The sequence below is a fragment of the Cellulophaga baltica genome (genome assembly GCF_900102165.1).
Taxonomy (GTDB): domain Bacteria; phylum Bacteroidota; class Bacteroidia; order Flavobacteriales; family Flavobacteriaceae; genus Cellulophaga; species Cellulophaga baltica.
In genome coordinates, this window is the sequence record NZ_FNBD01000006.1 from 232650 (window position 1) to 274721 (window position 42072).

Consider the following 42072-nt stretch of genomic DNA (forward strand, 5'->3'; position numbering starts at 1 on the left):
GCTATAGAACTAGAAATAGAGATGGCAAATATCAAAATAATATAGCCCCATGTTTTTACCCTTAGCGGAACGTCAGAAAATTTATTTTCAGAATTATTTATTTCAAGCTCCATGTAATGCTTTCTTAAGACGCGTAAAAGTACTAAGTACGAGCAATAAAATAATTATTCCAAAAATGTACTTAGAATAAGTCGCAAGGTTTACGCCAAAAAATAAGAGTAGACCATAAATACTTAAAAGTAAAGCACGATCGCTTTTACCCATAGGTCCATCATTTCTCCGTTCTTCTCCAACCACCTTTCCTAAGACTCCAGCAAATTCATTAATGATACTGAATAAAATAAACGCAATGATGCTATATAAGCTCTCTGGCTGAAACTTCATCAAGGGAAAGAAAATAATAAAGTCGGAAACTAAATCCCCCATTTCATTTAAAACTTCACCGAGAGTACTGGTTTGATGAAACTTTCGAGCCATCATACCATCTAAGGCATTTAACGCCATTCGTAGCAATAGTCCAATTGGCAAGCTTAAGAAAAACCAGTGCATCCTATCTGCGTTCCAGAACAATATTCCGATAATAAGAGATAGTAAAATCGAAGCTATCGTAATTTGATTTGCGGTTACATTACATTTGTGCAAAAAAATTAAAACAGGATTTAGTAGTTGTTGAAATTTGGGTTTTAATTTATAAATGGAAATCATGTAAGCTGCTTTTTTTCTACATTATATTCCAAATCTAAGTCTTTTTATTAGAAGTTACCCTATCTCCTTGGCTGCGCTAAAAAATACTAAAACTAGATATTTAGGATGCGGTAATTCTGTGATGAAATGCTATTATTTTTTAGCGAAAACTACGGACCGAAAAATGAAAAGTCCCAAAAATGACTCAGATAGATTGATTACCTTGCGGCGTTTTTAATACCCAACTAGAATGAATGCAAAAGACTTAGTAGCCTTACAAAGAGCCAATGAATCTTTGTTCGAAATAGATGCTAATTTAAACCGATTGGTTAAAAAAATTGAGTTATTAAGTTATTTGAACCCGTTAAATACCGAGAAGGAAAAACAACGTTTTTTTGCTTCAAAATATACAGAAAATCCTATTCTTAAATATCCGAAGATAAAGTTTCATCCCTATAAATTACACCGAATGTTGTTTTCACAACGCTTGGAACGTATTACAGATCAAAAAGTACAGAAGCTCTATCAAGATATCATCTATTACTATTCTAATATGGCCCAATGCATACAAACCATTGGTGAGCCTAAGAAATTTTATTATAATTCTTTAAGGCTCTATGGCTCGCCAACAGAGAAAGATGTGCAAAATGCGCAATTTATACTACATTACAGTAATGAAACGGAAAGAGCAGATATGGAGAAAATCTATTCCCCAGATGATGCTAAGGCTTATTTTGATGAATTTTCTAAGTTGTATGACTTTCCTTTGAACATAAAATTATCTACAGCTATTGCCGCAGATGCTATGGTAAGTAATAGCACCCAAACCTTGTTAATTAAAAAAAATACCAAGTTTAGCAAGAATCAATTATTAACATTGGCTAACCATGAAATTGGGGTGCATTTAGTAACCACCTACAACGGAATTGAGCAACCTTTGAAGATATTTTCCAACGGTTTTCCTCGTAATGTAGAAACCCAAGAGGGGCTTGCTGTCTTTAGTGAATACATGAGCGGAGCGCTAACATTAGAAAGACTTAAAACATTAGCTTATAGAGTTCTAGCAAGCGATAGTTTAATTAAAGGTTATAGCTTTTCTGATACTTTTGATTTGATACACGGTACGTATAAACTTAATAGAAATGATGCTTTTAGCATCACCATGAGAGTACACCGTGGTGGTGGTTTTACAAAAGACAGATTATACCTAAGTGGATTAAAAAAAATCTACAAACGCCACCAAAGAGGCGAAGAGATGGACACACTTTTAACTGGAAAAGTAACTATGGATTATGAAGCAGACATCGTAAATCTTCAAGATTTAGGATTAGCCAGCCCTATAACCCATAGAAATATTGCTTTTAAGGAAAATAAGAATGAGAACGCTACGCTCGATTCTATTCTTAATCACTTAAAATAGGTTGCATTAGCTTATAAACTTATACTACGCCCTTTTGGATGTTTTACTTGAAAAGAAAATTGGTGTTTGCTTTCTTGCTTTGAGGCTAAATTTAGCTCCCAAGTTAGCAAACCCTTTTCTTTATCATAAGTGGCATCATTAACTATAATATCTTCTATTTTAATTTCTTTATTGGCTGAAACAGGAATACGATCCATTAAAATTAGTTTTACGGCTTCCGCTTTATTATTTTTCACTTCTAAATTATAAGTTCGGTCTACAATTCTATTGCTTCCAGTAAAAGATTTACTCTTAAAATTTTTATCTTGTTTTCTAGTAACAGCAATAGAGGCATCAATACCTAATGAAACCGTCATTTCTTTGTTTACAGCATAAGGATCTATGGTAGTTTTCCCTGCATATCCGCCATTAAAATAAATATTGGCTTCACCAGGTAGCAGGTTTAATTTCTCCCAATCTTTGAATCTAGCCGTAAGAAAAACATTTTCATTAATTATGGGAGCAGCAAAAAACTCATAGACCGCATCAAGCTTAAACGTGTTAATTTCTATTGCCGTAATATCTCCATCACTTACTATCGTATATGGACTTTTAATTACAAATTTGGTACTGGTAACATCATCCTCGGAAAAACTCTTATTCGTGGTAATTACGACAACACCGTTTGCTGCCCTAGAGCCATAAATTGAAGTAGCAGAGGCATCTTTCAAAATTTCTATGTTTTGTATTTCGTTGGCATCCAAATCACCCTCTTCAAATCCTTCCATCGGAACACCATCAATAATATACAAAGGTTGCGAAGCTTCGGTTACACTTGAGGCTCCTCTAACACTAACTCCGGCCACTCGTCCTTTTAGAACTCTGCTCATATCACTATTTTGCGTTCCATACCCAACAACTATAACTTCATCTAAGGCTGAGGAGTCTTCTTGTAATCGAGCATTAATAATGGAAGAGTAAAAAGGTACTTCATCTTGTTGAAATCCTATATAGGAGAACACTAATTCTTGGCCTCCACTAATTTTTAATTTATACCTCCCATCAAAATCTGTTTGCGTACTAATAGAAGTTCCTTTGATAAGTACGGTACACCCCGGCAATGCTTGTCCTGAAGCATCTGTCACAATTCCTGTAACAGTTCTCACCGTTGGATTATAAGAATACTTGTGTTTCTTTGATGCTGTGTTGTAATTTTTACGCATTCCGAAATTCAGATAATCCGTTACTAACTCAGGTTTAATAGCATAATTATTAGGATTGCCTGTAGAGAGTGTTACGGCAACATTTTTCCAATCCGCGCCAGTATGTTGGTACACATGCGCTTTATAAGTTAACCCTATTGGGTCATTAATCTTATTAGATTTTAGATCATAATTGGGTATCCATCCCGCATCAGACACGTTGTATTTTAATTCTAAATTTAACTGCATAGAGATTGGAGTTTCAAATAATATACTTATTTCTCCCTTAGGTTCAGTAGGCGTCGAATTTAGCTCAAGATACTGTTTATTAATACGTTGCAATCCCTCACTTAAAACATTAATTTTAATTGTTGTTGTGTAAATTTCGTTTTTAATCGCAGTAATTCGCTCTCTATAATACGTACTTATTTGCTTTACTTTTTCTAAATCTATAGCTTGATGTTCTGAATTAAGCAGGCGGTTTCCATTAATTACCTTTTCCTCTTCCTCTAATCCTATTATGAGATTTTTAAGTAAACTTATTTCTAATTCTGTTGTTTTTATAGCTGTAGTTAATGCTTCAGATTCTTCATCTGAAACTTTAGAATCTAAATAATTAATATCATAAGCAATAGACAAAATAGAAACTCCTTGTAATCCTGAAATTTGAATACTACTTTCATCAATTTTAGGAGACAAACCATTAAAAATAAGCTCTGTAGTACCTTCTTTCAATTGAAAACTAGCGGTTCTTGAAACTTCTGCACTATTTAGAAATACGGTGACCGCTTTTATTTTAGAAGGAGTTTTATCTGCTCCTAATAAGAGAATTGGGAATAAAATAAGAAATAATAGTACCTGTTTCATGTTGTGTTGGTTTTAGATTTAAAGTAAACCTAACCAGAACCAAACATAATTTAAAGGAGCCTTGAGTATGCTTCTTTTAGAACTTAGTAAACACTGCTTTATATTGAGTAAAGTGTTATTCTATAAATTTAGCTTTTAATTCAGTAGTGGGTACCATACAAACATCTTGTTTACCGTACCATTTGTATCTGTTATTAGCCACATAGTCATAAATACTATCCCTAAATTTTTCTGGAATCCATTCAAAAATGGTCAATAAAGACCATAAACCTCCAAATGATTTACCGATCAATAATGCCGCTGTAGATTTGGTGTAATACGCAATTCCTGGTTCTATTAAAATTATAGAGTCTACTAGTGTAGTATCTATATGCCTTTCTTTGGCCAGCTTTTGTCCTATTTCACTTTGTAAGGATGCAAAACGGAATTCGTCTTTCTTATCGTATTTAATAATCGTATGTATTGAAGTGTTACACAAATTACAAACACCATCAAAAAGTACAATCTTATGAGAATTATTTCCTTGCATACGTAAATTGTATCAATCTAAATTTGACTCAAAGATAGGCTATGCAACGACATTATAGTAGTAAAAAATTATTTGGGTTTTTCCCAGATAGTGGTTTTGCGTAAAAAGCAGCAACAGCTTTCATTTTCTTACTATAGCTATCAAACCTGCATTTACAACGAATTTAAAAAGCTCCCTAAATCCATATCTTTGTCTAAATTTAGCTTCTTTTTTAATCGGTATTTAGACTTCAGGATACTATCTGGAAGCACATTAAATATTGCCGCTATTTCTTTTGTAGACAAATTCATCCTTAAAAAAGCCGCTAGCCTTATTTCCTTTTCCGTAATATCTGCATATATAGCTCTTAGTTTATCATCAAAATCATTATGCACATCCGCGAAGTAAGTTTTAAATAACTCCCAGTCCTTATCATCAGAATTCTGCTTTTTTAACAACAACAGAATTCTTCTAAACTGTAGTTTGAATTTATCGGGATTATCTTTCAGTTCCTTTAAGTCTTCAATTAAATCTTGGGTGAATGTATTTTTTTGTGCTAAATGTACCGTTAAGCTTGCCAATTCCTTTTGTTTATATTCAATCTCTTTTTTGTAAAGTTCATCTAATTTCCTTTGATTAGACTTGTTCTTTCTTAGACGTTGTCTGAAAATAAAAAATAGGAGTATAGACAATGACAAGCCAGAAAGCATGCCTCCTGCATAAAGACTCTTGGTTAAGGTATCTACTTTAGATTTGTGCTGTAAATTTTCAATTTCTTCTTTACTTAAAGCGAGTAATGTTTGTTTATTTTCAGTCTCATAGATTGTTTTCAATTCTTCTATTTGCTGCATTTTTGTATGGTTAAAAATGCTGTCTTTAAATATTTGGTGCGCTTTTAAATCGCGTAATGCCATTTGCGGACTTTTCAACATATCATAAGTAGTAGACCTTAATTTATATCCTTCCATTAAGTAATCTAAACGCATGGAGGGTGTAGATTTATCAATAGCTTCATCTAAGAAACATAACGCTTTTTCTAGATTGTTTAAATCTATATGTAACCGCCCTAATTCTAAAAGCACTGCAATATGGTTATAAGCAAGTCCTTCCTTTTCATGACAATGTAAACTCTCTTCTAAATAAGCCTCAGAAGCTTCCAAGTTCTTCATTTCTCTATAGGTTGAACCAATATTGGTATACACCATAGCTTCATTTGATCTGAGTCCAAAGTTCTTAGCAATTTCGAGGCTTTTAAAAAAATACTCTAAAGCCTTATCATAGTCCTGCAATGCCGCCCATGAGGTGCCAATTTGCAGGTACATGTTTGATTGCCAGATATTATCATCTACCGCAATATAAACTTCTAAAGCCTGATAATAATACGGTATAGATGCTTCGTAATTTTCTGTATTGTATTGTATCTCTCCTAATCTTGCTACAATATCTGCCTTCGTTAGCGGATCCGTATGTAGTGAGTCTATGTTATTCAATGCTTGCATGTACAATTGCTGAGATAATTTAAATTGCCCATTACTCAGGTACACACTAGCAATATTACCTAAGCAAACATTCACTAATTCTTTTTCATCATTGTTTTCAAATATAACTTTCGCCTCGTTAAGCATTTCTAAAGCTTCCTTTTTTTTAGCGTCTAAGCGTTTAATATCTGCCAATTCTAATAAGCTTTTTGCGTAAAAAACCTCTTCCTCTAGTTCTGTAGAAAGTTTCATGGCGGTTTCATGATACGACACAGCTGCATCTAATTGGTTTAATGCCCTATAACTAATGGCCGATTGATATACCGCCTTAAGTTGCTTTTTTTTATCCTCCAGCCTACGCGCTATCTCATAGGCTTGTAAGGAATATTTTAAGGAGGTTTCAGGGTTATTGTAGCGCAAAATTGCATACAATGTTTCAAGGGTTTCTACTTTACCTATAAGACTTTTTTCAGCTTTTAAAGCTTTTTTTAAACTATCTACTTTCCTCTCTATTTGCCCATAAGAAAAAGCAAAGCAAAAGGTAGCCAATACCATTATAAAAACTTTCATAACTAGAATTAAACTATTTATAGTTGGAATAATTTAAATAATAGGGGGAGTATATTTTTCATTCTGGAGTTCTAAGATAGCGGTTTTCTGCTTTATAATAACATAAAACCTCAGAAGGCTATAGGAACAAATGTCTATTCCTTATCCTCAAAATCACCTTAAAGTACGTAGTATAAAAATCGAATGACACCTCATTTTTACAGCTATTAAGAGCGTATTGTACCATATCCAAATAACTACCATTTTAAGACATATCGTATAGTAGTATCTTTTCGTTGTCCATACTTTGTCTATAGCATTTATTAGGCGTACGCCCTAATTGCGTCTAGTTTTAATTATGCTGGTCTTAAAATCGTCTGAAAGTAGTAAATGGAATCAAATTAAACTCTAATTCTATTTTTATGGGTCTTGTTAAATATCATATGCTGTAACAAAGAAGAGATCGGGTAGTGCTTTGTTATTGCTTTTGACCTCAAAACGTGTATCAGAAATAGCAGTGAAAGATTTCCGTTTTCTAAAACACTTATTTTCTAACTTTTTCTCTTTCTATCTTTAACTTGTTGTACTGGGGTCTTTTTACGCCTGTTATTTGTATGTAAAAAGCTTAGCTATGGTTTTGCTAATTTCCTCTAGTTTTTCCAAGGGCTCCATTAAACTAGGGTTGGTCACAGTAATCTTTTGCGTTGTATTTAGGGAAGATTGCATGGGATAAATTAAAATACAACTTGTCTTTTTAAAATACGTATTCAAATAAGTCGGAATTTTACTCATATTTCTATGGTAAGAAAGTTGTTCTTTTCTGCTTAAAACAATAATTATGTTGTCGTCTTTAAAAAAAGTTTTAGCTATAATCAAAAAATTATCCCAATCATTTAACGTTTCAAATGAACATTCAATAGGATATTGTTTTTTAATATCTTTTATAAATTTTAAAGTGTTTTCATTGCCATAAAAAAGGAGTTTAGCGCTGGTATTTCTTGCGATGTTCCACACTTTTAGTAACCAAAAAGGAAAACCTATTTCTTTTTCCGCATTTTCAGGTACAATAACGATATGTCTTTTTATAGTCCCGAGAGGTTGAACAGGTTTATAAATTAAGGTGGTGGTTCTACTTTTAGTTAAAATACCTTCTGTAGGTTTCCTAAAAATGAATCTGAAATACCTTTATGAACATGGAGCCCTAGAATTAAATCAGTTATGGCGTGTTCTTTTGTAACGCTAGTGATTCCATTTATTAAATTGATATCTTAACGCAATAGTTCATGTAAGTTGGTGTCTGTAGCGGCTGCAGCTATGGCTGCCTTACTTAGTATTGTTTTTGCTAGTTTATCTGCAGAACCATTAGTCTTAGTATTATCAACAATACTCAGCGCATACAAGCCATCTTTGTTACTTTTGGATTTGATAGTGATTCCTAAATTAATGAGTTCATCAGTAGTATCCATATTACTGATAGGAATTAATATTCGTTCTGGATGGTCAGTTTCTTCAGGCAAAGCATCCGTATGTTCTGAGAGTGCAATATTTTGAGCTCCTTTTTGAGCTACAAAAGAAGCGATAGTACATGTAAACAGAATCATAAGTATTGTGCCATTCAGAATAGTTTCGTTTAATAAACGTATCGGCTCACCAGATGGTGTTTTCCCAAGAATTATAGAATATCCGACCAAAACCGCAGCTAATGTTGCTGCTGCTTGAGCATTACTTAATCCAAAAATCAATCTACGTTCATCTAAAGAAAAACCATAAATTTTTTGTGTACACCATGCTGCAATAAATTTTGCAAGCGTTGCAATAAAAATCATAATTGCCGCAACTTTAATTGTTTCAAAATCTTTAAAAAACACCCGGAAATCTATAAGCATTCCCACGCCAATTAAGAAAAAAGGAATAAAAATAGCATTTCCCACAAATTCTATCCTATTCATTAAAGGTGAGATGTGAGGAATAAGTCTGTTTAAGGCTAAACCAGTTAAAAAAGCGCCTATAATAGGTTCTATTCCCGCCAGCTCTGCAAGACCAGCCCCTAAAAAAACCATTACTAAAACAAAAATATATTGAGAAACATTATCATCAAATTTTTTAAAAAACCATCTTCCAATAATAGGGAACAGGAATAGCACAATGAAACCAAAAATTAGTATGGATACTGATAATCGAATCCAAAATTGCGCATTTACCTCTCCTGTTGTCATTCCAACAATGACTGCTAAAACCAATAAAGCCAGGGTATCAGTAATCATTGTTCCCCCCACGGTTATGTTTACGGCTCTATTTTTGGCAACACCAAGTTTGCTTATTAAGGGGTAAGCAATTAGGGTATGAGATGCAAACATACTGGCCAGTAAAACTGCTGTTTGCGTAGAGAAATCTAGAATGTAAATCCCACATATGGTACCTAATGTCATAGGAATACTGAAAGTAAGTAAACCAAAAACAATACTTTTTTTGCTGTTTTTTTTAAAGTCAACTAAGTCTATTTCCAATCCTGCAAGAAACATGATGTAAAGTAATCCGGCTGTTCCAGATAGTATAATTCCACTATCTCGTTCTATTAAATTAACACCATTAGGTCCAACTATAGCACCCGCAATTATTAGCCCAAGAAGGTGTGGTATTTTAATTTTGTTTAGGATTATTGGAGTAAACAAAATAATCACCAATATTAAAAGAAATTTTAAAACAGGATCTGTTAATGGCAGCGATGTTTCAAATATGCTAACTACTATCATAGTTTAATTTATGAAATGAAATATTTATTGTTCACTCAATATTTGAGTCATAAACGTGGGGAGCGTTTAAAAACGTTCTATTTTTTATTTGAATGCATTAAAAACAAACATCATTCAAATAATTTTTCTCTTTCTAAATTAAGATAGTTTGGTACTATAAATATAGATGAAACTATGAATTGTAAGCTAAATAAATATTGAAAGCAATCATTTATACGGGTTGTTTAGTATTGCTTAATTTTTCTTAAAAGAAATGTATTTTTAGATGGTATAATCTACTCTTTTTGCATTAATTTAATCATTAAGGCTAGTATTGTCTTAATGACACGCGCTAGTTGAATGAACATATTTTATAAAGTATTCATCAGTCCTTTCTCAAGTCAAACGCTATTTGTTGTATGCACATGATCAACTAAATTAGAAATTTACTTCGTACTTATTTTTTATAAAATGCCAGGTTACAGATAACGAAAAAAGATAGGAACTGAAGAAGGTCTTTAAATGCAATCCGAAATTAATAAGGTTAAACCTTTTTTAAAAATAAGAGTCCTACCAATAGCTAATCATTAAAATATATAAAAATGAAAAAAATAATTACAGTGATCGTATTATTCATTGGTATGAATGCAATTGCACAAAGAAGCGAAAAAAAAGTCATTGATCCTGAAACGTTTGCTCAAAAAAACACAGAAAGATCAACTAAAGAATTAGGCTTAAATGAAGATCAGCAAGCTAAAGTTTATGATATGAATCTTAGAAATGCTCAAGAGCGCACATCTAAAATGGAAGAGCGTAAAAGTGGCGAAAGAAAAAAACCGACCGAAGAAGAACGTGAAGCAAGAAAAGCTGAAATGGAAGCTCAATTAAATGCTCATAAAGAAGAAATGAGAGGCATTCTAAATACAGAGCAGTTTCAAAAATGGGAAACCATGCAAGAAAAAAGAGGTAAAAACAAAAAAGGAGCTAAAAAAATGAAGTCGTAAACAAGATCCATAATTTTGAGTAAACAAAAATTTCAGTGGGTTTAACTTTTCTATAGTTGGACCCGTTTTTTATATCTAGTTAAAACGGATTAAGTATCAACTTCCAAGTAGTATTCGAACCGTCCATTTTTTTGTGTGCTTCATTCATGCTAGATATCCTGATTTTTATGAGCATCATCTATTGGGAATTCCATTGTGTTGTTTGTGCCTTCCTTATCTCACCATTATATTTTCAATGAGGGTAGTGCTGAACATACCATACCGTTTCTGATTTCTAGGGGGAAGTCGAGCAGTTTATTTCCAAAACAAATTCTACACAGACTAGAATCACGTAATTTTTATTAATTTTTAAAATGGATATTGAATTCCTGGAATGATCCATAGTAATAAAATTGCTTAGATGACATCGGTTATCTCATGTGTACGAAATGAAGCTTAGCTTTGGAGTATACTTAAAATCATTCCAAAATGAAAAGAATATTAATTCCAACAGATTTTTCACATAATGCCAATAACGCAATAAATTACGCCATTGAGCTCTACAAAAGAGAATCTTGTGAATTCTTTATTTTGCATTCGTACTATCTAACTGGATATTCATAAAACAATCTTTTAAGTCCTGAACCTACCGACAAAAAGTTAAATGAGGTAAAAGAGCTTGCAGAAAAAAGCATGGAAAAGTTAAAGAAGCACGAACGCTTTAATAATGCGAACAATAAACACACGTTTCATTTTCTGAATGAATTTGGATCTTTTAATGATGTACTCAAAAAAGTTGTTGAAAAAGAAGATATAGAGTTGATACTTATTGGATCGGAAGGGGGAAAAGAGGACAAAAAATTAATTCAAGGTAGTAATGCCGTAAATACGATGGAGAAGGTTAGAAACTGTCCGGTGTTTGAAATTCCTGATAAGGTTATTATTAAAAATCCAAACGAGATTGTGTTTCCTACCAGTTTTAAAACGCATTACAAGGAAAAGGAATTAGCAACTTTAATTGAAATTTCTAAAATAACCAATGCTCCCATCCGAATTTTGTATATTCAAAAGGATAAAGAATTCAGTAAAAAACAATCGGAAAATAAAGCGTTGCTGAATCAGATTTTAGGTGCTACTAGTTTTTCGCACCATGTATTATATAGTTCAGACATACAAGAAGGTGTGCGTTGTTTTTTCCAAAGTCGCGAAAGCGAGATGATAGCTTTTATAAACAAGAAGCATAATTTTTTTGGTAGTATTTTCTCAAACCCAATGGTGAAAGAATTAGGCAATAACCCTAACATTCCTGTATTGGCTTTACATGATTTAAGAAACTAAAAAAATAGTAGTACACATTACTTAAAACATATGACAAGAGTGCTAAATCTTAAATTTATAAAATAAAATTTTCATTAAAGTATCGAGAGACTGCTATACCATCTATATAATGGCTTTACCTCTTCTCAAGAATGAAATTATTTTAGTAGACTTAGAAAGGTTACTCCTGTTATATGCCTTATTAAAAGCCACAGCTACTAAAAAGTAGTCTGTTAAGCGCTATTACCAATAATAGTCTACAAATTTTAGCTCTAAATTTTATCTATTTATAATCTCATTATATTTTTAGAATGCTCATGAATTCATTCTATTTCTTCTTTTTTGCTTCTACCAATTCCAATTGGTTTATACTTACGTTTGTGGTGAACATACCATAATTAACCACCGCCTTATTTTTCTCTAATTTATCAATACTACCCACCGCTTTTCCATCTATCATTCGCACACGGTCTCCAAGCCTAAAAATAGGTTTAGGCTTATTCTTTTCTACAACAGCCTTTATCTTTTTCTCTTTCTTTTTTTCTTCCCTAATGACTTCAACTTTCTGAATCACCTCTTTTTCAACTTCAACCTTCTTCGCTTTTTCTATTTTTACTTGTTGCGAAGATTTCTTTTTACGCTTGCTATTTTCTGTTTCTACAATCCGAAGCAATTCTGAAACAAGAGGTCTTTTCTTTTTATCTTGAAAATATTTCAATGCCGCATCATTCAATTTATTTCCTAAATAAATCATTCGCTGGCTAGAATCATACAACTCTTGGTAATTTTCTAATTTAGATTTCACTTTCGTATTCAGTTCCTCGAATCGTTGTGCTTCACTACGCGCTTTTGTTTCTTCCTCTCTAAGCTTTGTTCCGGTTTTAACCATAGAACTACGCTCTTTTTGTAATTTGGCTATCGTGGCATCAAAACGCACTTTACCACTCTCAATTTTTTTCTTAGCACGGTTTATTAGACTATATGGAATTCCGTTTTTCTGCGCTACTTCAAATGTAAACGAACTTCCTGCTTGCCCTAAAACCAGTTGATACGTAGGTTCTAAGGTTTTTGAATCAAACAACATATTGGCATTGGTTGCATGGGGCAATTCATTAGCCAACAACTTTAAGTTGGAGTAGTGCGTAGTAATCACACCATAAGAACCACGTTCATAAAATACTTCTAAAAAAATCTCCGCTAGTGCTCCTCCTAGTTCCGGATCACTACCTGTACCAAATTCATCAATTAAGAACAAGGTTTTATCATCACACTTACGTAAGAAGTAGTTCATGTTCTTAAGTCGGTAACTGTACGTACTTAGATGATTTTCAATAGATTGATTATCTCCAATGTCTGTTAATATCCTACTAAACAAACACACTTTACTACGCTCATGCACTGGGATTAATAAGCCACTCTGCAACATCACCTGTAGAATTCCTAAGGTTTTTAGGGTGATACTTTTTCCTCCTGCATTAGGACCAGAAATAACAATAATTCTATTTTCATCATGCAAACCTATCGTCTGAGGATACGTCTTTTCTTTCTTGCGTTTATTAGTTAAGTAGAGCAGTGGGTGATAGGCATCCCTTAAATATAATTCATTATTCTCACTAAACTCTGGCAATACAGCATCCATTTCCATAGCGTATTTCGCCTTTGCAGCGGTAATATCTATGTGGGCTAAAAAGTCTTGATATATAGATAATTCAGGAATAAAAGGAGTGATATGCGCGGTTAGCACCCTAAGAATTCTTTGAATCTCTTCACGCTCTTCAAATTCTAAATTATTTAATTGACGACTAAATTGTAACGCTGCTTCTGGTTCTATATAAACGATACTTCCGGTTTTAGAAGTACCCATAACAGCACCTTTCACCTTTTTACGGTTCATGGCTTTTACCGCTAAAACACGACGGTTATCTACAACAGATTCTCTAATCTCATCTAAAAAATCTGAAGCTTGGTACATGGTCAGCGCCCGAGAAAAACTCTGATTAATCTTCCCTTTCAAGCCATTAATTTCCGATCTAATAATCCGTAAATTATCTGAGGCATTATCTTTAATTTCCCCAAACCTATCTATGACAGCATCTATTTGCGTTGGAATCTCTATATTTAGTTCAACATCTTCGGATGCTTGAAAAAGTAAAGGGTAGTACTCTTTAAATTTCTTTAAAAACTTCTTCAGCGTATTTACGGTACTACAGATATTACCAATTTTTCTAAAACCAGAAATCTCTATCGTTGCGTTTTCAATTTTTAATAGTTTTAACTCTTGATTAATCGCATCAAAACCATGATTGGGAATCCGGTTATCATTGGAAAAAGAAGAAACATATTCAGAAGTTTGTCCTAAATGTATTACAATCAATTCTTTTGATCTCAGCGGAACTATTTGCAAGGCATTTTCTTTACCCTGCTCTGTATTACAACGTGCTGCAATATGGTTTAGAACTGTATAAAATTCTAAATCTTTTAATGTCTTATCGTTTATCTTATTCATTCTTTTTCAAAGATACATTGAAAAAAATATTTCACTATAAATTACAAAATTAATTCACTTTTTGTCTAAGGATTGAGATACTTCATAGTACCCCAATAAGGCAATAAAAATTAGCTTTTGGAGTTTAATATACATTAGTTCTGATACATTTTTGTATCCACTTTAAACAGATTACTAATCCTATGAAAAATCAAATCAAACCCTTTATTTATTTAAGCATAGCACTGTTTATTTCTGCATGTGCCTCTACCAATAAAATGACTATGGGAGTAACGACACCAGCAAAAGTGCATCTTTCTTCTGCGGTTAAAACCATAGGGATTATTAATAGGAGTGAGCCCTCTAAAGGGAATAAAGGCTTAGACAAAATAGATCAAATACTATCTGCAGAGGGTCTAAATTTAGACCAAAAAGGGGCCGAAGCAGCTATAAGTGCGTTTGCATCAGAATTGGAAATGATTAAAAGTCTAGATGAAATTAAAATTCTAGAAAACATAGAAGAAGTTAAAAGCGGATTGGGTGTTTTACCTGCAACACTCTCTTGGGAAACGATAGATAAATTATGTGACACATATAATGTTGATGTTATTTTTTCTCTAGCTTTTTATGATACAGATACAAAATCATCCTTTAAAGTAACTACAATGCCTTTAGAGAACAATTTAGGCGTTAAAGTAAACGTACCTGCACAGGAAGTAACCTTAAACACGTTGGTTAACTGTGGATGGCGCGTATATGATCCTAGTAAGAAATTAATTATTGATGAGAAAAATTACACCGAAGAGATGATTTTTCACGGTCAAGGTATTAATCCTATAAAGGCAGTGGAAGCAGTAAAACAACGTAATGAAACGATCCAAGAGTATAGCAGAAATGTTGGTATTGCTTACGCACAACGTTTAATTCCGAATAAAGTGAGAATCTCTAGAGATTACTATATGTCTGGAACTGATAATTTTAAGGTAGCGCACCGGAGAGCACTGACAGGTGATTGGGATGGTGCCGCAGAACTTTGGAAACAAGAAACTACAAATCCGGACTTAAAAATTCAGGGAAGAGCCAATTATAATATGGCTATTAGTAGTGAAATAGATGGCGATTTAGATCTTGCTATTCAATATGCCTCAAAAGCCTATACTGACTCCAAGGATAAATTAGCATTAGATTACGTAAATGTTCTTAAGTATAGAGTACAACAAAATAATGTGTTGGACCAACAGCGCTCTAATTAAAGTAGAAGTGTATATTTTGTTACTTTTGATTTCAAAACAATCTAAAGTATGACTTGGAATATTCACAAAAGTTGGAAGACGCAATTAGAAGAAGAGTTTAGTGCGCCCTATTTTAAAACACTAACCACTTTTGTAACAAAAGAATATAACGAACAGAAAGTCTACCCAAAACAGGAAGACATTTTTGCAGCCTTTAATCATTGTACTTTTCAAGATACTCGAGTGGTTATTATTGGTCAAGACCCATATCACGGGCCAAACCAAGCCAATGGCTTGTGTTTTTCTGTGCAGGATGGTGTGGCACACCCGCCCTCCTTAGTGAATATTTTTAAAGAATTGGGTACTGACCTTCAGAAGCCATATCCCAAATCTGGAAATTTAGAATCTTGGGCAAAACAAGGCATCTTACTTCTGAATGCTACCCTAACTGTTAGAGCCCATGAAGCAGGAAGTCATCAAAAAAAAGGTTGGGAAGTATTTACCGATGCTGTCATCAAAAAAATTAGTGAAGAAAAAGCTGATGTAATTTTTTTACTTTGGGGTGGTTTTGCTAAAAAGAAAGCAAAATTGATAGACAAAAGTAAACATCATATTCTTACCAGTGGTCATCCATCTCCTTTAAGTGCTAACAGAGGCTACTGGTTTGGGAACAAATGCTTTAGTACAACCAATGACATTTTAATGCAACTAAGAAAAGATCCAATTAATTGGTAGTAGAACCTAAAAGCTGTAAGAATCCCTGTAAAATAAAAAAAACGCAAATATCATATTATTTGGTTAAGGAGTTATTTATAATTAAATTGGTATAAGTCAAGGAGTTAATTTTTTAATTCCTGACATTTTGAGGGTTAATTATTAAGAATCTTTAAAAATTAAGGAACTGTTCATTATTTTTCCCATTTAAAAATAAATTCTCAATATTTTTGACCCAACCAAAAAACACAAACCAAAATGAACTTAAAATCTATTTTACTTGTAGACGATGATGAATCTACAAATTTTATAAATAGCGTATTTATAAAAAAACTCGACATCGATGTAGATGTCTACAAAGCTTTAAATGGAGAAGAAGCCTTAGAAATTTTGGAAGAAAGTTCTGACGACTCTGACTTTTTCCCTTGTTTAATTACTTTAGACATTAATATGCCTGTTATGAACGGTTGGGCCTTTTTAGAGCGCTACAAAAAATTATCACCCAGCATTAAGAACAATTGTATCGTTGTCATGACTACTGTCAGCGAAGATGATAAGGATTTAATTAGAGCTACAGATAATGAAGATGTAAAAGAATATTTTCAAAAACCAATGTCTGACGAGAAATTTAGTTCTTTACTAAACAAATACTTTATTCTGTAAATACCGTTCTAGTGCTACACAAGTATTGCTTCTGGTGCTAATTTTTTATCAATAAGATTTAAGGTAAACAAAGTGTCTTGAACTTTCTGAAGTGTTGAAACCTTTAGCGGTTTCTGACTCCATTTTGTGATGGCCAGCCATTCTTTGATGTCTTCTAGTTTTTGACCGTAGGCATTTGCTAGTGTTTTATCTATACTTGGTATATTTTTGAATTCTTCAGTGTATAGGTTTATAACTTCAGTAATATGATGTACTAATGACGGATGTTCCTTTAGAAATTTGTCACTGGCGGCTATAACAAAACAAGGCCAGGGCGTAGGGCAATCTGCAACGCGTCTAAATATGCCGCGATCTACCACGGGTTTGGTCGTAAACCTTTCCCACATAAAATAATCTGCGGTGTTGGCTGTTAGTGCCGTTATAGCGCCATCTAAATTATTTATCACCTCAAACTTTAAGTCTTTAGTACTCCACCCTTGATTATCGGCATTTACATAGGCCATTAGATGGCTTCCGCTACCAAATCTACTTATGGCAGCCGTACTATCTTTTAAATCGGCTATGGTCTTATAATTACTTATGGCTGCTACATGAATTCCCCAAAGTAGGGGTGTAGCAATAAATTCCTGAACTATTTTAACGGGATTGCCAGCAGATATACTTTTAACAATACCTTCTGTAAGAATTATGGCTAAATCGGTCTCATCATTTTCTAACATTTGACACATTTTACCTGTACCTTCAGGAATATCTGTCCAACTTAAATCAATACCTCTTTCTTTAAAGGCATTTTCTTCAATAGCCATATGCCATGGCAGGTTAAAATGTTCTGGAACACCAATAATTCTAACTTTCTTCATCTACTCTGTCAATTTTTTTAACGCGTATTCAATTAATTTTTCAGTAGCTTCGGTAGGGTTTGTTAAGAATTCTCCCGTACTTCTATTGGCTAAAATACAATTTAATGATACAGCTCTATGTCCTAACAACTTAGCCAAACCATAAATTCCAGAGGTTTCCATTTCTAGATTGGTAATTTTTAGCCCGTTATAATCAAAGGATGCTAATTTATCATTTAAACTAGGGTCTTCAGTTTTCAAACGAAGTACTCGTCCTTGAGGACCATAAAAACCAACATTAGTCGCTGTAAATCCTTTATGCATTGTCTCGGACATAAAAGTAGCTGCAAGATCTTGATCACAGGAAACTACATAAGGTGTAGATTTATCTTTAGACCATGTTGTATGTTTTATAAAACTGTTTTGCACCTCTTCATTCAATACATGTTTTGCATCATAAAAACGCAATAAACTATCAAATCCAATAGCGTGCTCACTAAGTAAAAAATCGCCCACATTTATATGAGGCTGTATGGCACCAGTAGTACCAATACGTATAATATCTAATTGCTTTTTTTCTGAGTTGATTTTCCTTGTTTCAAAATTAATATTCACCAAGGCATCTAATTCATTAAGAACGATATCAATATTATCTGTTCCTATTCCTGTAGAAATAACAGAAATACGCTTTCCATTTAAGGTTCCTGTATGGGTATGAAATTCTCGCTTTCCTTTTTTAACTTCTACCGTATCAAAATACTTAGAAACCTCGCCAACGCGGTCTGGGTCTCCTACGGTAATAATAGTATCTGCGATGTCTTCTGGTAATATATTAAGATGATAAATGCTATTATCGGCATTTAACACTAGCTCTGATGGCTTTAATTGCATGCTATAATTTTAAAATTCTGTTCGTATCGGTATTGTAAAGGAAATCATACTTTAAAGCTCCTCCTAAATAATAGTCGTTCTCCTGGATACAGGAATAATAACTGGTATCACCTTGTAATATAAGTTTTCCTTTTTGCGTTAATCGAACTGGATTGAAAGAAGAAAACAAGGGTTTTAAGCGTCCTAATGCCCGTTGAAATTGTGTGTCACCAAAACCTAAAATTCCTTGATTTTTAAGAAGAATCTCCATAAAATCAGTTTTATTAGCGGCCTTTGATTCTGCTGCTAATTGTAAAATTCTAGACTCCATTTCATTTAATCCATTTTTTACGGAAGGGAAACGGTGTAAATGCGCCTGAATACTTTCTCCTAAATATTTAAATTGATAATTTTCAAAATCGGTAAGATTTTCTAATCGAATAGGATTATCGCTGCAATACAATTGCCATACATAATCTGCATATTCTATATCATCAAGGGTAAGTGTAATCTTGTTTTTATAAAGCTTCTTAAGCTTTGCATCACTTAAATCATTTAAGCCATACTTTACATCAGATTTGTCTTCTTTGCCACTACACACTAATGATATTTGTGCGTATTTGCGATGTGTTTTAAGCCAGCTAATAACCGCTAACATATTTATTTGGCAGAATAAATCGTACTCAAACCACAAGACAATTTCATCTTGTTTCTTATGATTACAAAGTGATCTGTATTCCTTTAAGGTTTTTTCTATAAAAATTGATTTTGAAACCCTATAGTTTTTATTCAAAAATTCAAAGCGGGTTTTCCAAAAATTCTCGCTACCCACATTACTTTCTGTTTTGCCTTCACACAGCATTTCGCGCCAGGTGATAATTGCTCCTGGAACGTTAAGTGTTTTTAGCTTGTTGGTAAATGTATCGCCGTTTGTTATATGTAGTAGGGAGCTCATTTGGAGGGTATTTAAAAATTAAGGGATATAAATGTACTATTAAATGTAAAAAAAGAAAAGAGAATTAACAGTTATCAGCCGCCAACGCGTTTTACCTTAAATCCTTTTTCTTTTAATAAGGCCATAATCTTATCTCTGTAATCGCCTTGAATAATGATAGCACCATCTTTGAAGCTACCACCAACACTTAGTTTTGTTTTTAATTCTTTAGCCAATTTTTTAAAATCTTCGTCGGCTCCAGTATACCCTTCAAGAATGGTCGTAGGCTTTCCTTTTCTTTTTTCGTATTTGCAAATAATAGGATCATCCTGCATCCAAATTTTTTCTCCGACAACTTTCTCCGGAGTAACTTTCTCTTCTTGATGCTCTGGAAAAAAGTTTTTTAGTTGATCTTTTAAGTCCATTTAAAAGGTATTAAAATAAGTTATTCAAAAAAACGCCTGTGATAATTAATTTGTCCCAAATGATAGGACAGATGCAGGGCTAAATGTGTCAGGTAAAAATCTACCGTAGTTACTTCTGTTTTAGAAGGCACAATAGGGCTATCATTCTTTAGATCTGCCTCATTTATAGTTTCTAACGATTTTTCTACGGTTAAAATTGTGGCATCAATCTGTTTTAATAAAACAGATCGATGCACATTCTTTAAAGAAAACTCAGCTTCTCTATCTCTTTTGTAATCTGTTTTGCCAAATGGCACGCCAATCAGCGCATTTAAGTTCCCTACAAGGTGTAAACATAAATTTCCGGCCGAATTGGTGATTGCGTGATCTACTTTCCATAAGGAGGCTTCCTCTTTATAGCTTTCAATCTCCCATTTAAGTCTTAATAAATCGCGCTTAAATAGCGCCTTTAATGTTTCTAAAGACATAAATGTCTACTTTTTTATCAGACCTAATTCTATCAAGCGTTCATGTAAAAAATCGCCCGCAGTAATATCTTCATACAATTTAGGATTTTCCTCATCAATACAATTCTCTAGACAATTTAATGACATTTCACTAACTGGATGCATAAAGAAAGGTACAGAATAACGAGAAGTTCCCCATAATTCTTTTGGAGGGTTTACCACTTGATGAATCGTAGATTTTAATTTGTTATTGGTTAGACGTGATAACATATCGCCCACATTAATCATTAATTCATCGGGTTTAGCAATAGCATCTACCCATTCGTCATTATGATTTTTTACTTGTAATCCTTTGCCATGTGCCCCCATTAATAACGTGATAAGGTTAATATCACCATGCGCAGCTGCTCTTACCGCATTTTTAGGTTCAGAGGTAATTGGTGGGTAATGAATTGGTCTTAAAATAGAGTTACCATTTTTAATATAGTTATCAAAGTAAGTCTCTTCTAAATTTAAATGCAAGGCCAATGCACGTAACACATACTTAGCGGTTTTCTCAAGCATTTTAAAGGTTTCTTCACCTACTTCATTAAATGTAGAAAGCTCCTTGACCATGACATTTGCAGGGTACTCTTTTTCCAATTCAGGATTGTCTTCTACATATTGACCAAAATGCCAAAACTCTTTTAAATCGCCTTCTTTCTTTCCTTTTGCATGTTCTTTCCCAAAAGAAGTATAGCCTCTTTGTCCGCCAATACCTTCTATTTCATAAGAATCTTTTACCTCTTGTGGAAGTTTAAAAAAGTTTTTAATCTCTTCGTATAAATCATCTACTAATTTATCAGACAAAAAATGTCCGCGCAATGCTACGAAACCTATATTTTCAAAAGCACTTCCTATTTCTTTTATAAATTTTTCTTTTCTCTTTGGATCTCCAGATACAAAATCTTGCAAATCTACACTTGGAACAACACTCATATGATAAAAATTAAGAATCAAATTTAGCTAAAAATAAGACAACTCTCAATTGTTAAGAATGTTTTTGTTCTGTGTCAATTTTGTTACATTTATAGAACGGCTCAAATCCGTAACAAAAGTTATGAAGTACACGGACTATTCCTTATCAGATCATACGAAAATTAAACTATACAAACAGCTCTTATTACCACGGCTGATTGAAGAAAAAATGCTGATTTTATTACGACAGGGAAAAATAACAAAATGGTTTAGTGGAATAGGACAGGAGGCCATTTCTGTTGGGGTAACAGCCGCTTTACATCCAGATGAATACCTATTACCTATGCATCGAAACTTAGGCGTATTCACCACCAGAGGCATCCCCTTGTCTAGATTGTTTTCTCAGTGGCAAGGAAAAGCAAACGGTTTTACTAAGGGTAGAGATCGAAGCTTTCATTTTGGATCTCAAGAACATAAAATTATTGGAATGATTTCACATCTAGGACCACAATTAGGAGTCGCAGATGGGATAGCGCTTGCCAATCTTTTAAAAAAGAACAAACAAGTTACTGCTGTTTTCACTGGAGAAGGAGCTACCAGTGAAGGAGATTTTCATGAAGCTTTAAACGTAGCATCGGTATGGAATCTTCCAGTTCTTTTTTGTATTGAAAACAATGGCTACGGATTATCAACCCCCACCAATGAACAATTTAACTGTAAAGATTTGGCAGATAAAGGTATTGGTTACGGTATGGAATCTCATTGTATTGATGGAAATAATATTTTAGAGGTTTATACTAGAGTGAACGCACTATGTTCAGACCTTAGGGAAAATCCTAGACCTGTATTACTAGAGTTTAAGACCTTTAGAATGCGCGGTCATGAAGAAGCTAGTGGTACAAAATATGTCCCTCAAGAATTATTAGATACTTGGGAAGCAAAAGATCCAATAACTAATTACGAGGCCTTTTTGCTAGCATCAAATACGCTAACGGCTGATGCCATTGCACTTCTTAAAGCAAAGATGCAACAAGAAATAGAGGACGAGTTGCAAATTTCTTATCAAGAAGAAGATTTACCCTTAGTTCCTGAAAAAGAGCTAGCAGATGTTTATGCGCCTTTTACCTACAAAGAAGAAGCGCCGAATTTAACTACAGAAAATATCCGTTTGGTTGATGCCATTTCTCAGAGTTTAAAACAAGCTATGGAAAAACATGGCAACTTGGTACTTATGGGACAAGATATTGCCGACTACGGCGGTGTGTTTAAAATCACAGAGGGCTTCGTTGCGCAATTTGGAAAAGAACGGGTTAGAAATACCCCAATTTGCGAATCGGCAATTATATCTGCCGCAATGGGCTTATCTATAAACGGCATGAAGGCTGTTGTAGAAATGCAATTTGCCGATTTTGTGAGTAGCGGCTTTAATCCTATCGTAAATTACCTATCAAAAACGCATTATCGATGGGCAGAAAAAGCAGATGTTGTTATTAGAATGCCTTGCGGAGCTGGAGTAGGAGCAGGACCTTTTCATTCACAAACAAATGAAGCTTGGTTTACGAAAACCCCGGGGTTAAAAGTAGTATACCCCGCATTTCCTTTTGATGCTAAAGGGTTGTTAGCTACGGCCATTAATGATCCTAATCCTGTACTTTTCTTTGAACACAAAGCACTTTACAGAAGCCTCTATCAAGAAGTACCTACAGCCTATTATACCTTACCCCTTGGAAAGGCCGCATTGCTTACAAAAGGAACAGCGATTACTATAGTGGCGTATGGTGCTGCCGTGCATTGGGCTTTAGAGGTTTTAGAAGAGCGACCAGAAATACATGCAGATCTTATTGACTTGCGTACCTTACAACCATTGGATACGGAAACCATTTATCATTCTGTAAAAAAAACAGGTAAGCTTATCATTTTGCAAGAAGATAGTTTGTTTGGAAGTCTTGCTAGTGAAATAGCTGCTTTGGTTATGGAAGAATGCTTTGAGTTTTTAGATGCTCCTGTGCAACGTGTAGCTAGTTTAGATACTCCCATTCCTTTTTCTAAAATATTAGAACACAATTATTTACCTAAAGATAGATTTTTAAAGGCTTTACTGGCGCTTTTAGCCTACTAGGTATTCGTGTTAAAAAATTATTCCATCGAATTAAAAAATTCTGCATAATAATACGAGCTTGCATACGTTTAACAATGATTTAACTTTGTTAAATGAATACTTTAATGCGTTTTGAACGTATATAATTATACCTAAATAAAAATAGATATTATGAGAAAAATTTTGATACTAAGTTTACTCTTTAGTGTAGTTCTAAGTTCTTGCTCTGCTACAAAAGCAGTTAGAGAAAAAAGAAATCTAATTAGTGGAACTTGGGAATTAACAAATGTTTCCTTTGAAGGACAACCTGGAAGTTTTAAATCGGTGATCTTTAACGATGCTCAAGACATATGTTTTGAAGGGAGTAACTGGTTTTTTAGAGACAATAACAGTACAGGACGTTATACTATCGCACAATCTACCTTATGTAATGGTGGAGATAGATACATTCGTTGGTCTGTAATAGAAAATGATTACGGTACAAGTCAATTACAATTTAAGCCAATTGATGAGAAAAATAAGGATATTTCTGGTGGTTACGGATATCGTTTAGATATTGCAAGCTTAACAGCTTCTAACATGACATTGAAATCCAACGTCATGGCTAATGGTGCGCCAGTAGCTGTAGTATATGAATTTACAAAACAATAGAATAATGAAAAATATAGGATTAAAATTAAGTACAGTATTACTTGCTGTTACCTTAACAGTTAGCTGTAGCGCTGTTAAAAATGCCAACAACAAACAAAAAGGTGCCGTTATTGGCGCTGGTAGTGGTGCTGCTATTGGCGGTATCTTAGGAAATAATATTGGAAACGGAAACAATACTGCTTTAGGTGCTATTATTGGTGCTGTAGTAGGTGGTGCTGCCGGTGGTTACATTGGTAACCGTATGGATAAGCAAGCAGAACGTATTGAAGAAGAAATTCCTGGAGCTGAGGTTACTAGAGTTGGTGAAGGAATTAATGTGGTATTTAATGAAGATGCAGGTGTGTATTTTGATACGAACAAGTCTGTCGTAAAAGGTACTTCGGCAACTACCTTAGATCGCTTGGTGGGTATTTTAAAAGAATATCCAGATTCTAACATCTTAGTAGAGGGCCATACGGATAGTGCTGGTGCAGATGATTATAACATGAATTTATCTAAGCAAAGAGCAGAATCTGTGACTAGCTATTTAAACACACATGGTATTGCAGGTAGTAGATTAACGACTAAATGGTACGGAGAAACACAACCTAAGTCAGACAATAGCACGGCAGAAGGGAAAGCAAAAAACCGCAGAGTAGAAATGGTAATTGTTGCTAGTGATGAATTGAAGCAAGAAGCCGTTCAGAAAACACAATAAAATCGTAAGATTTTTACACTTTACAAATTAAATAAATCCCGACTCTTCTGTCGGGATTTATAGTTTAAATAGGTATCTTCACTATTGTGAATACGTATGATACTATAATTATCGGAGGTGGTTTAGCCGGACTAACGGCTGCAATTCATTTAACACAAAGCAACCATCGTGTACTTGTTTTTGAAAAACAAAAATATCCACGTCATAAGGTATGCGGAGAATATGTTTCCAATGAAATTGTACCCTATTTAAATAAACTAGGCATCTCTTTATCAGAAGCTGTCGCAATAAACACCCTTCAATTTTCTACCATTCAAGGAAATACGCTTACCACCAAATTACCCTTAGGAGGTATAGGAATAAGCAGGTATGCCTTAGATTATACCTTATATACTAAAGCTCTAGAATTAGAAATTACTTTTGTTTTTGAAGGGGTGAACTCCGCTATTCTTAAGAGCGATATTTTTTATATTGAAACTGATTCTGGTAAAAAATTTACAGCTAAAACAGCGCTTGGTGCCTTTGGAAAACGCTCTAATATGGACAAGCATTTGCAACGAAGTTTTATGGATAAAAAATCTTCTTGGCTGGGTGTAAAAGCACACTATGAATTGCCTGATTTCCCAGATAACTTGGTTGCATTACATAATTTTAAAGGAGGATATGGGGGATTATCAAAAACAGAAACAGGAGCTATTAATTTTTGCTATTTAGCTAACTACAAGAGTTTTAAAAAAGAAAAAGACATCCATAGCTTTAACTCTAAAGTGATTTCTGAAAATCCGTTTTTACAGGCCTTTCTAAAAGATGCTACAACTATTTTTGATCAACCGTTAAGTATTGCGCAAATATCTTTTGAAAAGAAAGAAGCCGTAGAAAATCACCTGTTGATGTGTGGTGATTCGGCTGGACTTATCCATCCACTTTGTGGCAATGGAATGGCTATGGCTATTCATAGCGCAAAGATTGCAAGTGAATTACTAACGGTCTATCTAAACGCCCCATCACCCAATAGAAAACTATTAGAAGTTACCTATAAAAAACAATGGAATAAAGCTTTTAAACATCGTCTTTGGATGGGACGAAAATTACAGTGGCTTTTGCTCCATGATCGGGTATCAAATATCACTATGAAAATTGTAGCAAGGTCGCCCAGAATCTTGCAATTACTTATCAAACGAACCCATGGAAAACCAATCGCATGTTAATTAACCTATCAAAAAGAAGCAACCAACCAGAGTTGATGGACAGTTTTAATGAACCTATAGCATCCTTAGAACTTGTTTTTCAAGATATAAATAGCGTCAATAACCTGTTGGGTGGTAATAACATCACTATCCATGCTATCCAACAATTGATGGACGGTGATAAAAAGGAACATTATACTATTGTAGACATGGGTTGCGGGGATGGAAACATGCTCAAAGAAGTGGCATTATATTTTAGGAAACGCAACGTAAAGGCTTCGTTTATAGGCATCGATCTAAATAAAATCGCTCTTGAAATTGCCCGTAAAAACGCTAAAGAATTTCCAGAAATTAGCTTCCTTTATCAGGATATTTTGACTGTTCAAGAACACGAATTGGAATGTGACATATTAATAAACACCTTAACCATGCACCATTTTACAGACGATCAAGTGCTAATCTTCCTAAAGAAATTTACAAAACTGGCCCAGATAGGGGTTGTTATTAATGATTTACAAAGAAGTAGCTGGGCGTACTATCTATTTCACCTGTTTAGTGCTATTTTTATAAAAACAAGAATTGCAAAAATTGATGGATTGATTTCCATACGAAGAGCTTTTATCAAAAAGGAATTGGAATCATACGCAAAAAACCTGCCCAAGGTTTCTCATGACATTCAATGGAAATGGGCCTTTCGGTACTTATGGGTGATGAAACCAATAAAAAAAGTAAAGATATAGTTCGCATAATTTAAGTTAGATAAAGAAACACATGAATGATGTTAGAATAATATCCGTTGCAAAACAACTACCTGAATACAGTAGAACGACTGCTGATATTTTGCCTTTAGTTGAAGTATGGCTTGCTGGCCAAGAAGAGCGTTTTCAGCGTAAGGTGGTAAAGATTTTTAAAGGGGCTGCTGTTGATAAACGTTACAGTATTATGGCGCCAGAAGAGGTATTTGCATCTACTTCTTTTGAAGATAAAAATAAGATCTACGTTAGGGAAGTAAAAAAATTAGGGAAGCAGGTATTGCAAAAAGCTTTACAAAAATCCCATTGGGAACCAGATTCTTTGGATTATATCATCACCGTAAGCTGTACAGGCATTATGATTCCCTCTTTAGATGCCTATTTGATCAATGATTTAAATTTAAGACAGGATATTGTGCGCCTTCCCGTTACCGAAATGGGTTGTGCTGCAGGTGTTTCAGGACTTATTTACGCCACCAACTTTTTAAAAGCTAATCCAAATAAAAGAGTCGCTATTATAGCGGTAGAAAGCCCCACAGCTACTTTTCAACTAGAAGATTATTCTATGGCAAATATGGTGAGCGCTGCTATTTTTGGTGATGGTGCCGCTTGTGTCTTGATATCCTCGGAAGAAAATGCTGTAGGGCCTAAAATCATTGGAGATGAAATGTATCATTTTAAAGATGCTACGCATATGATGGGCTTCGATTTAACGAATAATGGCTTACAGATGATATTAGACCCTGCTGTACCTGCTACTATTGCTGCACATTTTCAAGATATTGTCCATCCTTTTTTGAAAAAGAATGGAAGTACTATTGAAAAAGTAGATCATTTGATTTTTCATCCTGGTGGACGCAAAATAGTACAAACCGTAGAAGAGCTTTTTGGTGCCCTAGGGAAAAATATTGACGATACACGAGAAGTGCTTCGCCTTTATGGAAATATGAGTAGTGCTACTGTTTTATATGTATTAGAGCGTTTTTTAGAAAAAGATATCCCTAAAGGAGAACAAGGACTGGTATTGAGTTTTGGTCCAGGATTCTCTGCACAACGGGTTTTATTAGAATGGTAATATGACTGAAATTTCAAAAAATAAATGGGCGGTTATCCTTGGCGGAAGTAGTGGATTAGGTCTGGCTACCGCCAAAAAACTAGCGCAACATAATATTAATCTAATTATCGTTCATCGCAGCAGAAGGAGCGATTTAGCACAGATTACAGCCGATTTTGATGCTATTAGACAACATGGAGTTCTACTTAAGAATTACAATGTAGATGGTACAAATCCCAGGAAAAGAACCGAAGTGATTGAAGATATCAAAACCTGGATAGACGCAGCGTCTATTGCTATTTTGGTACACAGTATCGCCAAAGGAAATCTTAAGCCTATGCATTCCGAAATTGAAAAAGAATTAGAGCACCAAGATTTCACGATTACCCTAGATGCCATGGCGATTAGTTTATACGACTGGACCAAAGATTTAGTAAAAAATAAGTTGTTCGCTACAGATACTCGGATAGTTTCTTTTACTAGTGAGGGCAACACCAAAGCCATACCCAATTATGCGGCAGTTTCCGTTGCTAAAGTAGCGCTAGAAGCCATAACACGTAATATAGCCTTAGAATTTGCTCCTATTGGGATAAAAGCAAATTGTATTCAGGCAGGAATTGTAGAAACAGCATCGCTTAAGATGATCCCTGGATATGAACGCATAAAAGAAAGTGCCTTGCATCGGAATCCAAACAAAAAATTAACCACCCCAGAAGACGTTGCAAATGCAGTTTATCTCTTAACTATGGAGGAAGCAAAATGGATTACAGGAACGGTGATTAAAGTAGATGGGGGAGAAAGTTTGCAATAATTATGGAATACCAAACTATTATAGCGCAATTGCCTTATACGCCTCCGTTTTTATTTGTTGACGGCTTAACGGCTGTTGATTTGAATGGTGTCTCAGGATTTTATACCTTTAAAAAAGAAGCTGATTTTTACAGAGGTCACTTTAAAGATAACCCAATAACTCCGGGTGTACTCCTAACAGAATGTTGCGCTCAAATTGGGCTAGTATGCTTAGGTATTTATCTAGTTACCTCAAGTAATACTTTAAGTAATGAAGCGCTACAAATTGCTTTAACGAGTTCGGAAATGGAATACTATTTACCCGTGTATCCTGATGAAAAAGTATATGTCACTTCTGAAAAAATATACTTTCGATTTCATAAATTGAAATGCAAAGTAAAAATGCATAATGCTGCTGGAAAACTAGTATGTAAAGGAACTATTGCAGGAATGCTTAAAAGTAAAACGAATGAATAATCGCGTGGTCATTACAGGTTTAGGGGTTTGCGCTCCAAATGGTGTAACCATTTCAGAGTTTGCTCATTCCTTAAAAAATGGAATCAGTGGTATCCGTTTCCAACAAGAATTGGATGATTTAGCCTTCGGTTGTCACATTGCAGGTAAGCCACAGGTAACAGATGCCCACAAACAGGAGTATTTTACGCCATTACAATTACGCGCTTTAAATTCTACAGGGATTGTGTATGGAGTGATCGCCGGTGTAGATGCTTGGAAAGACGCTAAATTGCCTATTGAAAATAATACTTCTCCGGATTGGGATAACGGAATTATTTTTGGAACAGGAATACTAGGTGTAGACCAATTTAGGGAATCCATTCATTTAATTGATGCCAAAAACACCAGGCGATTAGGCAGTACCTCAGTAATGCAGACTATGGCTAGCGGCATCAGCGCTTATTTAGGAGGTATCTTAGGCTGCGGCAATCAAGTTACGACCAATTCCTCTGCATGCACTACAGGCACCGAAGGTATTTTGATGGCGTATGAACGCATTAAGTTAGGCAAAGCAAAGATCATACTTACAGGCAGTTGCAGTGATAGCGGACCTTATGTTTGGGGCGGATTTGATGCCATGCGAATACTTCCAAGAACCTATAATGATAATCCTACCAAAGCCAGCAGACCTATGAGTGCCTCCGCAACTGGTTTTGTTGCAGGTAGTGGGGCGGGGGCATTGGTATTAGAATCTTTAGAGAGCGCGTTAGAACGAGGTGTTCCTATTTATGCAGAAGTACTTGGTGGTGCGGTGAATAGTGGCGGACAAAGAGGCGAAGGTACAATGACTGCGCCAAACAGTGAAGCCGTACAACGCTGTATTATCGAGGCTATAAAAGATGCTAATATAGAGGCAGCAACTATTGATGTTATCAATGGACATTTAACGGCTACCGCTAAAGACGCCTTGGAAATAGAAAATTGGAGCAAAGCCTTAGGGCGTAAAGGAGGTGATTTTCCTTATATCAATTCTTTTAAAGGCATTTTTGGGCACTGCTTAGCCGCTGCAGGGAGTATTGAGGCCGTTGCGAGTATAATGCAATTTAAAGAAAATCTCGTGTTTGGAAATATCAATTGTGAAGATCTACATCCTGAAATTACAAGTATAATAGCTCCCCAAAAAATTCCACTACAAACCATTACGCATTCCCCAGAAATTATAGCAAAAGCAAGTTTTGGCTTTGGAGATGTTAATGCTTGTGCTATTTTTAAAAGATTTAGCAATTAAACCTATCACTATTTTAAATATACCTTATGGAAACTGAAGAACGCTACCAAAAATTAAAAGAAATTATAACGATTTACCTCCCGGAAGATGTCGCTATTTCGGAGCTCACCAATGAAAGTCATTTTATAAATGAGTTAAATATCAATTCTGCCAACCTCGTAGATATTGTCCTAGATGTTGAAGATGCTTTTGATATTACGCTAGAAAATGAAGACATGGATCAGATGCTCACTGTTAACAATGCTTTACAGATTATTCAAAATAAATTAGATGCAAAATAAGTTATGCAATTTCTTCTTTCTCTTTTATAACTAGCGAAGCAACAATACCTCCAATTAACGCTAAAGCGATCACTCCTAAAGATAACCACTCTGGAAATTCTACATGATGAGACAGTAACATCTTAATCCCTACAAAGGCTAAGATCACTACCAAGCTATAGTTGATAAACCTGAACTTTTGTAACATTCTAGAAATTAAAAAATACATAGAACGTAAGCCTAAAATGGCCAAGATATTAGAGGTAAATACAATAAAAGGATCTGCCGTAATGGCTAAGATTGCAGGAATACTGTCTAAGGCAAATAATATATCTGTTAATTCAATAACAATAAGCGCTACAAATAGTGGCGTAGCGGCATTTAAACCCATTTTCTTTATAAAAAAGTCATGCCCGTTAATCTGTGTCGTTATAGGGTATACTTTTTTTATTTGTCTAAATACAAAAGAGTTTTTAGGATCAAAATTATCATCATCTCCTTTCAACATCTTAAACGCAGTATACAATAAGAATACTCCAAACACATAAATTATCCAATCAAAACGTGTAATTAATGCAACACCAAAAAGGATCATCAGGGCTCTGAATACGATAGCGCCAAGAATACCCCAAAATAACACACGGTGTTGGTATATCAACGGAATTTTGAAAGAAGTAAAAATTACTGCAATAACAAATACGTTATCTATACTTAGTGAAAGCTCAATTAAATAACCTGTAATATATTTTAAAACAGCCCCCTTGGGAGTAAGGCCCGTTGGGTTTTCTATCAAACCCGAAGAAAACAACCAATAAATAACACCACTAAAAGCTAAGGCAACGGTAACCCAAACAGCTGTCCAGATACTAGCTTCTTTTGTTTTAATAACATGGTCTTCTTTATTAAAAACACCCAAATCAAGGGCTAAAAAAATTATAATTAACACCAAAAATAATCCCCAAATCAGCATATAAAATTATTTAAAAAAGTAAAAGTAATAATGATTTGATGATATTAGCTATCTGAATAATAAAAATATTAATTCTATCGATAATCGTTGTATTGCAGTTCATTGGCTTCCTTTGTTTTATAGCCAAAAAATAGGTTATCATCGACAAACTACATTATTTATTTAGGATTAGTACCCGTACAAATCTTTCTTATATATTTATTCCGAACATTTATATGATAAAAATGAAGAATCCTGCAATTTGGACTGTTGTCCTGTTTTTTGCTGTAGGCTTTTGTCAACTGGTCGCTCAAGAAATATCCCCCGTTAAAACAACTGTTACTACAGAAAAAGACGAGGGACCTATAATATTTAAGTTTGAGCCAGAATACACTAGCGCAGAAGAAACAAAACGTCAAGAATTTAAACGAAACAGAGCTTTGGTAAATGCTCTAGAAATTTCTGATCGAAAAAGAAGAAGATTAATGAGAAAGGTTTTCTCTAAAGATTTTTCCAAATTCCTCTCAGAAATTGTTACGGCAGACACGAAGTTGGAAGACGAGCAGTAATCTTGAAATTCTTAATAAAAAGAGCGCCTTAAAATTGTACAATTTTAAGGCGCTCTTTCTTTATTTTAGAAAACAAAGTTTATTTTACTCTACTCATTTTATCTTTTCTCTTTTGAAGCTGACGTTCTAATTCATCTGTAGAAGATGCAATTGAAGCTTCAAAACTACCTTTACTAGATTCTGCAAATAATACTGGTCCAGGAATACTCAATTTAATATTACATATTAATCCGGTATCAGGAGTAGATGTATTTTCTTTTTTGAAAAAAACATCAGCACGAATTATATTATCATGTTTATCAAAAAGCTTTGTTAGTTTCTTACCTGCAAAAATTTCAAGCCTTTCACTTGCTTTTACGTCGTTATATTCAAAATTGATATTCATATATATTTAATTTAAATTGATACTCTACTTATACTTTTCTAATACTTAAAGATACCACATTTTTTCTTTAAAGTAATTGTTAAATATGCATTAATACCATATTAAATCATTTTTACTTTGAAGTATTTTTCGTACATTATAGTCAGATTTAAATACGGGAACATGGAAGATTTAAAAATTAACTCAGCACAGCAAAAAAATCTCTTCAATAATCGCAGCTATCTTATCAAATTAGAGCGGTATTCAAAAGAGTTAGATCAGTTAGATGTTAAGCTCAATAGCTATACTTGCGAGCCAAAAACAGAAGACTTATTTAAAAGAAAAAGTTTATTAAAACAGCAAATGCATCGTTTGAAAAACAAAAATCAAGAAATCATAGAAGCCGTAAAGGAACGAAAGGAACTACTAGAAAATCAAGTAGATAGAATCAAAGTGCAATTAAATGATTTTATGGTGTTACAGTCAGAATTTCAAGCATATTATACAAGTTCTCAGCAACATTAAATCATTTATGATTCTACGCTTCTTGGTAATTTTGTGTGCTTTTCTTTCTAGTATGGCATGCTCAAATTCTAAAAAACTGGTCAGTGCTAGTCCTAAAAGTATTGCTCTAGACCAACTCGTTGTACAAAAGAATTTTCAGATCTCTTCTGATTGGGCCACTCCTATGGCTACTAGTAGCATGAATTATATAGCAAACAATGGCTTACTAGGTCCTGGAAACTCACCGGGAAACATTAATTTAATAGGAAATACAAATTACCTTAGTATTAAAGGCGATAGTATAACAGCGCATTTACCTTATTTTGGCGAGCGTCAAATGGGAGGCGGCTATTCTACAAATGATACTGGTATCACATTTAATACCGTTCCTACTTCTTATGAGCAGGTTAAAAATGATAGGACGCAAACCCATACCATCAAGTTTAAAATTTCAGGAGATTCCAATGAACACTATAGTATTACAATACTTCTATTTCCTAATTGGTCAAGTGAAATTATGGTTACTAGTTCTCAAAGAACGTCTATAGGTTTTAGGGGCACCATATCAGAAATACCTCCCTTAGAAAATTAAATAGCTTTAAAGGAAGAATCACGAACAATTAAATTAGTTTTAATTTCTATTGTTTTAGATATCAACTCTTTATTAGGATGGTTAATTTCATCAATTAGCGACTTTGCAGCAATTCTACCAATACGCTCTCCGGGCTGATCTACTGTAGATAATTCTGGCTGAATAATGGTGGAATTAATAGAATTACTAAAGCCTACCACAGCAATATCTTCCGGAATTCTAACATTAAATTTATTCAATGCTTTAATAGCGCCTATCGCTGCATTGTCTGTGATGGCAAAAATAGCATCAGGCCGTACTTTCTGGCTCAATAATACATTAGTTAAGCGTTTTCCGTTATTTAAAGATATATCTTCTGTACTCTGCACTAATTTTAAGTCTAAAGGAATATTATAGGTTTTCAAGGCCCTTTTGTATCCCTGAAATCGTTTTTCAGAATTAAAAGAATTCTCTGTTTCTTTTAAGATTGCAATTCTCTTTTTTCCCAAACCTATCAAGTGTTCTACAGCATTAAATGCGGCTTCTTCTTCATTAATAACAATTTGGGTACACGGAACTTTTTCCGACACTTTATCAAATAGTACTAAAGGAATACGTTGCAAGGTTTCTAAGACCTGATGAATAGATTTTGTTTTCTTGGCTAAAGACAAAAGGATCCCATCTGCCCCAAATTGCATCATAGTTTGTAACATCTCTGTTTGCTTATTTTCTTCGTTGTTAGATTCAGAAATAATCACCCGATATCCATTTTGTTCCGCCTCTACTAAAATACCTTTTAATAAGGTAGAGGTAAATAGGTGAGAGATATTGGGCACAATGACGCCTAGAATATGTGTTCTATGCGAACGGAAGCCTTTAGCAAATAAATTGGGAACATAATTTAACTTTTCTGCTAACTCTTTAACTCTTTGAATGGTATGTGCACTTATATCAGGATGATTATTTAAAGCTCTAGATACTGTTGATACCGAGAGGTTTAGTCGTAATGCTAGGTTTTTTAAAGTAACTGTTGTTTTCTTTTCCATTAGTGTGTAGCGTTAAAACGTCCAAAAAAATATAGTAAAAAGTAAATTTAACATTTTGCAATCGTTACCGCAAACGTTTGCATAAGAAAATAGTAAAATTTTGGGTCTTTGAATATTATATTCATATAAATTCATCCTGTATTTAAACAATTAACTCAAAAACTTTTATTAACTAAACGACAAATTATGAAGAATTTAATTTTTGCATTCGTTTGCATTCTTGGATTTTCTACCGTAAACGCACAAACTGAAATTATGGGTGTGGTTACAGATGATTCCGGAATACCTGTTGCAGGAGCCAACATTATTATTAAAGGTACTACTGCAGGAACTATTTCCGATTTTGACGGAAATTATAGTTTAAGTTCGGATCTAATCGGCTCACAAACTATTCGTGTTACCTATATTGGATACGGCGCTGTGGAAAAACAAGCTAATCTAAGTGGCGGTACCGTACAAGTAAACATCGTTATGATGGAGAGTGGGGAGCAACTAGATGAGATTTTACTAACCGCTACCTCTACAACAAGATCACAAAAGGAATCTCCTTTATCAATTACCTCTTTAGGAGCAAAACAATTAGCTAAAGCAAATACAAGTAGCCAAGCAGATATTTTAATTAGTGTACCCGGAATTACTGCTGAAGGTGGTGGGGGAGAAGTTGCCTCTAACGTTTTTGTAAGAGGATTACCGTCTGGAGGTCAATACCAGTATACACCATTACAAATTGATGGTATGCCGGTATTAAGTACATTCGGACTTAATTCTTCTGCACATGATGTGTATTTCAGGAATGATATCGGAATTAAAAATTTAGAATTTGTACGTGGTGGATCTTCTATCTTATATGGAGTAGGTTCTGTTGCGGGTATTATTAATTATAACAGCATCACAGGAGGCGTGGATCAAAAAACAACCATCCGTACAGAAGTAGCGACAAACTCTCGTTACAAGGCAGATTTTGTGACTAGCGGACCTTTAGGTGGCGAAGATTCTAATACGTTCTATGCGCTTTCTGGTTTTTACAGGTATGATGATGGACCTATTAAAACAGGATTACCTACAGAAGGTTTTCAATTAAGAGGTAATCTTAAACAAGTTACTAAAAACGGATCTATTACCTTTTCAGGACAATATATAGATGATAAAGTACAGTTCTTTTTACCTTATCCTTTAGAAGGAGGTTCTCGTGATCGTCCTACAGGGAATGATGGGAACACCATTTACACGTTACAGACAGCAGCTGCTGCCAACATTTCATACTTAACTCCTGATGGGGTGTATGAGTCTCCTATAGAAGAAGGTGTAGCTACGAAAGGCGGATTTTTCTTAACGCAATTTAAGCACAACTTTTCAGACAATTTAAAGATGGATGCGAAACTGCGTTACTCTAAATATGCACACCAATTTAATTTATTTTTAGATGGTAGTGGTGTTAGTGGTGCCAATGTCGTAGAAACTCAAGCAGAATATTTAGCGGCAAGAGGTTTAACCGGTGGAGATTTTACCTATTTAAACGGACAGCCCTTAGCTGCAGATGCGTTATTATTTGAAAATAGAATCTTGGATAGAAGCAGGCCTTTATCGGAAACTATGGCAGATATTAAATTAACAAGAACGGCGGGCGATCATACCATCACCGTAGGTACTTTTATTTCTAGATCTACGGCAGGAGATTTTAATGTAATTACTAATTATTTAGGGGAATACAATAACAGACCAGATTTAGTAGAGCTGTCTGGATATTCTATTAATGGGGTAACCAATAGAGGTACTGCCTATACCAATAGAAATATTTCTAGTAATAAAATTGCCTTGTTCTTAACGGATGAAATTAAATTAGACCGTTGGAATTTAGATTTTGGTGTACGTTACGAACGTGCTTCAGGGACTATTGAAAATGAAGGGTCTACTTCTTACCTAGTAGATAATACCGGAATAGCTAATTTAGACAATGTTACGTGGGGTAATGGTAGCTGGACAAGAGGGCATGTTTCTGCAGATGATTTTGCCGTAGCCTTAGCTGGTTTGTATAAAGTAAGTGATGCCTTGAGTGCCTATGGTAACTTTTCTAGAGGCTATTTCTTTCCGGAATTAAGAGGAACAAAATTTGACGGCTTCGGGAATCCTAGTAGCTATGATACAGAGAAAATTGTTCAAGGAGAATTAGGGGTGAAGTACGGAAAAAACAACTTCTCTGGTACAGGTGCTTTATATGCTATAAACCTAAATGATCGTAGAGTAGTAAACTTTATCAATGCTCCAGGAGGTGGTTTTATAGAAGATGTAGATACGCAAGATACCAAGACCTTTGGTTTTGAAGGTACCTATAACTGGAGGTTTGTTCAAGATTTTAGCTTAAACGGATCTTTAACCGTGCAAAGTCATGAGATTACTAAATCTACTTCTAATCCTGAGTTTGAAGGAAATAAGATTTCTAGACAACCAAATTTCATCAATGCTATTGGTGTAGACTATGACAATGCTACGTTTGATGCTGGTGTTAACTATAATTATACGGGTAAAAAATATACGAATGATTCTAATTCTATTGAGTTAGATGCTATTGGCATTACGAATTTAAACCTAGGCTACACCTTTAAAACTGGTGAAGATGGTGGTACCGTTAGACTGGGTGCACAAGTATACAACCTTTTAAATTCTGAAGGAATTACAGAAGGTTCTCCACGTCTTAATAATACACAAACAGAAGAAGCTTTCTTCGTAGGTAGACCAATTCTACCAACACGTGTATTCTTAAACGCGACATTTAATTTTTAAGTTGAGTTTTATATTAAGAAACACATTGGTTCCTGAGAGCTTCCAATGTGTTTTAATTCTATGTATTTATGAAAGAACAATTAATCAAACAAGCAATTGACATTCTAAACGATAATTTCCAAGAAGGTGGTTTTACTATTCCTTGTAAAGGTTTATATCCTTTCCAGTGGAAATGGGATAGTGGTTTCATTGCCATTGGACAGGCACATTATGATATGGAAAAAGCAAAAACTGAAATTGCGACCTTATTAGATGCGCAATGGGAAAATGGATTTATACCTCATATCGTTTTTCATAATGAGAGTGATACCTATTTCCCAGGTGCCGATGTTCACCGTTCAGATTTGAGTCCACTTGCTTCCAAAAAATACAAATCTACTGGAATGACACAACCACCGGTCACAGGTTTTGTCCTTGAAGAAATGTATCGTATTGCAGAAGACAAAGAAAATCTCTTAAAGTATATTGCTACGCAAATAGATAAGGTATATGACAATCATGCGTATTTCTATACCCATAGAGATGTGAATAATGAAGGTTTAGCATTCATCTATCATAACTGGGAATCTGGTACCGATAACTCTCCTATTTGGGATGATATTTGGAAAACTATGAATCCGCCAGATTATACTTTTGAGCGCCGAGATACAACCCATGTAGATGCATCACAACGCCCCACTAAACGGGAGTACGATCATTATTTGAATATTATAGAAATTGCTAAAGAGCACAACTATAACGATGCTAAGATTGCTGCACATTCACCTTTCCTTGTTTTGGATCCTTTATTCAATGCAATGTTGATAAAATCTAACGAATCACTGATCAATTTATACCGTTTGTTAGGTAATACTGGTAAAGTAGCGCAATTAGAAGCATGGCAAAAAAAGAGTATCAAAGGGTTTAATGATAAACTTTGGGATGATACATTGAATGCCTACGTGCATTATGATTTAAGAAAAGATGCTCCTATTCGTTTTGTAACCTCCTCGTCATTTTCTGCTTTGTATGCGGGAATACCTAGTCAGGAAAGGGCAGATTTATTGCTACAAACGATGATGGGTAAATTTGGTGGTGAAGAGCTATACTTATGTGCTTCTTTTGATCCGAACAGCGATCGTTTTGATCCTAAAAAATACTGGAGAGGGCCTGTATGGATCAATATGAATTGGATTCTTCACAACGGATTAAAGCGTTATGGCTTTAATGATGTGGCGCAACGTGTTAAAGAAGATTCTATCGCTCTCATAGAAAAGAACGGCTTTTTTGAGTATTTTAATCCTATCAAAAAAGTAAATGAAACAGAAAATGTAGGATATGGTGGTAATAACTTCTCATGGAGTGCTGCTCTGCTTATAGATTTGCTTAAATAACCACAAAACCAAGCCATTATGAACTATCTAGATTATATCATCATCATAGTATATCTCCTAGCGTTTTTAGCTATGGGCTTCTTTTTTAAAGAAAATAAAACATCAGGAGATTACTTTTTAGGCGGTAAGTCTATGGGTTGGTTTCCGTTGAGTTTGTCTACCATGGCCACGCAATTATCTGCCATTAGCTTTATATCTGCCCCCGCATTTGTAGGCTTAAAAGATGGTGGAGGTATGCAATGGCTTACCTATGAATTTGGGGTGCCATTGGCCATGGCTTTTTTACTCATTGTACTTTTGCCTACTTTATATAAATCTGGAATTGTTAGTGTCTATGAATACCTAGAAAAACGATTTGATTCTTCTTCCCGGTTATTAATTAGTATTGTATTTCAAATTAGTAGGTCTGTTGCCACCGGAGTTATGGTGTATGCCATGGCACTAATCCTTCAAGCTACTATTCAGTTAGACTTTGTTGTTTCAGTGTTACTTATTGGAGTAATTACCATGATCTATTCTTTTCAAGGGGGTATGAAAGCGGTTATTTGGGGTGATGTAATACAAATGACCATTCTCTTTTTTGGTATCATTATATGTTTAGTATACGGCTTTAGTGAATTGGGAGGCATTGATAATTTCTTAACCCATGTAGATCCAGATCGTGTAAAGGCGGTCGATTTTAGTAAATGGGGTTTTAATAATGCCGATGGAAATGATGAATTTGGTTTTTGGCCTATGGTGCTAGGGGGCTTCTTTTTATACGCATCCTATTACGGAACAGACCAAACACAATCACAACGTTTACTGTCCTCTAAAGATATGCCCTCGCTAAAAAAATTACTTTTAGCTAACGGATTACTACGTTTCCCTTTCACCTTAACCTATTGTATTATGGGCTTGGTTTTGGGAACACTCTTAATGCAAGATAGTAGCTACCAAGAATTGATAGACACTGTTTATACTAGTAATTTTAGTTCCTTAGAAGGTAAAAAAGCCGATTTAATGGTACCGGTATTTATTATAAAATATTTACCTAATGGTGTTATTGGTATTCTAATTGTAGCTATTATGTCTGCCGCAATGTCTAGTTTAAGTTCTACCGTAAACTCGCTTTCGGCAGTAACTATGGAAGATATTGTAAAGCGTTTTAAGCCCAATATGCAAGATAAACAATACATCAGCTATTCTAGATATCTTTCTATATTCTGGGGACTAGTATGTTTGTTCTTTGCCTTTTTTGCAGGAAATATAGAAGGTACCGTTATTGAGGTGATCAATAAAATTAGCTCTGTTTTCTATGGTCCTATACTTGCAGTATTCATATTAGCAATTGCTACCAAAAAAACCCATGCCTTTGGGGCCAATGTGGGGATTATAGCAGGGGTATTATTTAATATGTATCTATGGCTTTATGTACCCCAAATATTTTGGTTCTGGTGGAATGCTTTAGGATGCTTGGTCACCATTATTGTTGTAATAGGCGTAAGCTATATTGTAAAAGCAAAAGCGAAAGAAGGTTTAGAGGTGGTCTACAATCCTAGTAGAAAAGAACTGGCTATTTTAGTAGTGTATTTCGGAATTATTGTAACCATAAGTACCTTACTACCAAGTATATTAAGTTAAAAAAACGCAACTATGAAATTTGTGATTGCTCCCGATAAATTTAAAGGTTCGCTAAGTGGAATTGAATTTTGTGATGCGGTAGAAGAAGGACTCCTAAAAGTATTCCCGCAAGCGGATATTGTAAAAATTCCGTTGGCGGATGGTGGCGATGGTACTGTGGAGGTAATTAAAAATTACATTCAGGGCACTATGGTTACGGTAAGCGTAAACAACCCGTTATTTGAAAAAGTAGAAGCTTCGTACTTATATTCTAGTGCCACTAAAACTGCCTATATAGAAATGGCAGAAGCCTCGGGATTAAAACTTTTAGCACCTAGTGCATACAATTGCATGATTACAAGTACGTATGGCACTGGAGAACTTATTGCCGATTGTTTAGAGCGGGGTGCAGAACATCTAATTTTAGGTATAGGAGGTAGCGCTACTAATGATGCTGGAATGGGAATGGCCGCCGCATTAGGTTATGAGTTTTTTGATGTTAACAATCAAGCGTTACAACCTATTGGTAGTAATTTGATAAAGGTTCACCATATTGCCGCAAACAAAGTCTCTAAAAAGTTACAGAAATTAAAGGTACAAGTGGCCTGTGATGTGACCAACCCTTTATATGGAAAAAATGGTGCTGCCTATATTTATGGAGCCCAAAAAGGAGCAAATGAAGCTCAAATAAAGGAGCTCGATGTAGGCTTGCAGCAATTTTCGCGGGTGCTCAATACAATGTACGGCACAGATGTACAGCAAATTGTAGGCGGTGGTGCAGCAGGAGGCATGGGAGTAGGGGTATCTATATTTTTAAAGGGCACCCTTGCTTCAGGCATAGAACTACTCAAAGAACTTGCTAATTTTGATGCCCGTATTCAAGGCGCAGATTGGATTATTACAGGCGAAGGAAAACTAGATGCTCAATCCTTATCCGGAAAAACGATCCAAGGGGTATTGACGGCGGCACATAAAGAAAAAATAAAAGTTGCGGCCTTATGCGGAGTCGTGGATTTATCCATAGAAGCTCAAGAAGCATTGGGCATCACGCATACCACCTCTATCTTAAAAGAAATTACAACGATAGAAGAAGCTATGGCCACGAGTGCTGATAACTTGGTTTTTGCGGCCTATAATTTCGCCCGTTGTATCGCTTAAAATAATGTTTTGTTCAGAAATGTGGGTTTATTATTCGGATTTCTATAAATATTGCCGAATTTTGCCCGCATTTTAAAATTGAAAAGAAGCATGACAGAAAGAGATGAGTTTTTCATGAAAAGAGCGATAGCACTTGCCGCAGAAGGTATGAATGCTAATGCTGGCGGACCTTTTGGAGCCGTGGTTGTAAAAGACGATGAAATTATCGCCGAAGGTTATAACAGAGTTACTTCTACCAATGATCCTACAGCACATGCTGAGGTAGTGGCCATTCGTGAAGCGTGTAAAAAACTAAATAATTTTGAATTAACAGATTGTACTATTTATACATCTTGTGAGCCCTGCCCAATGTGCTTAGGCGCTATTTACTGGACCCGACCAAAAATGGTTTATTTTGGGTGTAGCCGTGAAGATGCTGCTGCCATTCAGTTTGATGATCAGTTTATTTATGATGAGATTGATAAAGATATTGACGGACGTCAAATTAAGTTTGTACAACTAGCACGTAAAGACGCTTTAGAAGTGTTTAATGCTTGGGATAGTAAGCAAGATAAAAAAGAATACTAGTTTGTAGTATTAAGTACAAAGTATTGAGTATTGAGTATTGAGTATTGAGTATTGAGTATTGAGTATTGAGTA

General features: G+C 34.7%; 42 protein-coding genes (1 of these 42 cut by a window edge). 25 read left to right on the forward strand and 17 right to left on the reverse strand.

Features of this window, described 5'->3' with window-relative positions; genetic code table 11:
* Together BLQ19_RS12165 and BLQ19_RS12170 are read right to left on the reverse strand one after the other, a co-directional pair.
* Positions 1-113, reverse strand: partial view of a phosphatidate cytidylyltransferase gene (locus BLQ19_RS12165; RefSeq protein WP_074538523.1) — the beginning only. It extends 703 nt beyond the left edge of the window; the window shows 113 of its 816 coding nt (coding positions 1-113); its start codon is at positions 111-113; its stop codon lies beyond the left edge, outside the window.
* Positions 103-705, reverse strand: coding sequence for a CDP-alcohol phosphatidyltransferase family protein (locus BLQ19_RS12170; RefSeq protein WP_074538524.1), 603 nt, complete (start codon positions 703-705; stop codon positions 103-105). The genes BLQ19_RS12165 and BLQ19_RS12170 overlap by 11 nt, the downstream gene beginning before the upstream one ends.
* Positions 706-934: 229 nt before the next feature.
* On the opposite strand from BLQ19_RS12170, the gene BLQ19_RS12175 reads away from it, so the two are divergent.
* Positions 935-2104, forward strand: a complete 1170-nt coding sequence (locus tag BLQ19_RS12175) for a peptidase MATCAP family protein (RefSeq protein WP_074538525.1) — start codon at positions 935-937, stop codon at positions 2102-2104.
* An 11-nt stretch (positions 2105-2115) separates the two neighbouring features.
* On the opposite strand, the gene BLQ19_RS12180 is transcribed toward BLQ19_RS12175, so the two are convergent.
* The 5 genes from BLQ19_RS12180 to BLQ19_RS12195 all read right to left on the reverse strand — a co-directional run bounded on the left by BLQ19_RS12180 (position 2116) and on the right by BLQ19_RS12195 (position 9440).
* Positions 2116-4152, reverse strand: a complete 2037-nt coding sequence (locus BLQ19_RS12180) for a mucoidy inhibitor MuiA family protein (RefSeq protein WP_074538526.1) — start codon at positions 4150-4152, stop codon at positions 2116-2118.
* A gap of 115 nt (positions 4153-4267) precedes the next feature.
* Positions 4268-4681, reverse strand: coding sequence for a thiol-disulfide oxidoreductase DCC family protein (locus BLQ19_RS12185; protein ID WP_074538527.1), 414 nt, complete (start codon positions 4679-4681; stop codon positions 4268-4270).
* Positions 4682-4833: 152 nt separating this feature from the next.
* On the reverse strand, positions 4834-6708 hold the full coding sequence (locus BLQ19_RS12190) for a tetratricopeptide repeat protein (protein ID WP_074538528.1): 1875 nt from the start codon (positions 6706-6708) through the stop codon (positions 4834-4836).
* A 585-nt stretch (positions 6709-7293) separates the two neighbouring features.
* A complete protein-coding gene (locus tag BLQ19_RS21610; RefSeq protein WP_254788358.1) occupies positions 7294-7701 on the reverse strand; it encodes a hypothetical protein in 408 nt (135 codons plus the stop codon).
* A gap of 254 nt (positions 7702-7955) precedes the next feature.
* On the reverse strand, positions 7956-9440 hold the full coding sequence (locus BLQ19_RS12195) for a cation:proton antiporter (protein WP_254788360.1): 1485 nt from the start codon (positions 9438-9440) through the stop codon (positions 7956-7958).
* A 581-nt stretch (positions 9441-10021) separates the two neighbouring features.
* Here BLQ19_RS12195 and BLQ19_RS12200 point away from each other — a divergent pair.
* The 3 genes from BLQ19_RS12200 (at position 10022) to BLQ19_RS12205 (ending at position 11740) form a co-directional block, all read left to right on the forward strand.
* A complete protein-coding gene (locus tag BLQ19_RS12200; RefSeq protein ID WP_074538529.1) occupies positions 10022-10423 on the forward strand; it encodes a DUF4890 domain-containing protein in 402 nt (133 codons plus the stop codon).
* A gap of 468 nt (positions 10424-10891) precedes the next feature.
* Positions 10892-11026, forward strand: coding sequence for a universal stress protein (locus BLQ19_RS21615; RefSeq protein WP_254788362.1), 135 nt, complete (start codon positions 10892-10894; stop codon positions 11024-11026).
* Between the two features lie 69 nt (positions 11027-11095).
* A complete protein-coding gene (locus BLQ19_RS12205; RefSeq protein ID WP_254788364.1) occupies positions 11096-11740 on the forward strand; it encodes a universal stress protein in 645 nt (214 codons plus the stop codon).
* A 307-nt stretch (positions 11741-12047) separates the two neighbouring features.
* On the opposite strand, the gene BLQ19_RS12210 is transcribed toward BLQ19_RS12205, so the two are convergent.
* The gene (locus BLQ19_RS12210; RefSeq protein ID WP_034668829.1) at positions 12048-14225 is read right to left on the reverse strand and encodes an endonuclease MutS2; all 2178 of its coding nucleotides are present in this window, start codon (positions 14223-14225) and stop codon (positions 12048-12050) included.
* A gap of 182 nt (positions 14226-14407) precedes the next feature.
* On the opposite strand from BLQ19_RS12210, the gene BLQ19_RS12215 reads away from it, so the two are divergent.
* The 3 genes from BLQ19_RS12215 (at position 14408) to BLQ19_RS12225 (ending at position 16813) form a co-directional block, all read left to right on the forward strand.
* Entirely contained in the window at positions 14408-15457 is a 1050-nt protein-coding gene (locus BLQ19_RS12215; RefSeq protein WP_074538530.1) for a DUF6340 family protein, read from the forward strand.
* Positions 15458-15505: 48 nt separating this feature from the next.
* Positions 15506-16171 (forward strand): uracil-DNA glycosylase, encoded by a 666-nt coding sequence (locus BLQ19_RS12220; protein ID WP_074538531.1) that lies wholly within the window; start codon positions 15506-15508, stop codon positions 16169-16171.
* 237 nt (positions 16172-16408) lie between these two features.
* Positions 16409-16813 carry a response regulator gene (locus BLQ19_RS12225; RefSeq protein WP_029446599.1) on the forward strand — a complete coding sequence of 135 codons (405 nt, stop codon included), beginning with the start codon at positions 16409-16411 and terminating at the stop codon, positions 16811-16813.
* Between the two features lie 14 nt (positions 16814-16827).
* Here BLQ19_RS12225 and BLQ19_RS12230 read toward each other — a convergent pair whose 3' ends face one another.
* The 6 genes from BLQ19_RS12230 to BLQ19_RS12255 all read right to left on the reverse strand — a co-directional run bounded on the left by BLQ19_RS12230 (position 16828) and on the right by BLQ19_RS12255 (position 21305).
* Entirely contained in the window at positions 16828-17673 is an 846-nt protein-coding gene (locus BLQ19_RS12230; protein ID WP_074538532.1) for a substrate-binding domain-containing protein, read from the reverse strand.
* On the reverse strand, positions 17674-18543 hold the full coding sequence (locus tag BLQ19_RS12235; protein ID WP_074538533.1) for a nucleoside phosphorylase: 870 nt from the start codon (positions 18541-18543) through the stop codon (positions 17674-17676). It lies immediately after the preceding gene.
* A 1-nt stretch (position 18544) separates the two neighbouring features.
* Entirely contained in the window at positions 18545-19477 is a 933-nt protein-coding gene (locus BLQ19_RS12240; RefSeq protein ID WP_074538534.1) for a DUF1835 domain-containing protein, read from the reverse strand.
* Positions 19478-19551: 74 nt separating this feature from the next.
* Positions 19552-19881 carry a translation initiation factor gene (locus tag BLQ19_RS12245; RefSeq protein ID WP_025615270.1) on the reverse strand — a complete coding sequence of 110 codons (330 nt, stop codon included), beginning with the start codon at positions 19879-19881 and terminating at the stop codon, positions 19552-19554.
* 20 nt (positions 19882-19901) lie between these two features.
* On the reverse strand, positions 19902-20348 hold the full coding sequence (locus BLQ19_RS12250; protein ID WP_074538535.1) for a DUF1572 family protein: 447 nt from the start codon (positions 20346-20348) through the stop codon (positions 19902-19904).
* Positions 20349-20354: 6 nt separating this feature from the next.
* Entirely contained in the window at positions 20355-21305 is a 951-nt protein-coding gene (locus tag BLQ19_RS12255) for an isopenicillin N synthase family dioxygenase (RefSeq protein WP_029449352.1), read from the reverse strand.
* A gap of 121 nt (positions 21306-21426) precedes the next feature.
* On the opposite strand from BLQ19_RS12255, the gene BLQ19_RS12260 reads away from it, so the two are divergent.
* The 10 genes from BLQ19_RS12260 (at position 21427) to BLQ19_RS12305 (ending at position 30537) form a co-directional block, all read left to right on the forward strand.
* Positions 21427-23403, forward strand: a complete 1977-nt coding sequence (locus BLQ19_RS12260) for an alpha-ketoacid dehydrogenase subunit alpha/beta (RefSeq protein ID WP_074538536.1) — start codon at positions 21427-21429, stop codon at positions 23401-23403.
* A 150-nt stretch (positions 23404-23553) separates the two neighbouring features.
* Positions 23554-24033, forward strand: a complete 480-nt coding sequence (locus BLQ19_RS12265; RefSeq protein ID WP_029665011.1) for a lipocalin-like domain-containing protein — start codon at positions 23554-23556, stop codon at positions 24031-24033.
* 4 nt (positions 24034-24037) lie between these two features.
* Entirely contained in the window at positions 24038-24730 is a 693-nt protein-coding gene (locus tag BLQ19_RS12270) for a YiaD family glycine zipper/OmpA-like lipoprotein (RefSeq protein WP_029446606.1), read from the forward strand.
* Positions 24731-24816: 86 nt separating this feature from the next.
* The gene (locus BLQ19_RS12275; protein WP_074538537.1) at positions 24817-25938 is read left to right on the forward strand and encodes an NAD(P)/FAD-dependent oxidoreductase; all 1122 of its coding nucleotides are present in this window, start codon (positions 24817-24819) and stop codon (positions 25936-25938) included.
* On the forward strand, positions 25932-26657 hold the full coding sequence (locus BLQ19_RS12280; protein WP_074538538.1) for a methyltransferase domain-containing protein: 726 nt from the start codon (positions 25932-25934) through the stop codon (positions 26655-26657). The genes BLQ19_RS12275 and BLQ19_RS12280 overlap by 7 nt, the downstream gene beginning before the upstream one ends.
* Before the next feature lie 31 nt (positions 26658-26688).
* Positions 26689-27744: a type III polyketide synthase gene (locus tag BLQ19_RS12285; RefSeq protein WP_074538539.1), complete on the forward strand. Its 1056-nt coding sequence runs from the start codon at positions 26689-26691 to the stop codon at positions 27742-27744.
* Position 27745: 1 nt separating this feature from the next.
* Complete coding sequence (locus tag BLQ19_RS12290) at positions 27746-28534, forward strand: SDR family oxidoreductase (RefSeq protein ID WP_074538540.1); 789 nt, start codon at positions 27746-27748, stop codon at positions 28532-28534.
* A 2-nt stretch (positions 28535-28536) separates the two neighbouring features.
* Positions 28537-28989: a 3-hydroxyacyl-ACP dehydratase FabZ family protein gene (locus tag BLQ19_RS12295; RefSeq protein WP_074538541.1), complete on the forward strand. Its 453-nt coding sequence runs from the start codon at positions 28537-28539 to the stop codon at positions 28987-28989.
* Entirely contained in the window at positions 28982-30256 is a 1275-nt protein-coding gene (locus BLQ19_RS12300; protein WP_074538542.1) for a beta-ketoacyl-[acyl-carrier-protein] synthase family protein, read from the forward strand. Before BLQ19_RS12295 ends, BLQ19_RS12300 begins: the two co-directional genes overlap by 8 nt.
* Before the next feature lie 26 nt (positions 30257-30282).
* On the forward strand, positions 30283-30537 hold the full coding sequence (locus tag BLQ19_RS12305) for an acyl carrier protein (protein WP_025615279.1): 255 nt from the start codon (positions 30283-30285) through the stop codon (positions 30535-30537).
* 1 nt (position 30538) lies between these two features.
* Here the strand turns inward: BLQ19_RS12305 and BLQ19_RS12310 are convergent, their stop codons facing one another.
* Positions 30539-31486, reverse strand: a complete 948-nt coding sequence (locus BLQ19_RS12310; RefSeq protein WP_074538543.1) for a TerC family protein — start codon at positions 31484-31486, stop codon at positions 30539-30541.
* Positions 31487-31710: 224 nt separating this feature from the next.
* Between BLQ19_RS12310 and BLQ19_RS12315 the strand changes: the two genes are divergently transcribed.
* Complete coding sequence (locus BLQ19_RS12315; RefSeq protein ID WP_139150255.1) at positions 31711-32034, forward strand: hypothetical protein; 324 nt, start codon at positions 31711-31713, stop codon at positions 32032-32034.
* Between the two features lie 79 nt (positions 32035-32113).
* On the opposite strand, the gene hpf is transcribed toward BLQ19_RS12315, so the two are convergent.
* Entirely contained in the window at positions 32114-32419 is a 306-nt protein-coding gene (hpf, locus tag BLQ19_RS12320) for a ribosome hibernation-promoting factor, HPF/YfiA family (RefSeq protein WP_024480960.1), read from the reverse strand.
* Between the two features lie 162 nt (positions 32420-32581).
* Between hpf and BLQ19_RS12325 the strand changes: the two genes are divergently transcribed.
* A complete protein-coding gene (locus BLQ19_RS12325) occupies positions 32582-32923 on the forward strand; it encodes a hypothetical protein (RefSeq protein WP_024480961.1) in 342 nt (113 codons plus the stop codon).
* A gap of 7 nt (positions 32924-32930) precedes the next feature.
* Positions 32931-33494 carry a DUF4251 domain-containing protein gene (locus tag BLQ19_RS12330; protein WP_074538545.1) on the forward strand — a complete coding sequence of 188 codons (564 nt, stop codon included), beginning with the start codon at positions 32931-32933 and terminating at the stop codon, positions 33492-33494.
* Here BLQ19_RS12330 and BLQ19_RS12335 read toward each other — a convergent pair.
* Entirely contained in the window at positions 33491-34519 is a 1029-nt protein-coding gene (locus BLQ19_RS12335) for a LacI family DNA-binding transcriptional regulator (RefSeq protein ID WP_074538546.1), read from the reverse strand. The two genes, BLQ19_RS12330 and BLQ19_RS12335, sit on opposite strands and share 4 nt — an antisense overlap.
* Before the next feature lie 186 nt (positions 34520-34705).
* On the opposite strand from BLQ19_RS12335, the gene BLQ19_RS12340 reads away from it, so the two are divergent.
* From BLQ19_RS12340 to BLQ19_RS12360, 5 genes are all read left to right on the forward strand, one after another.
* Positions 34706-37300, forward strand: a complete 2595-nt coding sequence (locus BLQ19_RS12340) for a TonB-dependent receptor (protein WP_074538547.1) — start codon at positions 34706-34708, stop codon at positions 37298-37300.
* Between the two features lie 68 nt (positions 37301-37368).
* Positions 37369-38673, forward strand: coding sequence for an MGH1-like glycoside hydrolase domain-containing protein (locus BLQ19_RS12345; RefSeq protein WP_074538548.1), 1305 nt, complete (start codon positions 37369-37371; stop codon positions 38671-38673).
* 18 nt (positions 38674-38691) lie between these two features.
* Entirely contained in the window at positions 38692-40296 is a 1605-nt protein-coding gene (locus BLQ19_RS12350; RefSeq protein ID WP_074538549.1) for a sodium:solute symporter family protein, read from the forward strand.
* A gap of 12 nt (positions 40297-40308) precedes the next feature.
* Positions 40309-41433 carry a glycerate kinase gene (locus BLQ19_RS12355; protein WP_074538550.1) on the forward strand — a complete coding sequence of 375 codons (1125 nt, stop codon included), beginning with the start codon at positions 40309-40311 and terminating at the stop codon, positions 41431-41433.
* Positions 41434-41523: 90 nt separating this feature from the next.
* Positions 41524-42000 (forward strand): nucleoside deaminase, encoded by a 477-nt coding sequence (locus BLQ19_RS12360; RefSeq protein WP_024480968.1) that lies wholly within the window; start codon positions 41524-41526, stop codon positions 41998-42000.
* Positions 42001-42072: the final 72 nt, after the last annotated feature.

Coding starts and splice junctions, on each gene's coding strand:
- BLQ19_RS12170 (WP_074538524.1), bottom strand. CDS start 705: ATGATTTCCATTTATAAATTAAAACCCAAATTTCAACAACTACTAAAT.
- BLQ19_RS12175 (WP_074538525.1), top strand. CDS start 935: ATGAATGCAAAAGACTTAGTAGCCTTACAAAGAGCCAATGAATCTTTG.
- BLQ19_RS12180 (WP_074538526.1), bottom strand. CDS start 4,152: ATGAAACAGGTACTATTATTTCTTATTTTATTCCCAATTCTCTTATTA.
- BLQ19_RS12185 (WP_074538527.1), bottom strand. CDS start 4,681: ATGCAAGGAAATAATTCTCATAAGATTGTACTTTTTGATGGTGTTTGT.
- BLQ19_RS12190 (WP_074538528.1), bottom strand. CDS start 6,708: ATGAAAGTTTTTATAATGGTATTGGCTACCTTTTGCTTTGCTTTTTCT.
- BLQ19_RS12195 (WP_254788360.1), bottom strand. CDS start 9,440: ATGATAGTAGTTAGCATATTTGAAACATCGCTGCCATTAACAGATCCT.
- BLQ19_RS12200 (WP_074538529.1), top strand. CDS start 10,022: ATGAAAAAAATAATTACAGTGATCGTATTATTCATTGGTATGAATGCA.
- BLQ19_RS21615 (WP_254788362.1), top strand. CDS start 10,892: ATGAAAAGAATATTAATTCCAACAGATTTTTCACATAATGCCAATAAC.
- BLQ19_RS12205 (WP_254788364.1), top strand. CDS start 11,096: ATGGAAAAGTTAAAGAAGCACGAACGCTTTAATAATGCGAACAATAAA.
- BLQ19_RS12210 (WP_034668829.1), bottom strand. CDS start 14,225: ATGAATAAGATAAACGATAAGACATTAAAAGATTTAGAATTTTATACA.
- BLQ19_RS12215 (WP_074538530.1), top strand. CDS start 14,408: ATGAAAAATCAAATCAAACCCTTTATTTATTTAAGCATAGCACTGTTT.
- BLQ19_RS12220 (WP_074538531.1), top strand. CDS start 15,506: ATGACTTGGAATATTCACAAAAGTTGGAAGACGCAATTAGAAGAAGAG.
- BLQ19_RS12225 (WP_029446599.1), top strand. CDS start 16,409: ATGAACTTAAAATCTATTTTACTTGTAGACGATGATGAATCTACAAAT.
- BLQ19_RS12230 (WP_074538532.1), bottom strand. CDS start 17,673: ATGAAGAAAGTTAGAATTATTGGTGTTCCAGAACATTTTAACCTGCCA.
- BLQ19_RS12235 (WP_074538533.1), bottom strand. CDS start 18,543: ATGCAATTAAAGCCATCAGAGCTAGTGTTAAATGCCGATAATAGCATT.
- BLQ19_RS12240 (WP_074538534.1), bottom strand. CDS start 19,477: ATGAGCTCCCTACTACATATAACAAACGGCGATACATTTACCAACAAG.
- BLQ19_RS12245 (WP_025615270.1), bottom strand. CDS start 19,881: ATGGACTTAAAAGATCAACTAAAAAACTTTTTTCCAGAGCATCAAGAA.
- BLQ19_RS12250 (WP_074538535.1), bottom strand. CDS start 20,348: ATGTCTTTAGAAACATTAAAGGCGCTATTTAAGCGCGATTTATTAAGA.
- BLQ19_RS12255 (WP_029449352.1), bottom strand. CDS start 21,305: ATGAGTGTTGTTCCAAGTGTAGATTTGCAAGATTTTGTATCTGGAGAT.
- BLQ19_RS12260 (WP_074538536.1), top strand. CDS start 21,427: ATGAAGTACACGGACTATTCCTTATCAGATCATACGAAAATTAAACTA.
- BLQ19_RS12265 (WP_029665011.1), top strand. CDS start 23,554: ATGAGAAAAATTTTGATACTAAGTTTACTCTTTAGTGTAGTTCTAAGT.
- BLQ19_RS12270 (WP_029446606.1), top strand. CDS start 24,038: ATGAAAAATATAGGATTAAAATTAAGTACAGTATTACTTGCTGTTACC.
- BLQ19_RS12280 (WP_074538538.1), top strand. CDS start 25,932: ATGTTAATTAACCTATCAAAAAGAAGCAACCAACCAGAGTTGATGGAC.
- BLQ19_RS12285 (WP_074538539.1), top strand. CDS start 26,689: ATGAATGATGTTAGAATAATATCCGTTGCAAAACAACTACCTGAATAC.
- BLQ19_RS12290 (WP_074538540.1), top strand. CDS start 27,746: ATGACTGAAATTTCAAAAAATAAATGGGCGGTTATCCTTGGCGGAAGT.
- BLQ19_RS12295 (WP_074538541.1), top strand. CDS start 28,537: ATGGAATACCAAACTATTATAGCGCAATTGCCTTATACGCCTCCGTTT.
- BLQ19_RS12300 (WP_074538542.1), top strand. CDS start 28,982: ATGAATAATCGCGTGGTCATTACAGGTTTAGGGGTTTGCGCTCCAAAT.
- BLQ19_RS12305 (WP_025615279.1), top strand. CDS start 30,283: ATGGAAACTGAAGAACGCTACCAAAAATTAAAAGAAATTATAACGATT.
- BLQ19_RS12310 (WP_074538543.1), bottom strand. CDS start 31,486: ATGCTGATTTGGGGATTATTTTTGGTGTTAATTATAATTTTTTTAGCC.
- BLQ19_RS12315 (WP_139150255.1), top strand. CDS start 31,711: ATGAAGAATCCTGCAATTTGGACTGTTGTCCTGTTTTTTGCTGTAGGC.
- hpf (WP_024480960.1), bottom strand. CDS start 32,419: ATGAATATCAATTTTGAATATAACGACGTAAAAGCAAGTGAAAGGCTT.
- BLQ19_RS12325 (WP_024480961.1), top strand. CDS start 32,582: ATGGAAGATTTAAAAATTAACTCAGCACAGCAAAAAAATCTCTTCAAT.
- BLQ19_RS12330 (WP_074538545.1), top strand. CDS start 32,931: ATGATTCTACGCTTCTTGGTAATTTTGTGTGCTTTTCTTTCTAGTATG.
- BLQ19_RS12335 (WP_074538546.1), bottom strand. CDS start 34,519: ATGGAAAAGAAAACAACAGTTACTTTAAAAAACCTAGCATTACGACTA.
- BLQ19_RS12340 (WP_074538547.1), top strand. CDS start 34,706: ATGAAGAATTTAATTTTTGCATTCGTTTGCATTCTTGGATTTTCTACC.
- BLQ19_RS12345 (WP_074538548.1), top strand. CDS start 37,369: ATGAAAGAACAATTAATCAAACAAGCAATTGACATTCTAAACGATAAT.
- BLQ19_RS12350 (WP_074538549.1), top strand. CDS start 38,692: ATGAACTATCTAGATTATATCATCATCATAGTATATCTCCTAGCGTTT.
- BLQ19_RS12355 (WP_074538550.1), top strand. CDS start 40,309: ATGAAATTTGTGATTGCTCCCGATAAATTTAAAGGTTCGCTAAGTGGA.
- BLQ19_RS12360 (WP_024480968.1), top strand. CDS start 41,524: ATGACAGAAAGAGATGAGTTTTTCATGAAAAGAGCGATAGCACTTGCC.